The sequence below is a fragment of the Marinomonas primoryensis genome, from assembly GCF_013372285.1.
In the GTDB taxonomy this organism is placed as follows: domain Bacteria; phylum Pseudomonadota; class Gammaproteobacteria; order Pseudomonadales; family Marinomonadaceae; genus Marinomonas; species Marinomonas primoryensis.
The window spans coordinates 3,064,665-3,122,335 of sequence record NZ_CP054301.1 but is presented as its reverse complement, the minus strand read 5'-3'; the positions used below and the strand labels follow the sequence as shown (position 1 = coordinate 3,122,335).

51 protein-coding genes and 1 other RNA gene (2 of these 52 cut by a window edge) are annotated in these 57,671 nt (G+C 43.1%); 29 read left to right on the top strand and 23 right to left on the bottom strand.

Annotated elements, in window-relative coordinates; all coding sequences use genetic code 11:
* Both MP3633_RS14485 and ung read left to right on the top strand, forming a co-directional pair.
* Positions 1-192, top strand: the final stretch of a protein-coding gene (locus MP3633_RS14485) for a phosphotransferase (RefSeq protein ID WP_176336065.1). Its footprint begins 717 nt before the window's first position; only the last 192 of its 909 coding nucleotides appear in the window; its start codon lies beyond the left edge, outside the window; its stop codon occupies positions 190-192.
* 3 nt (positions 193-195) lie between these two features.
* Positions 196-915: a uracil-DNA glycosylase gene (gene ung / locus MP3633_RS14480; RefSeq protein WP_176336826.1), complete on the top strand. Its 720-nt coding sequence runs from the start codon at positions 196-198 to the stop codon at positions 913-915.
* A gap of 60 nt (positions 916-975) precedes the next feature.
* Here ung and ygfZ read toward each other — a convergent pair whose 3' ends face one another.
* The 5 genes from ygfZ to MP3633_RS14455 form a co-directional block, all read right to left on the bottom strand.
* On the bottom strand, positions 976-1,896 hold the full coding sequence (gene ygfZ / locus MP3633_RS14475; RefSeq protein WP_176336064.1) for a CAF17-like 4Fe-4S cluster assembly/insertion protein YgfZ: 921 nt from the start codon (positions 1,894-1,896) through the stop codon (positions 976-978).
* Between the two features lie 111 nt (positions 1,897-2,007).
* Positions 2,008-3,015, bottom strand: a complete 1,008-nt coding sequence (locus MP3633_RS14470; protein ID WP_176336063.1) for a response regulator — start codon at positions 3,013-3,015, stop codon at positions 2,008-2,010.
* Entirely contained in the window at positions 3,012-5,279 is a 2,268-nt protein-coding gene (locus tag MP3633_RS14465; RefSeq protein ID WP_244959666.1) for a PAS domain-containing hybrid sensor histidine kinase/response regulator, read from the bottom strand. The genes MP3633_RS14470 and MP3633_RS14465 overlap by 4 nt, the downstream gene beginning before the upstream one ends.
* Before the next feature lie 135 nt (positions 5,280-5,414).
* Positions 5,415-6,565, bottom strand: a protein-coding gene (locus MP3633_RS14460) for an IS3 family transposase (protein WP_176334288.1) whose coding sequence is annotated in 2 segments (ribosomal slippage) — positions 5,415-6,328 and positions 6,328-6,565 — 1,152 coding nt in all. Because the reading frame shifts where the segments join, the coding sequence is not laid out codon by codon here.
* 32 nt (positions 6,566-6,597) lie between these two features.
* The gene (locus tag MP3633_RS14455; RefSeq protein WP_176336062.1) at positions 6,598-7,614 is read right to left on the bottom strand and encodes an MHYT domain-containing protein; all 1,017 of its coding nucleotides are present in this window, start codon (positions 7,612-7,614) and stop codon (positions 6,598-6,600) included.
* A 287-nt stretch (positions 7,615-7,901) separates the two neighbouring features.
* Between MP3633_RS14455 and xylB the strand changes: the two genes are divergently transcribed.
* A complete protein-coding gene (xylB, locus tag MP3633_RS14450; protein WP_176336061.1) occupies positions 7,902-9,392 on the top strand; it encodes a xylulokinase in 1,491 nt (496 codons plus the stop codon).
* A gap of 62 nt (positions 9,393-9,454) precedes the next feature.
* On the opposite strand, the gene MP3633_RS14445 is transcribed toward xylB, so the two are convergent.
* The 6 genes from MP3633_RS14445 to MP3633_RS14420 form a co-directional block, all read right to left on the bottom strand.
* Complete coding sequence (locus MP3633_RS14445; protein ID WP_112140763.1) at positions 9,455-10,351, bottom strand: AraC family transcriptional regulator; 897 nt, start codon at positions 10,349-10,351, stop codon at positions 9,455-9,457.
* A gap of 159 nt (positions 10,352-10,510) precedes the next feature.
* Positions 10,511-11,941: a mannitol dehydrogenase family protein gene (locus tag MP3633_RS14440; protein WP_176336060.1), complete on the bottom strand. Its 1,431-nt coding sequence runs from the start codon at positions 11,939-11,941 to the stop codon at positions 10,511-10,513.
* A 1-nt stretch (position 11,942) separates the two neighbouring features.
* Positions 11,943-13,037: an ABC transporter ATP-binding protein gene (locus MP3633_RS14435; RefSeq protein WP_112140760.1), complete on the bottom strand. Its 1,095-nt coding sequence runs from the start codon at positions 13,035-13,037 to the stop codon at positions 11,943-11,945.
* Positions 13,038-13,055: 18 nt separating this feature from the next.
* A complete protein-coding gene (locus MP3633_RS14430; RefSeq protein WP_112140758.1) occupies positions 13,056-13,886 on the bottom strand; it encodes a carbohydrate ABC transporter permease in 831 nt (276 codons plus the stop codon).
* Positions 13,887-13,896: 10 nt separating this feature from the next.
* Positions 13,897-14,757 (bottom strand): carbohydrate ABC transporter permease, encoded by an 861-nt coding sequence (locus MP3633_RS14425; RefSeq protein WP_112140756.1) that lies wholly within the window; start codon positions 14,755-14,757, stop codon positions 13,897-13,899.
* Between the two features lie 98 nt (positions 14,758-14,855).
* Positions 14,856-16,175 (bottom strand): ABC transporter substrate-binding protein, encoded by a 1,320-nt coding sequence (locus tag MP3633_RS14420; RefSeq protein ID WP_112140754.1) that lies wholly within the window; start codon positions 16,173-16,175, stop codon positions 14,856-14,858.
* Between the two features lie 326 nt (positions 16,176-16,501).
* On the opposite strand from MP3633_RS14420, the gene MP3633_RS14415 reads away from it, so the two are divergent.
* Together MP3633_RS14415 and MP3633_RS14410 are read left to right on the top strand one after the other, a co-directional pair.
* Positions 16,502-16,771 carry an FAD assembly factor SdhE gene (locus MP3633_RS14415; protein WP_112140752.1) on the top strand — a complete coding sequence of 90 codons (270 nt, stop codon included), beginning with the start codon at positions 16,502-16,504 and terminating at the stop codon, positions 16,769-16,771.
* Positions 16,749-17,213, top strand: a complete 465-nt coding sequence (locus MP3633_RS14410) for a hypothetical protein (RefSeq protein ID WP_176336059.1) — start codon at positions 16,749-16,751, stop codon at positions 17,211-17,213. Before MP3633_RS14415 ends, MP3633_RS14410 begins: the two co-directional genes overlap by 23 nt.
* Here MP3633_RS14410 and nadB read toward each other — a convergent pair.
* A complete protein-coding gene (nadB, locus tag MP3633_RS14405; protein WP_176336058.1) occupies positions 17,210-18,805 on the bottom strand; it encodes an L-aspartate oxidase in 1,596 nt (531 codons plus the stop codon). The two genes, MP3633_RS14410 and nadB, sit on opposite strands and share 4 nt — an antisense overlap.
* A gap of 231 nt (positions 18,806-19,036) precedes the next feature.
* Between nadB and rpoE the strand changes: the two genes are divergently transcribed.
* The 5 genes from rpoE to MP3633_RS14380 all read left to right on the top strand — a co-directional run bounded on the left by rpoE (position 19,037) and on the right by MP3633_RS14380 (position 23,174).
* Positions 19,037-19,624 carry an RNA polymerase sigma factor RpoE gene (gene rpoE / locus MP3633_RS14400; RefSeq protein ID WP_112140746.1) on the top strand — a complete coding sequence of 196 codons (588 nt, stop codon included), beginning with the start codon at positions 19,037-19,039 and terminating at the stop codon, positions 19,622-19,624.
* A 2-nt stretch (positions 19,625-19,626) separates the two neighbouring features.
* A complete protein-coding gene (locus MP3633_RS14395) occupies positions 19,627-20,265 on the top strand; it encodes a sigma-E factor negative regulatory protein (protein ID WP_176336057.1) in 639 nt (212 codons plus the stop codon).
* A gap of 3 nt (positions 20,266-20,268) precedes the next feature.
* Positions 20,269-21,240, top strand: a complete 972-nt coding sequence (locus MP3633_RS14390) for a MucB/RseB C-terminal domain-containing protein (RefSeq protein ID WP_176336056.1) — start codon at positions 20,269-20,271, stop codon at positions 21,238-21,240.
* Positions 21,233-21,700, top strand: a complete 468-nt coding sequence (locus MP3633_RS14385) for a SoxR reducing system RseC family protein (protein WP_176336055.1) — start codon at positions 21,233-21,235, stop codon at positions 21,698-21,700. Before MP3633_RS14390 ends, MP3633_RS14385 begins: the two co-directional genes overlap by 8 nt.
* Positions 21,701-21,761: 61 nt before the next feature.
* Positions 21,762-23,174 carry a DegQ family serine endoprotease gene (locus tag MP3633_RS14380; protein WP_112140739.1) on the top strand — a complete coding sequence of 471 codons (1,413 nt, stop codon included), beginning with the start codon at positions 21,762-21,764 and terminating at the stop codon, positions 23,172-23,174.
* A gap of 69 nt (positions 23,175-23,243) precedes the next feature.
* Here the strand turns inward: MP3633_RS14380 and argA are convergent, their stop codons facing one another.
* Both argA and argE read right to left on the bottom strand, forming a co-directional pair.
* A complete protein-coding gene (gene argA, locus MP3633_RS14375; protein ID WP_176336054.1) occupies positions 23,244-24,566 on the bottom strand; it encodes an amino-acid N-acetyltransferase in 1,323 nt (440 codons plus the stop codon).
* Complete coding sequence (gene argE, locus MP3633_RS14370; protein ID WP_112140736.1) at positions 24,547-25,731, bottom strand: acetylornithine deacetylase; 1,185 nt, start codon at positions 25,729-25,731, stop codon at positions 24,547-24,549. Before argE ends, argA begins: the two co-directional genes overlap by 20 nt.
* Positions 25,732-25,854: 123 nt before the next feature.
* On the opposite strand from argE, the gene MP3633_RS14365 reads away from it, so the two are divergent.
* From MP3633_RS14365 to MP3633_RS14355, 3 genes are all read left to right on the top strand, one after another.
* Positions 25,855-26,802, top strand: a complete 948-nt coding sequence (locus MP3633_RS14365) for a CYTH domain-containing protein (protein WP_176336053.1) — start codon at positions 25,855-25,857, stop codon at positions 26,800-26,802.
* Positions 26,803-26,871: 69 nt separating this feature from the next.
* Complete coding sequence (gene glnE / locus MP3633_RS14360) at positions 26,872-29,808, top strand: bifunctional [glutamate--ammonia ligase]-adenylyl-L-tyrosine phosphorylase/[glutamate--ammonia-ligase] adenylyltransferase (protein ID WP_176336052.1); 2,937 nt, start codon at positions 26,872-26,874, stop codon at positions 29,806-29,808.
* A gap of 136 nt (positions 29,809-29,944) precedes the next feature.
* Entirely contained in the window at positions 29,945-30,154 is a 210-nt protein-coding gene (locus MP3633_RS14355; RefSeq protein WP_112140730.1) for a hypothetical protein, read from the top strand.
* Between the two features lie 82 nt (positions 30,155-30,236).
* On the opposite strand, the gene sbmA is transcribed toward MP3633_RS14355, so the two are convergent.
* Entirely contained in the window at positions 30,237-31,529 is a 1,293-nt protein-coding gene (sbmA, locus tag MP3633_RS14350; RefSeq protein ID WP_176336051.1) for a peptide antibiotic transporter SbmA, read from the bottom strand.
* Positions 31,530-31,743: 214 nt separating this feature from the next.
* On the opposite strand from sbmA, the gene MP3633_RS14345 reads away from it, so the two are divergent.
* Positions 31,744-32,604: a PhzF family phenazine biosynthesis protein gene (locus MP3633_RS14345; protein ID WP_176336050.1), complete on the top strand. Its 861-nt coding sequence runs from the start codon at positions 31,744-31,746 to the stop codon at positions 32,602-32,604.
* 62 nt (positions 32,605-32,666) lie between these two features.
* On the opposite strand, the gene MP3633_RS14340 is transcribed toward MP3633_RS14345, so the two are convergent.
* Both MP3633_RS14340 and MP3633_RS14335 read right to left on the bottom strand, forming a co-directional pair.
* Positions 32,667-33,902 carry an aspartate aminotransferase family protein gene (locus MP3633_RS14340; protein WP_112140725.1) on the bottom strand — a complete coding sequence of 412 codons (1,236 nt, stop codon included), beginning with the start codon at positions 33,900-33,902 and terminating at the stop codon, positions 32,667-32,669.
* 53 nt (positions 33,903-33,955) lie between these two features.
* Positions 33,956-38,773, bottom strand: coding sequence for an NAD-glutamate dehydrogenase (locus tag MP3633_RS14335; RefSeq protein ID WP_176336048.1), 4,818 nt, complete (start codon positions 38,771-38,773; stop codon positions 33,956-33,958).
* A 295-nt stretch (positions 38,774-39,068) separates the two neighbouring features.
* Here MP3633_RS14335 and MP3633_RS14330 point away from each other — a divergent pair, with 295 nt between their 5' ends.
* The 6 genes from MP3633_RS14330 (at position 39,069) to MP3633_RS14305 (ending at position 44,765) form a co-directional block, all read left to right on the top strand.
* The gene (locus MP3633_RS14330) at positions 39,069-40,088 is read left to right on the top strand and encodes a GlxA family transcriptional regulator (RefSeq protein WP_176336047.1); all 1,020 of its coding nucleotides are present in this window, start codon (positions 39,069-39,071) and stop codon (positions 40,086-40,088) included.
* 141 nt (positions 40,089-40,229) lie between these two features.
* The gene (locus tag MP3633_RS14325; RefSeq protein ID WP_176336046.1) at positions 40,230-40,997 is read left to right on the top strand and encodes an ABC transporter ATP-binding protein; all 768 of its coding nucleotides are present in this window, start codon (positions 40,230-40,232) and stop codon (positions 40,995-40,997) included.
* 81 nt (positions 40,998-41,078) lie between these two features.
* Positions 41,079-41,837, top strand: coding sequence for a transporter substrate-binding domain-containing protein (locus MP3633_RS14320; RefSeq protein WP_176336045.1), 759 nt, complete (start codon positions 41,079-41,081; stop codon positions 41,835-41,837).
* A 75-nt stretch (positions 41,838-41,912) separates the two neighbouring features.
* Positions 41,913-42,602, top strand: a complete 690-nt coding sequence (locus MP3633_RS14315; RefSeq protein ID WP_112140716.1) for an ABC transporter permease — start codon at positions 41,913-41,915, stop codon at positions 42,600-42,602.
* Positions 42,603-42,605: 3 nt separating this feature from the next.
* Positions 42,606-43,316 (top strand): ABC transporter permease, encoded by a 711-nt coding sequence (locus tag MP3633_RS14310; RefSeq protein ID WP_112140715.1) that lies wholly within the window; start codon positions 42,606-42,608, stop codon positions 43,314-43,316.
* Between the two features lie 120 nt (positions 43,317-43,436).
* Complete coding sequence (locus MP3633_RS14305; protein WP_176336824.1) at positions 43,437-44,765, top strand: IS4 family transposase; 1,329 nt, start codon at positions 43,437-43,439, stop codon at positions 44,763-44,765.
* A 66-nt stretch (positions 44,766-44,831) separates the two neighbouring features.
* On the opposite strand, the gene MP3633_RS14300 is transcribed toward MP3633_RS14305, so the two are convergent.
* Positions 44,832-45,170 (bottom strand): P-II family nitrogen regulator, encoded by a 339-nt coding sequence (locus tag MP3633_RS14300; protein ID WP_112140713.1) that lies wholly within the window; start codon positions 45,168-45,170, stop codon positions 44,832-44,834.
* Positions 45,171-45,310: 140 nt separating this feature from the next.
* Between MP3633_RS14300 and MP3633_RS14295 the strand changes: the two genes are divergently transcribed.
* Positions 45,311-45,679 carry a hypothetical protein gene (locus MP3633_RS14295; RefSeq protein ID WP_176336044.1) on the top strand — a complete coding sequence of 123 codons (369 nt, stop codon included), beginning with the start codon at positions 45,311-45,313 and terminating at the stop codon, positions 45,677-45,679.
* 74 nt (positions 45,680-45,753) lie between these two features.
* Here the strand turns inward: MP3633_RS14295 and hemE are convergent, their stop codons facing one another.
* The 3 genes from hemE to MP3633_RS14280 form a co-directional block, all read right to left on the bottom strand.
* Positions 45,754-46,854 (bottom strand): uroporphyrinogen decarboxylase, encoded by a 1,101-nt coding sequence (gene hemE / locus MP3633_RS14290; RefSeq protein WP_176336043.1) that lies wholly within the window; start codon positions 46,852-46,854, stop codon positions 45,754-45,756.
* Positions 46,855-47,007: 153 nt separating this feature from the next.
* A complete protein-coding gene (locus tag MP3633_RS14285; protein ID WP_239495595.1) occupies positions 47,008-47,862 on the bottom strand; it encodes a DUF2927 domain-containing protein in 855 nt (284 codons plus the stop codon).
* On the bottom strand, positions 47,774-48,310 hold the full coding sequence (locus MP3633_RS14280) for an NUDIX hydrolase (RefSeq protein ID WP_112140706.1): 537 nt from the start codon (positions 48,308-48,310) through the stop codon (positions 47,774-47,776). The genes MP3633_RS14285 and MP3633_RS14280 overlap by 89 nt, the downstream gene beginning before the upstream one ends.
* Before the next feature lie 194 nt (positions 48,311-48,504).
* On the opposite strand from MP3633_RS14280, the gene astE reads away from it, so the two are divergent.
* From astE to traF (MP3633_RS14240), 8 genes are all read left to right on the top strand, one after another.
* Positions 48,505-49,521 (top strand): succinylglutamate desuccinylase, encoded by a 1,017-nt coding sequence (gene astE / locus MP3633_RS14275; protein WP_176336042.1) that lies wholly within the window; start codon positions 48,505-48,507, stop codon positions 49,519-49,521.
* Positions 49,522-49,627: 106 nt separating this feature from the next.
* Complete coding sequence (gene znuA, locus MP3633_RS14270) at positions 49,628-50,554, top strand: zinc ABC transporter substrate-binding protein ZnuA (RefSeq protein WP_176336041.1); 927 nt, start codon at positions 49,628-49,630, stop codon at positions 50,552-50,554.
* 115 nt (positions 50,555-50,669) lie between these two features.
* On the top strand, positions 50,670-51,644 hold the full coding sequence (locus tag MP3633_RS14265; RefSeq protein WP_176336040.1) for a KpsF/GutQ family sugar-phosphate isomerase: 975 nt from the start codon (positions 50,670-50,672) through the stop codon (positions 51,642-51,644).
* A gap of 68 nt (positions 51,645-51,712) precedes the next feature.
* Positions 51,713-52,579 carry a 3-deoxy-8-phosphooctulonate synthase gene (gene kdsA / locus MP3633_RS14260; protein ID WP_176336039.1) on the top strand — a complete coding sequence of 289 codons (867 nt, stop codon included), beginning with the start codon at positions 51,713-51,715 and terminating at the stop codon, positions 52,577-52,579.
* Positions 52,580-52,582: 3 nt separating this feature from the next.
* Positions 52,583-53,164, top strand: coding sequence for a KdsC family phosphatase (locus tag MP3633_RS14255; RefSeq protein WP_176336038.1), 582 nt, complete (start codon positions 52,583-52,585; stop codon positions 53,162-53,164).
* Positions 53,164-53,970, top strand: a complete 807-nt coding sequence (kdsB, locus tag MP3633_RS14250) for a 3-deoxy-manno-octulosonate cytidylyltransferase (RefSeq protein WP_176336037.1) — start codon at positions 53,164-53,166, stop codon at positions 53,968-53,970. The genes MP3633_RS14255 and kdsB overlap by 1 nt, the downstream gene beginning before the upstream one ends.
* A 308-nt stretch (positions 53,971-54,278) precedes the next feature.
* Positions 54,279-55,526, top strand: a complete 1,248-nt coding sequence (traF, locus tag MP3633_RS14245; protein WP_176336036.1) for a conjugal transfer protein TraF — start codon at positions 54,279-54,281, stop codon at positions 55,524-55,526.
* Between the two features lie 103 nt (positions 55,527-55,629).
* Positions 55,630-56,916, top strand: a complete 1,287-nt coding sequence (gene traF / locus MP3633_RS14240) for a conjugal transfer protein TraF (RefSeq protein WP_176336035.1) — start codon at positions 55,630-55,632, stop codon at positions 56,914-56,916.
* An 18-nt stretch (positions 56,917-56,934) separates the two neighbouring features.
* On the opposite strand, the gene MP3633_RS14235 is transcribed toward traF (MP3633_RS14240), so the two are convergent.
* Both MP3633_RS14235 and ssrS read right to left on the bottom strand, forming a co-directional pair.
* Positions 56,935-57,519: a 5-formyltetrahydrofolate cyclo-ligase gene (locus MP3633_RS14235; protein WP_176336034.1), complete on the bottom strand. Its 585-nt coding sequence runs from the start codon at positions 57,517-57,519 to the stop codon at positions 56,935-56,937.
* 4 nt (positions 57,520-57,523) lie between these two features.
* Positions 57,524-57,671: non-coding RNA, 6S RNA (ssrS, locus tag MP3633_RS14230), on the bottom strand; it runs 30 nt beyond the window's last position.

Sequence of the window (57,671 nt, the reverse complement as noted above, 5' to 3'; positions counted from 1 at the left end):
GAAGTAACGCTGAACAAAATAGCCCAATACAGTTTGGCTTACTCATTGCGAGAGATGGCTTGGTTGCTACTGAAGCGCGTAGTGACACCTGAAGATACGTTGTCACTGGAATATTATTATGAATTTAAGGCAACACCAACACTCAACCCTTTTATCGCTCTAGATGATACTGCAGCGAAGGAGCGGAGTTAGGTGATGAATATAACGAGTGATTGGAAGGGTTATTTAGCGGATGAATTTAAAAAAGACTACATGCAGTCTTTGCAACAGTTTTTGCAATCTGAAAAACAAAAGAAGACGTTGTATCCTGATGAATCAGAGTATTTTACCGCGTTAAATTCCACGCCTTTTAGTCAGGTCAAAGTGGTCATACTTGGCCAAGACCCTTATCACGGAGAAGGGCAAGCGCATGGTTTGTCTTTTTCAGTGAAGCCTAACGTAAAAATACCACCGTCGTTGATGAATATTTATAAAGAATTGAACATGGATTTGGGTATTACGCCAGTGGATCATGGTTATTTATTACCGTGGGCAGAGCAAGGTGTCTTGTTGCTAAATAGTGTTCTAACAGTAGAAGCAAGAAAACCGGGCTCTCATCAAAACAAAGGCTGGGAGACTTTTACAGATAAAATTATTGAGATGATCAATGAAAAGCACGAAGGTGTTGTTTTTATGTTGTGGGGCGCTTATGCACAAAAAAAGGGAAGACACATAAACCATGAAAAGCATTGTGTATTAGAAAGCGTTCACCCTTCGCCCTTGTCTGCTTATCGTGGGTTCCTAGGGTGTCAGCATTTTTCTAAAGCCAACAAATATCTAACTCGTATTGGCAAAGAGCCGATAAAATGGGCGTTGGATCCAATTGATAAAAAGATAGCTGTAAAGGGAATTGGTCAAATAACCTTGCCGTTCTGATGTGTTGCAAGATAAGAAAATGGCGTCCATGTGACGCCATTTTTGCTTTATAGACTGTGCTTATTTCTTTATGTCTAACGGATAGGGAAGTGGCAATAAGGTGACTTCCTGATTACCCAACAAAATTTTATCCATTTCGTTTGGTTCAATATTCAAAATAATTTGGGCAAAGTAAGTCTCTTCGATATTCGCTACGGCAAAGACTTGACCGATAGTTTTGCCTTGCCCATCAGTGATGTCCAACGTGGTATCACTATGTCCTTGCCATGTAACTAAAATTAGCTGTTTCTTAGACTTACCTCGATATTGCATTCGCGCAACGATTTCTTGTCCAGTGTAACAACCCTTGGTAAAGCTGATGCCGCCGGTACTTTGCATGTTGAGCCACTGAGGTAAGATAGTTTCACTTTGTTCTAAGGTAATAAGTGGGCGAGCAGCCAATATTGTCAGAGCTGCCAGACCTTCGTTTTTTGCCTCGACCGTCGTGTTTCCTTGATTGGTAATGAGCCACTGGATTTCTATTGGATCATGGCAAAGTGTCAGGGTGATTGTTTCATTATTGTGAGTTGTGATGAAGTGCTCAGGCAACGTTTTTGAAACCGCTTCAATGCGTTGTGATGTGATTCTTGTATGAATAACAAAGGTATCTTGGTTGTCTACTAATTCCGCTTTGAAAAATACGGCATATTTTCTTAAATGTAATAATGTTTTTTCGATCAAGTCTTTTGACATTAACATAAGAATGTCGTCGCTCTCTTGAACGAGATAAAAACTGGAAATAATACGACCTTTGATACTGCAAATTGCTCCGTATAACCCATGATCGTGAGACAGTTTATTGATATCGCAGGTTATTTGACCTTGTAAGAATTTTCTAGAGTCCAAGCCTGTAACACGTAAAACACCGATATTCTGTTGTTTTGCAATAATGATGTCTTTGTTCTGTAGTATTGGGTCAATTATGTCTTGAAGCGAGGTCATAAAGCTTTCCATAAAAAGATCGGACATGAAAAAGGTTCGCAGCTTACGCTGCGTGAACAGCTTATCAGTGATGCCTATTCTTGTATTTTCAATAGCATTAGCCTAAAGATTTTAGTCTACCTCTAGTTCTGCAAACTGAGTTTGTACTTTAAGCAGTTTTGGAAGTTCCTGTAGAAGTAAAGGGGGGAGTGCTGGATCAAAATGTTTTCCACTTTGTTCCATAATGTAATTAATCGCTTTTTCTGTAGACCATGCTTTCTTATAAGGACGCTCGCTAGTCAAGGCGTCAAACACGTCGACTAATGCAACGATTCGTCCTTCGATTGGAATCTCTTCACCAGACAAACCATTCGGATAACCTGTGCCATCCCACTTTTCATGGTGTGTCATAGCAACGGAATGAGCCAGCTCTATAAGGTATGAGCTGGGATTAGATAAGATTTCACCTCCTATTTGAGCATGGGTTTTCATTATTTCGTACTCTTCAGCGGTGAGCTTACCTGGTTTAAGCAATATATTATCCGCTATCCCTATTTTACCTATGTCGTGCATTGGTGCTGCCATCATTAGGTCTTCTGCTGACTCCTCACAAAAACCGTATGCTCTTGCAATGATTTTTGCAAAGCGGCTCATGCGCTGTACATGCATACCCGTTTCATTGTCTTTGTATTCTGCTGCTCGTCCTAGGCGGTGTATTAAATCAATATGAGTAGTGAGCAGCTCATCTGCTTTAATCAAAGACAAGTGCGTTTTTACACGTGCTAAAACAATGGACGGTACAATGGGTTTTACAATGTAGTCAACGGCCCCAATCTCAAACCCTTTTTCTTCATCAATACTGTCTTTGAGCGCGGTAACAAAGATCACTGGGATATCCGCGGTTGCAGGGTTTTGTTTGAGTCGCTCGCATACTTCCAGTCCTGTCATTTCTGGCATCATGATATCGAGCAATATAAGATCAACCTGTTCTTTTTCAACCAGTTTTAGGGCGTCTTGTCCTGAACGGGCAAAAGATAAGCGATATTTAGCGGCCTGTAGAACTTGCTTTAACACTCTTAAGTTTGTGGGCTCATCATCTACCAATAGAATGCGAGGGGCTTGTTTGCTGCCTATTCTCATCTATCGGACTCCTTTGCTATTACTTTTTTTAAGTTAGCCAGTGTGATGATGGCGCTATTGAAATCAAAATCGCTGATTGCCTTACTTACTTCAATCGCTTGTCTTTTCATTGCTTTTGGCACGCTGCTGATTAGCAAATCTATGTTTTCGTCATCCACTTCTCCCGATCCTGCAGAAAGAGTGAGGGTATCGAGTAGAGATAATAATTCTATTTTTGAAAATACTACTTGAGTACTTGTTGGTTGAATTTGTAAGTCGGCACCAAATCTTTCCTTCAATTGTTGCAACTCTTCAGTGAACTCTGACAATGAGGAAGACAAGCTATGAATGCTTTTTAAGCATAGGTCATAATTTTTTGTTTGTGCTGTGCGTTCTATTTTCACCATCGAGTTGGAAATATTTAGCAGTGCCAGATTCCCAGATATTCCTTTTATTGCATGAGCCAATATTTTGATTTCTTGGTATTTGTGCGCGGATAAGAGTGCCAATAGTCTATTTATTAAATCGGCGTTGTGTGAAGCAAATGTTGATAACTCAGTCACATAGATTGGCATCTCACTCCATAATGAAAGGCCTTTACCGATATTGATTTGCAGGTTTTTATGGTCGCTGGCTTTCTCATCAATGATTTCTTGATGGAGTGATATTGGCGTTTCGTTTAATACTCTTGCCATTTCAGCAACCAAAGCATGGATATCTATAGGTTTGTTTGCAAAGCCGTCCATACCTGCCTGTTGTGCTTCTAATTTATCTTCTAGAAGCACGTTTGCGGTTAAGGCAATGACGGGCGTATGACTGAGTTGGTTTTCTTTCTCATATTGCCTGATAACTTGGGTCGCCATTAAGCCATCCATATTGGGCATTTGAATGTCCATTAGAATGATATCAGGTGCTAAGCTTTTAAATTGCTCAATGGCTTGAATACCATCTTTTGCTAAAAAGATAGCATGCCCTTGTCGTTTTAAAAGTAGGGTAAGTAATGTTAGGTTTTGTTCTATGTCATCCGCTAGGAGTATTTTTTTAGGCGTGATTACTGGCAGCTGAGATAATGTTACCTCTTTAGGTATTTCAGACTCTTTTAAAGGTAAATCGAAATAAAAGCAGCTACCAACCCCTATGTCGCTTTTAGCATGGAGTTCCCCGCCCATTAATGCTACCAACTGTTTTGAGATACTGGTGCCTAATCCAGTGCCGCCAAAGCGTCGGCTCATGGAAGCATCGGCTTGTGTGAACGGATCAAAAATACTTTTTAAGCGTTCTGGAGGAATACCTATGCCGGAGTCTTGTACGCTAAAACGTATGCTTTTATCACTGTTTTGGGAAACGGTCAGAGTTACATAACCTTTTTCGGTGAATTTTATGGCATTGCCTAAAATATTCATTAGCACTTGTCGTATGCGGTCTTCTGCGCCTAAATAAGCCCGCACAACATCCGTCTCTATTTCAAAGTGTAGTTCTAAGCCTTTATTCCTTGCTTGTAGCCACAGTGTCGATATCACCGTGTCTACCATGTTAGCAAGCACAAATACTTGCATATCTAACTCTAGTTTGTTTTTTTCTAATTTAGCGCTGTCTAGAATGTCGTTGAGAAGGTGAAGTAGAGATCGAGCTGATCTACTTATGGTCGCTAGGTGTTTTTTGTTTTCACCTGATACATCAGAATCTAACAAAATATCTGAAAAACCAATGATAGCGTTCATTGGTGTACGTATTTCGTGGCTCATGTTTGCTAAAAATGACGATTTACTTTCCGCTGATGCTTCCGCTTTTACTTTTGCTAAACGTAACTCATTTTCCATCTCAATACGTTGTGAGATGTCTAAAATAACACCATCAATCCATTCAGGGTCGCCTTTTTCATTATAAATGACAGAGCTACTTTCCAGCACCCAAACATAGTGACCTTCTTTGTGTCTTAGGCGGTATTCTATTTTATAGGTATGACGTTCCTCAATCGCCTTGTCGATAACAGCTGAAACGCTTTTGACGTCATCTGGGTGAACAAGTTTGCCTAAGGATATGTCGTCATTATAAAAATTAGCAGCGCTCCATCCTGCAACATCATAAATGGCATCACTAATGAAAATAGCGGTCCAATCTTTATCCATTAAGCAGCGAAACGAGGCCCCAGGGATGTTTTTAATTAAAGAACTGTACTGTTTTTCACTTTTTTTGATAGTTTCTTCCATCGATTTTCTGGCAGAAATATCACTGATAAAAGCGACAAAAAGTGTCTCGTTGTCGAGAATATCAACACGACCCACACCAATTCTGATCGGAAAAACGCGCCCATTTTTGTCTGTAGCTAGAATTTCTCGTTCGGTGCCTGAAATGTCTGTATCGCCAGTGTTTCGAAAAATGGCTAAAAAAGCATTAAACTCTGGTATGGACCCAGTTTCCTAGACAGTTTCTAGCTCCGTAAAATATCGCTTTTCATATTGCAGTGGCGATAATCCATCATTGGATCCATGGTGTCGCTTTGGATTATAAAAGCACTCGATATAATCAAAAATCTCTGAACGAGCATCGCTTCTTGTTTGATAGGTTCGATTGCGTACTCTTTCTTTTTTTAACAATGAGAAAAAGCTTTCCGCAACGGCATTATCATGGCAATTACCACGACGGCTCATACTGGCTTCCAGATTATTATCTTTTAAGAAGGTTTGCCAATCTTTCGAGGTATATTGAGCGCCTTGATCAGAGTGTACCAGTACTTTTTTTGTGGGACGTCGCCGCCAAATAGCCATGAGTAAAGCATCAATAACCGACTCCGCTGTTGCTCTTGATCTCATTGACCACCCTACGATCAATCTAGAAAATAGATCCACAACGACGGTGACGTAAAGCCAGCCTTCTTTTGTCCGGATATACGTAAAATCAGTTACCCAGACTTGATCTGGCTCTGGGACAATAAACTCTCTATTTAGTGTATTTGGCGCTGTGTTACGCTCAGCGCCACTATAAAAAACAGGGTGACGTTTGTAGCCTATGAGCGCTTTTAGGCCCTCACGGCGCATCACTCTTAGCACTCGATTCTTTCCACAAGACTTACCTTCTCCTTTTAGGTCTTTGGTGATATTGCGGTAGCCGTAAACACAACCACTCTCAAGCCAATGCATTTTAATCGTAACGGCAAGTTGGTCATCTTCTTGTTCTCGTCGACTTTTTGGGCGGTCCAGCCAAGCGTAAAAACCGCTCCTATGGACTTGCAGTGTTCGACATAAGACAACAATAGAATAGTCGTTGAGCCGTGATTTTATGAACGTGTACTTTTCTTTGACTCCCCGGCAAAGTACACGGCGGCCTCCTTTAGAATGTCCCTCTCTTCGGTCACCCGCTGAAGCTCCGCTTTGAGCCGTTGGATCTCTGACTGAGCGGAATCTTCCGCTTTTCGACTTGCTTCAGGTTTGCGGTATCGAGCAATCCAATCATGCATACTTTTGTAACTAACGCCAAGTCGCTCAGCCACTTCAGCAATCTTATAACCACGCTCTGTTACTTGTTTAACGGCTTCAATTTTGAACTCTTCGGTATAGCGTTTCCCACTCATAATTCACCTCATCTTTACCTATTATTATATAGCTATGAGATGTCTACAAAAGTGGGTCCATACCACTCATCGCTGTATTTTTGAGGAAATAATTTTTCGAATGACTGATGGATAATGTCTTTTTCTTGCCACCCAAAGATAGTGCAGGCTGCTTTATTGAATTCTTTGATTGTGCCATTGCTGTCAATAGTAATGATTCCATCAACCGCTGTATCCAATGTTGTTTTTAACCTCACTTCACTGGCGGTTTTTTCTAATAACAGCTGACGGTATCGTAACTGAGAGGCAATATTACTCGCTAGAATAGAAAGCAATAAAGTAATAGTAGCAACGACAAAGGAAAGGTAACTGTTGGGATTATTTGACATATGGGTCATTTCTACATCACTGGACGAGATAAAACGTGCTCCCGCCATGCCTGTATAGTGCATTCCTGCAATAGCAGATCCCATGATCAAAGCGCTGATGCTACTTACCCACTTTTGACTGAGTCCTGTCCATAACTTTCCGACGTAGTACTGTGTGGATAGCGCAATAAATGCCAGTACGACGGCTATGAGAATAGAGAAAAAGAACCAAGTTGGGTCATACCTAAGTTCAACATCCATTTCCATGGCTTCCATGCCGATATAATGCATAGCGCCAATGCCACCCCCGACGAATACACCATTAATAAGTAATTGCCAAATACTTAAATTTGGCTTGATCAGTCTTTTTAATGTGACGTAAGAGGCTAAAATGCTGGGTATTAAAGAAACTGCAGTAAGCAGTGGGTCATAAGAAACAGGGTGTCCCATGTTGAATGCCAGCATACCAACAAAATGCATGCTCCAAATGCCACCGGCCATAATGAAAGAGCCAGACACGAGCGCAATGTTTTTGTATTTTTTGATAACAATGTGTTGTGCTATAGAGGCGAAGTGCAGAGCAAAAAATGAGGCCACCGCAGCAAGCACGATAGAAAGAGCGACCAGGAAGTAGTTGTAGTCTCCTGTCATTAGGTTGCTATTATCTACTTGGGTGACAAAAAAATTATTAAGCCATTGCATCAAGTTATTTATTACCTGTGTTATTGGTTATTTTGAAGAGATTAATTCATCAAAAAGGTCTGGGTGTTTCTTGGTGACCTTTTGGACTCAGTTTAAACTTTTCGATTTAAATGGCATTAAAGTTAACTTTTTCTATTAGCTTACGGTACAAAAAAGGCCAATGTACCGGATTTCATTGACTCTATTTACTATTCTTTCGAGTATAGAAAAATTAGAAATGATATGTGCATAGAATGCCATATTCAAATACAAAACCAATAAAAAAATTTAATAGAATGAGTAATAAAATGTATTTAGGTCTTGATCTTGGAACATCGGGTTTAAAAGGCGTCGTTATTGACGACAAAGGCAATGTTCTGGCACAAGAGTCGGCTTCTTTGTCTGTTAGTAGTCCTCATGCGACTTGGTCTGAGCAAGACCCTTTATCATGGTGGCAGGCGTGCATTGATGTGATTGAGCAATTACAGCAGCGCTTGGATTTGAGCAAACTAAAAGCATTGGGGTTATCAGGGCAAATGCATGGTGCCACATTGTTAGATAGCCAAGGCGATGTTTTGCGACCTTGTATCTTATGGAATGATGGCCGTAGTCAAGCACAATGCCAGGCGTTAATGGCCGAGTTTCCTGATTTAATCGAGCGTTCAGGCAACCTCGCGATGCCGGGTTTTACCGCGCCTAAAATACGCTGGGTGCAAGAAAACGAACCGACTGTTTTTGAAAAGCTCGCTTTTGTATTGTTACCCAAAGATTATTTGGCCTATCGCCTAACGGGCGAGATGTCATCGGACTGTTCAGATGCGGCGGGAACCTTGTGGCTGAATCCTCAAACGCGCCAATGGGATAACGTCTTATTGGCTGCGACGGGCTTAACACAAGCTAATATGCCGAAAGTACACGAAGGGTGTGATCTTGTGGGTGTACTATCAGAAGAGGTTGCTCAGCGGCTTAAATTGCCTCAACTACCTGTCGTAGCTGGCGCTGGTGACAATGCTGCAGGCGCTGTCGGCATGGGTGTCACGAATCCTGGCCAAGGTTTTATCTCGTTGGGCACATCGGGCGTGTATTTCACCGTCAGCGAATCCCACAAAGCGAACCCAGAAAATACCGTTCATGCGTTTTGCCATGCATTGCCGAACCGTTGGCATCAAATGGGCGTGACATTAAGCGCAGCAAATTCATTGGCTTGGTTTTCTAAGTTGTTGGGTAAAACCGTTCCTGAATTACTGGACGGATTAGAAGATTCAGGTCTTCAGCGCACCAGCGTTCTGTTCTTACCGTACCTGAGTGGTGAACGCACACCGCACAATGACCCATTAGCGAATGGACAATTTGTGGGGCTGGTGAATACGACAAATGTAGAAGCCATGACGCTGGCCGTGCTTGAGGGCGTTGCGTTTTCTTTATTAGATTGTCAAAACGCGCTGGACAGTGCGGGCAGTATTGCCGATGAGTTATCTTTGATTGGTGGTGGCGCGCGAAATGCGATGTGGCGTCAGATTATTGCTAATGTGCTAAACAAACGTCTTATTTATCGTGATGGCGGGGATGTAGGTCCTGGTTTGGGTGCGGCCCGTTTAGCGTTGTTAGGCGAGCAGCATGGACAAGGAAAAGACATTGAGCGACTTATTAAGGAATATTGCACCATGCCAGAAGCACTAGAAGTTCATGAGCCAGAAGAAGCGACTAGATCATACTATCAAGAGAAGTACGCTTTGTATCAGTCTCTTTATCAATCAACAAAAGACTTAAACGACAAGCTGGCTCTATTATCCGATTAATAAAAAAACGCCGCTGGACATACCATGTCTGCGGCGTTTCGTGATTTTTGTGTGTTAATGTATTATGACAGAGGCATAGCGCCTTCAATATGAATATTGCTTTGTGTACGGAAATCTCTAGGTGTTACACCTTTTAGTTCATGAAATCTGCGGTTGAAATTGGCCACATTGTTGAACCCGACTTGAAAGCAAATAGTCGCGATCTGTTGGTCTGTTTCGATTAAGAGACTACAAGCGCGACTGATTCGAACACGATTCACAAACTCAATAAATCGATTGCCTGTGGCTTTCTTAAAAAAGCGAGAAAAATGGCTATCAGACATACAGATTAAGCTTGCCACACCAGAAAGAGTGATGTCTTGGCTATAATTTTTGGATACGTAATCAACAACGGTATTAATTTTTCTTTGTAACGTTTCGCTGGATTTTAAGTCAATTTGAACCGTTGAAAGTAAGCGATAGCTTCGGCTTTTAGCGAGTTTTTGTAAAAGCGGAAGGGAAAGGATTAACCTAGACAGCCCGCTAGAATCTCGTACTTGTTGAAAGATTTCTTTCAGAAATTCATGGTCTAGATCGAAAAATTCAATCCCTGATTTTGCTCTTGCCAGCATAGGTAGAATTTCTGCTAGCTCAGGTATGATTTTCATGCCATTCGAAAATGACTCATGGTGAAAGCGAATCACCATGTCTCTAAGCTGAACGTCCTCTTGTTCGTTTTGACAGATCCAGTTATGAGGAAGTCTTGGTCCCGTTAAAATGAGCTGCCCCGGAGAATAATTGCCAATATAGTCGCCTATAAATACCTTGCCTGATGTCGCTACAATAAAATGTAGCTCGTAGTCATCATGGGCATGCCAGCGAATGAGATCGCTAGGGTAACCATGCTCTAAATATCGAATGGTTTCGTTATCTTCAACGATTTCGTATTCAGGGGTGATGCGTTTGGCGGTATTAGACATAGTCTTTCTCATGGAAGCTCAGATATAAGGGTAGATTTTGTTTGATCGTGTCTACGTTATCTTGCCACTTTCTTTTTATTATTAATAATAAAACATCCTCAAGAAATAATGGTCAAACTGACTGAATCACCTTTATTTCTTGGGATAGGTTGCCGTTATCTATGCATATTTTTCCATACTAGCCTGAATTGCTTGTGTAAGTTGCTCTACAAAATCAGGAAAATCAGTGGGTATACTGCCCCATAAAAAACGATCGTTTGCAAAGGCTTGAATGCCTGTTGCGTCATTACTAAAAGAAGCAAGTGCGGCTTTATTCGGCTCATGATAAGGCGTTTTAATTTTACCCTCATTGGTGAGTTGAATAAATGCAAACCAACTGGCAATCCCTTGAATTGTCTTGATTGGAGTGCGGCCTTTTCGATAATTACCTTCCAATGTTGGAAAGATAAAAATTGGAAACTTTGCGTAGCCATCTGTGCATATTCGCTCAACCGTATCGCCAATATTGGCATTGCTGAAACGCTGAGCGATTATGTTGAAATAAGCGGGAAGGTCCACCACAGAATCACCAATGGCTGGAATCGAATCCTGCAGAATAAAGTCTGTAAAGTACTGGTTTAATTCGTTATCGCGCATCGCTTCATCAAAATACGTTAAGCCTTTTAAGGCCGCTTGATACGTGACACAAGTGTGCCCCGCATTCAATATACGAATCTTGGCTTCTTCAAACGGCACAACGTTGTTGACGAATTGAGCGCCGACTAGATCCAGGGAAGGTTTTTTGCCAGCAAAATTGTCTTCGATAACCCACTGGATGAAATCTTCACCCATGACGGTCATTTCATCGTCAACACCAAAGCGAGTTTGCACATCATCAACATGCTTTTGGCTTGGTTTAGGCGTGATGCGATCGACCATAGAGCAAGGGAAAGAAACGTTTTCCTTAATCCAATCAGCCAATGCTGGGTCTTGTTTGGCGGCAATAAATTGCATCAGTCCGGCTTCTAACAATTCACCATTATGACGAAGGTTATCACAACATAATAAGGTGATTTTAGCCTTTGACGTTTCGCTACGCTTTTTTAGACCGGCATATAGGAAGGCATAAAGGGTGTTTCTCGCCCCATCGACGTCGGCTTTAATGGCTGGATGTTCAAGCATTAAAACTCGATTTTCATCAAGGTAATAGCCCCCTTCGGTTACGGTTGATGTCACAAGCTGAATGTTTGCATTGGCTAAGGCTGCGTCGACATCTAGTGGCGCTTGCGCGCCATCGATTTGCTGAACAATAGAACGAATGTGCTCGTACTTGGTGGCACCATCGGCCGCCATAGTTTTTAAGACATATTCGCCTTTTTGCTCGATGAAACGAGCAAATACTTGGCTATCTTGTGGGCGTATATTGACGCCAATGATCCCCCAGTTTTGCTCATTGCCATGGGCTAATAGTCGGTCAAAATACACGGCTTGGTGAGCGCGATGAAAAGCGCCCACGCCTAAATGTAATACGCCAGCTTGAATGGCTTCTTTTTGGTACTCTTGAACAGAAAGCTGTTCTTTATTGAGCGAAGCTTGCAGGTGGTTTGACATGTTACGCTTCCTCTGGAATCACAGAAATCACTTGATCTTTATCGTTGAACAGAATGATCTCCTGTACATCCACTTTGATGCTAACTTCTTGGCCGTCTTTAAGTTCGGTGCGTGCACCGGTTTTCACAATAATGGTCTGATCGTTAAGCAATTGAATGTGGGCATAAGCTTCTGAGCCTAAGTGCTCAACTAATTCAATCCGACCAGTCAGGTCTCCGCCTTCTGCTACCAAGCTCAAATGCTCAGGGCGAATACCCACAATAGCGAAATCAGGCTGTGCGCCTTTTATGCGATTCGCAGGGAAGTGGATGGTGTGGCCAAATAGGTCAAAGACTAATTCATTTTCTTTATGCGTGATTTTATCAGCAGGTATCAGGTTCATTTTTGGAGTGCCAATGAACTCGGCAACAAAACGGCTGTTTGGCTTGCGATAAAGTTCAAGCGGCGTGCCGACTTGTTCTATTTGACCTGCATTTAAGATAACTACACGATCCGCTAGCGTCATGGCTTCTACTTGGTCATGGGTTACATAAACCATAGTCGTGCCCAGTTTTTTGTGAAGACGAGCAAGCTCCAAGCGCATTTGAACCCTAAGCGCAGCGTCTAAGTTGGACAGTGGTTCGTCAAATAAGAATACTTTTGGTTGACGAACTATGGCACGACCAATCGCCACACGTTGGCGTTGTCCGCCTGACAATTCTTTTGGCTTACGTTCAAGTAGTGGATCAAGCTGCAACGAGGCAGAAACAGAACGTACTTTTTCTTGAATTTCATTATTTGGTATTTTCGCAAGGCGAAGCGCAAACGACAGGTTATCCGCCACCGTCATGTGTGGGTATAGCGCGTAGGATTGGAACACCATTGCCAAATCACGTTTTGAAGAAGCCAGTTCGGTAATGTCTCGGCCGTCTAGTTCAATACTTCCGCCATTACTGGATTCAAGACCTGCGATAGTACGCAATAGAGTCGATTTACCACAACCAGATGGCCCAACAAAGACCACGAATTCACCTTCGGTAATGGATAGATTGATACCTCGAAGTGCGTGGTAGCTGTCGTAATGTTTTTGTAAATCTGTAATCTTTAAATATGTCATGTGAACGCTTCCTAATAATTATTTTACGGCGCCGAATGTAAGGCCTTGAACCAATTGTTTTTGACAGAACCAACCAAAAATGACGATTGGAGCACACGCTAATGTCGATGCAGCAGACAGTTTTGCCCAAAATAAGCCTTCAGGGCTTGAGTACGAAGCAATCATTGCGGTTAGCGGTGCGGCTTCCGACGCGGTTAAATTAAGTGACCAAAATGCTTCGTTCCAACAAAGAACGATAGACAAAAGTGCTGTTGATGAAATGGCGCCAACAGAAAGCGGTAAAACCACTTTAACAACTTCGTCCCAAGGTGTAGCTCCGTCCATTCTTGCGGCTTCTAGAATTTCTTTTGGTAAATCTTTGAAGTAGGAAAAAAGCATCCATACCACAATAGGCAAGTTCATTAATGTAAAAATAATGATCAAAGCAAGACGAGAATCGAGTAATCCATAATCTCTGCATAGAATGTAAATAGGGACTAATACACCAACCGCTGGAAGCATTTTGGTTGAAAGCATCCATAGCAAAATGTCTTTAGTACGTTTGCCTGGAAAAAATGCCATCGAGTAAGCCGCTGGAATGGCGATTATCAGTGCAAGAATCGTCGCACCAAAGGAGGTGACGACGGAATTCCATGCATGATGAATATAGTCACTTCGTTCCTGAACAATTCTGAAGTTATCCAGCGTGGGTTCAAAAAACAGTTTAGGCGGGATTGAAATTGCCTGTAACTCTGTTTTGAACGAGGTGATAAACATCCAAAAGATGGGGAAAAATAACACCAGTGCAACCGTCCATGCTAATAGGCCAGTCATAATGGTTTTGAGTTTACGTTGTTGATTAAGAGTCATCGTATTTACCTCACACCGTTAGGTTTTTGCCAACGGCACGAATTAAGAAAAAGGCGACGATATTGGCAAGCAATACTGCAAACAAACCACCAGCAGAAGCCACACCAACGTCATATTGAAGAAGGGCTTGGTTATAAATTAAGTAGGCTAAGTTTGTGCTGTCATATCCTGGGCCACCGCCAGTAGAAACAAAAATCTCGGCAAAAACGGCCAGTAGAAAAATAGTTTCTATCATGATCACAACCGCAATAGGGCGTGCTAGGTGTGGGATAGTTAGGTATCGGAATATGTGCAAGCCTGTTGCGCCATCCATTTGAGCCGCTTCTTTCTGTTCGGTGTCTTGGGACTGTAGCGCTGTCACAAAAACCAGAATAGCAAAGGGAAGCCATTGCCAGCTCACCATGATAATAACGGACATTAGAGGGTACGAAGATAGCCAGTCGATAGGTTCAAACCCCAATGACTGTGATATCCAAGCAAAAATGCCGTAAACCGGATTCATCATCATGTTTTTCCAGATTAAGGCATTAACCGTTGGCATGATAAAGAAAGGAGAAATTAACAATACACGCACGATGCCCTGTCCGAAGAAAGGTTTATCAATCAAGGCGGATAATATGACGCCTAATACAACGGTGATGATGAGTACTGACAGTAGCAGTATCAATGTATTGGCTACCGCAGGAATAAAACCAGGATCGGTGATAAAGAACTCAAAGTTCTGCAAACCGACGAAGTTATTCCGACCTGGGTACAATAAGTTGTAGCGTATGGTGGAAAAGTAAATGGTCATGGACAAAGGTATGACCATCCAAACCAACAGTAGGATGACTGACGGCGCCATTAATAAGCGAGTGATTGAGCGCTTCATGTTATGTGTCTCTTATTATAAGCAGGGATATTCTCCTTAGAGGGGGAGAATTAGAAATAAGAAATAGGGCGTAAGCCCTATTTCTCTGTCAGTTGAGGCTAGTAATAACCCGCTTGACGCATTTGACGATCTGCTGCTTTATTAGCTATTTTCAAAGCTTCATCTACAGTCATAGATCCAGCGAGGGCGCCTGAAATCATTTGACCAGCCGTTGTCCCAATTGCTTGGAACTCAGGAATAGCAGCAAACTGAACACCAACATATGGAGATGGTTTTAGTGTGCTATCTGTCGGATCAGCAGAATTAATTGCTTTTAGCTCTGCTTCAGCAAAAACGGCCGCTTTTTGGAACTTAGGGTTAGCATAAGTACTTGCTCGTGTACCTGTAGGTACTGCAGCCCAGCCGTTCGTTTTACCAACAAGCTGGATATACTCTTTAGACGTTGCCCAACGAACAAATTTCTGTGCCGCATCGGCGTTTTTCGTTGCGGCTGGAATGCCAAGTGACCATGCCCAAAGCCAGTTCGCGCCTTTTTCTGTTACAGCGATAGGGGATTGAGCGAAACCAACTTGATCAGCGACTTTGCTTTGCTTAGGATCCGTTACGAAAGACGCAGCGATCGTGGCATCAATCCACATGCCGCATTTGCCTTCATTGAACAAGGCTAAGCTTTCGTTGAAGCTGTTGCTGCTTGAACCTGGAGGGCCGTATTTCGTTAGCAAATCAACATAGAAAGTAACCGCTTCTTTCCATTCTTTTGTTTCTAGTTGAGGCTTCCAATTTTCATCGAACCAACGCGCACCAAAGGAGTTAGCCATGGCTGTCATAAATGCCATGTTGTCGCCCCAGCCAGCTTTACCACGTAAGCAAATACCGTAAATGCCTTTACTTGGATCATTGACGGCAGCGGCTACATCACGAATGTGTTCCCAGCTATCACGGTCATTGATTTCCATTCCAGCGGCCTTTACAAGGTCTTTACGATACATAACCATTGAGCTTTCGCCGTAGAATGGTGCTGCGTACATAGTGCCTTCGTAAGATAAACCGCCACGGATAGATGGCAGAATGTCTTTAGCATCGTAACTACCGCTAGTGTCTACCGGTTGCAACCAACCACGCTCGCCCCAGATAGGCGCTTCGTACATACCGATTGTCATTACATCATAAAGACCACTTTTATTAGCAATGTCTTGAGTGACGTTCTGGCGTAATACACCTTCTTCCATAGTCACCCATTTTACTTTAATTCCTGGGTTGGCTTTTTCAAATTCTGGTGTGAATTTTTGCATTTCGATCATGTGGCCGTTATTAACGGTGGCTACGGTGATTTGAGTTTCTGCGAAGGTGCTAGCGGCTGACATAGCTGCAGTAATAGATACTGCGTACGCTAGGGTTTTTTTGGTAAAGCGTTTCATAGGTTTTCCCCGTGTTGGAGTTTCTTTGTTTTTATAGTAGTACCTAATTTCCAGATAATTTTTTATCAAGGAACAATATTAATATAGGCCATGTCATAATTGACGCGTTAATACGTAAATAGCTAATACTAGTACTATTCTGTTCCATTTTCCTATTCTTGATGAATAATGAGTCAATATAATACTTCTTTATTTCTATTCCCCGAGCGGTATGTCTTTGTCTAATAAGGATTTATGTGACAAATATCAGTAAATTGTCTTAAGCTGTTTTCGTTTCTTTTATTTAGATGGCTATAATGATGAGATTCTATTCAAAAGGTAACGACATGAGTGAAACATCGGATTCATTGAGCTTTAAGCGTCTGAAATGGCAATGCCGTCGTGGTATGTTGGAGCTGGATATCCTTCTAGAACCGTTTCTTGATGAAGTCTATTTGACGCTTGAAGAGGAAGATAAGCAGCGTTTTCATAAGCTGATTGAATGTGAAGACCAAGAGCTTTTCCCTTGGTTTATGCAAAAAGAAAAGCCAGAAGATTCGGACCTTGCTCGTATTGTCAATATTATAGTGACTCGTGTTCAGCCTAAAAGCTACTGAGCTTAAATGTTCATGGATCGGCATCGCGTTGTGGTTTGTCATTGCCTCAGTTTATGCCGCTCTATTTCATCTCTATTGGATGCCTGTTTTTTGGCGTGCTTTATTTTATATTCTTGCCGGTTTATTTGGCGTGCTATTTTTGTTTCGAGTTGTGCGCCAGTCGTCTCATCAAATTGGGATCGATGAGCAAGGTGTATTTTTGCTTGAGCGTGGACGTTGTAAAAGGTTGCTTTTTATACGATCAAATGATGTTCAGTTGATCGCTAAAGTGGATCGGTCTCAGTTTTTTTCGGATCGATTTTGGCCTGTTTATCGAGTGATTTACCGCGATAGTGTGACAAAAGTGCAATATCGAATACTACGTTCTTTCGCAGCACAACAAATTTTGTTGCGCCGCAGCGAGGCGTTTAAAAAGCGGATGGATAGGCGGCAGGCGACCTAGTCTGTATTTTGAGGCGTTAATATTGTTGGTGAACTAGTGGTCTGCTTGTTCGGATAATCTAGCGTGAAATGCAGGCCGCGGCTTTCTTTTCGAGACATGGCCGAGCGTATTATTAAATCTGCCACCATGGCTAAGTTACGTAGTTCTAATAAGTCATTTGAGATTTTGTAATTAGCATAAAATTCTTGGATTTCAGACAGTAATAAATCGACTCGATGTTTCGCTCTAAGCAGTCGTTTGTCGGTTCTGACAATGCCCACGTAATCCCACATAAAGCGTCGTAGCTCTTGCCAGTTATGGGTGATAACCACGTCTTCATCTGAATTTGTTACCTTACTTTCATCCCAATCAGGAATCATAATGTCACTTGCGGACAAGCGGTTTTCAGAAATGTGATGAGCGGCGGAGCGTGCAAAAACAATACATTCCAGTAGCGAGTTGCTTGCTAGGCGGTTGGCGCCATGAAGTCCTGTATAAGCGGTTTCACCGATGGCATAAAGGTTTTCAATGTCGGTTGCACTGTGTCGGTTGACGACCACGCCACCGCAGGTGTAATGCGCAGCCGGCACAACAGGTATTGGTCCTTTGGTCATGTCGTGACCATATTCCAGGCAGCGTTTATAAATGGTTGGGAAATGTTCTTTAATAAATTCTGGATCTTTATGAGAAATATCCAGTAGAACGTGGTGAACGCCAAGGCGTTTCATTTCATGATCGATCGCTCGTGCAACGATGTCCCGTGGTGCGAGCTCTTCTCTTTTATCAAACTTACTCATAAAGCGAGTGCCATCAGGCAGCAATAGTTTGCCACCTTCGCCACGAACGGCTTCAGAGATTAAAAAGGTCTTGGCTTTTGCGTCATAAAGGCAAGTCGGATGGAACTGATTAAATTCCATATTGGCCACTCGACAACCTGCACGCCATGCCATGGCAATACCGTCGCCTGACGCTGTGTCTGGATTACTCGTATAAAGGTAAACTTTACTGCTGCCGCCGCAAGCGAGCGAAACAAAGTGACCGTGAAAGACCTCGATAACATCGTCGTCTAGGTTGAGTGCGTAAACGCCTACTGCGCGATTTGGGCCTGCGATGCCTAGTTTTTTAGTTGTCACCACATCGATGGCGACTCGATTAGGATAAAAATCGATATTTGGGTGATTGGTGGCGTTTTTGATGAGAGTCTTGGAAATAGCCAGTCCTGTGGCATCGGCACTGTGAATAATACGTCTGTGGCTATGTCCGCCTTCTTTGGTTAGATGGTATTCCTCGCTTTCACCATAACGAGTGAATGGAACACCTTGATCGATAAGCCAATCAATACTTTCTTTTGAATGCTCAACGGTAAAGCGTATGGCGTCTGGATCGCCAAGCTCAACGCCAGCGTCGATGGTGTCATTAATATGAGATTCAATAGTGTCTTTATCAGACAATACAGCGGCGACACCACCTTGAGCATACAAGGTTGACCCTTCTCGGATATCTGCCTTTGTCAAAATGGCCACGCGATGATGATCCGCGAGCTCAAGAGCAAGCGTTAGGCCTGCGGCCCCTGCGCCAATAATGACGATGTCGTGTTTATAGTGTCGACTCATTGTATTGATCTAATTATGACTAAAAAATTAATGTTACTATTGTTGGCAATAAATAGTGAATACTTTCTGAGGTCGTATTTTGAATATTCGCCATACTTCATGATTTAGGGCGGTTCTATTGCTCTAAATCCTAGTTTGGTCATAACAAGATGGGAACTCGTTTGATTAATTGTTGTCTTCTCTTGTAATAAGCAAGGGCGCAGATGAATAAGGTTTTAGTATGAGGTGCCTATGCCGCACGAAACGTCTTCCGATCAGGCGTTAGTTGAGAAAGTACAGCAGGGCGACAAGCGGGCGTTTGATCTGTTAGTTGTCAAATATCAATACAAGGTCATCGGTTTAATTGGACGTTATGTACAAGATAGAAGTGAAGTACTGGATGTCGCTCAAGAAAGCTTTATTAAAGCGTATCGAGCGATAGGCAGTTTTCGAGGGGAAAGTGCCTTTTATACTTGGTTGTATCGAATTGCTGTTAATACGGCCAAAAACTACCTTGTGAGTCGTTCTCGTCGTCCTCCAGAATCCGATGTTGAGCTGGATAATGAGGAGGTCTTCAGTATGTATGAAGCCTTAGCGGATATAGACACGCCTGAAGCAAGGTTAAACAGTGATCGTCTTGAAGCCGCGATTAATTATGCCATTCAACATTTGCCAGAAGAGTTGCGTAGCGCGTTAACCTTACGAGAGTTTGATGGTCTGAGTTACGAAGATATTTCGTTGATCATGGAATGCCCAGTTGGGACGGTTCGCTCACGAATTTTTCGTGCTCGTGAGGCGGTAGAAAAACACATACGTCCGTTGTTGGATGGAGGAGAGTAGCCATGAAAGATTTCAATGACCGTTTCCCTGAAAACGATAGTCCCCCAGAAATACTTTCTAGCCTGTCGGCTATGTTTGATGGTGAAGCGTCGGAGCAAGATATTGAGCGTCTAGTTAAAGGCGATCATACGGCGCTGAGTCGTCAGTTAGAAAGTTGGCATTTAATACAGCAGACACTTCATAAAGATTCCGATGTCGCTGTTGGCCTTCAAAACAGTTTGGTCTCTCGTATTCGAGTGGAAATTGATAACGACGATTCTTACACAGAAGAACAAAAGGTAGGATTGGGCAATGCCCCTATTCCTTTTGTTCTACCGATAAAAAACAACGTATCCCGACCTGTTTGGCAGGTTATGCTGTCGGGTGCCGCGATCGCGGCGAGCGTTACTTTTGTGATTGTTTTTGGTGGTAATACGTTGTTAAAAACAGACACTATATCGCCTAATTTAATTGCTGAAGTCCGCTCACCTGCCAATAATTTGGTTATAACGCCATTATCAGAGTTGAATAAAGAGTCGTTGCTGGTGGATAACGTTAGACTCCAGAATTACCTTAGACAACACGCTGAGCAGGCGGCGATGACGGTAGGTCAAGGAATGATACCTATGGCTCGCGTCGTTAGTTACCCCATACAAGAGTAATTTATGAGAGTGTTTTTTCAATTGCGTATTATTTTCATAGCATTATGCCTTGTTGTCTCAAGCGTGGGGATGGCAAGTACAGCGGCCCCGGATGCATTGCAGATGTTGAGAAGTATGACTCAGTCATTTAGTGCACTGAGTTACGAGGGTATATTTGTTCATTCTGAAGCCATGAACATGAACAGCATGCGTATCCGCCATGATGTGACGGGTGAGATTGAATATGAAAGCTTGGTGGATCTAGACGGTGATAAAGTGGAAGTCTTGCGCATTGATGACAAAATCATTTGTGTCTATCCGAATGCTCATGTTGCCAATTTGCGTACGCCACGGGTACCGCCGTTTAAGCGCTTCAAAAATGTCGAAAGCAATCGTCTAATTAAAGGCTATGAGATGATCGTAGGGACGGATGTTAGTCGAATTGCTGGTCGTAATGTGGTTACCGTAAAATTGGTCCCAAAAGATCAGTATCGATATGGTCATCAATTCTGGCTAGACAAAGAAAACCACTTTCTTCTAAAGCATGACATGATGAAAATGGATGGGCAGTTACTGGAAAGAATTCAATTTACGTCGGTGAATTTTACCCCAGACTTGAAACATGACGATTTTGTCCCAAAAAAGGGTAGTTACTCTGAGCCAGTATTGGAAGTTCAGCCAAGGCGCATAAAAAATCTTTGGCGGTTTGACTGGTTACCGGAAGGTTTTTCACTTGTTTGGCCAGAAGCCCGTGCTTTGAATCACGGTACCAGCATGCTTCTTTTATCCGATGGCATGACGACCGTGTCTGTTTTTGTTGAGCCAATCATGAAGCCAAAAGCACTGTCTATCTTAAGTATGGGGGCGACAATGGCTGGAGAGCGCAGTATTAAAGTTAAAGATCAGTTGTATCTGTTAACCATGGTAGGCGAAGTGCCAGATGTGACCATAGAAAAATTGATGAATGTGTTTATGCCAAGGGCAGATCATGATTGAAGAAACCGGAAGAGTGTTGTCGATCGAGGACGGTTTTGCTGACGTCGAAACTATTCGTACCAGCAGCTGTACTTCTTGTCGTGCCCGCCATGGATGTGGTCATCATGCGATAGCACAAGTGTCTTCTTCTAATCGAATGCGAATGCGTGCGATTGACCCGTTGGCTGTGGAAGTGGGGCAGAGTGTAGTGGTCGGTATCCCGGAGGATACCTTGCTACAAGCGTCTGTTTGGATGTATCTAATACCTCTACTTGGTTTGATTGGCGGTGCTGTTTTACCTTCGGTCTGGGGTGGCGAATCAGGCATTGCTGTTATTTTTTCTATTATTGGTTTCGCTGGTGGGTTATTACTAGCAAGAAATAAGTCAAAACAAGAAATTAACAATCTTGATTACTACCCAAAAATTTTACGAATTGAATCGCTTAAGGATGATCAAATACCGTTGGTATTTACACCGTAAGCGTCTAATTGTCTTCACCTGGCACTGTAATGAATTTGGTACGTCTTAAGGAGACCAATCAATGAACAGATTGCTTAAACACGTTAGTGTGGTTTTTGTCAGTACTTTTATGCTGACGTCTATGCTTTCTCACGCGGCTTCACTCCCTGACTTTACAGAGTTAGTGGAAGAGGCCTCTCCCGCTGTTGTGAATATCAGTACGGAACAAACTGTTACCACAAAAACGGCTAATGAAGGGGGTCAGCAATTAGGACCTAATAGCGAAGAACTCAACGAATTCTTTAAGCACTTCTTTGGCCAACAGCCTTTTGGTCAGCAAGCACCACCTCAGCAGCAGGGACCGCGTAGTTCATTGGGATCTGGTTTTATTATTTCCCAAGATGGCTATGTGCTGACGAATAATCATGTGATTGATGAGGCGGATGTTATTCATGTACGCCTAAACGATCGCCGTGAGTATATTGCTAAATTAGTGGGAACGGACCCTAGAACGGATCTGGCGTTGCTAAAAATTGATGCAGAGAATTTGCCTATCGTAAAAATGGGCGATTCAGACAAGCTTAAACCCGGTCAGTGGGTGTTGGCCATTGGTTCACCGTTTGGCTTTGATTACACCGTTACTGCGGGAATAGTCAGTGCAACGGGTCGAAACTTGCCATCTGACAGCTATGTGCCTTTTATCCAAACTGATGTCGCCATTAATCCAGGTAATTCTGGTGGACCTTTGTTTAACTTGGATGGTGAAGTAGTGGGGATTAACTCACAAATCTACACCCGTTCTGGTGGCTTTATGGGTGTGTCTTTTGCGATCCCTTCTAATGTTGTGATGTCTGTTGTTGATCAGCTAAAACAAGACGGTAAAGTGTCTCGAGCTTGGTTGGGCGTACTGATTCAGGATGTGAACAATGAGTTGGCTGAATCTTTTGGTTTAGATCGACCAAGCGGCGCGTTAATTAGCCGAGTGCTACCGGACTCTCCAGCCGAAAAATCTGGTTTGAAGTCTGGCGATATTATCATGGTATTTAATGGTAAAAAAATCGAGCACTCTGCAGAATTACCTTATGTTGTGGGGCAGATGAAAGCGGGCGAAAAAGTCGATGCGAAAGTGTATCGAGATGGGAAAGAGCAAACTATCTCTGTCACGTTAGAGGCTAGACCAAATGATCCGAAAGCACTGGCTCAATCTCAACAAGATCAGAACCGCCTTGGTATGATTGTAGGGGAGGTTCCTGCAGATATGGCCAAGAAGTTTGATATTGAAAGTGGTGTCATTATTGAGCAGGTTATGGGTGGCACAGCGGCACGTAATGGCCTTCAGCAAGGTGATGTGATTACCATGTTGAACGGTAAACGTATTGATGGTGTCGCTGCTTTCACTGAAATTGCTAAGGCAATTCCGAATGATCGGTCTGTACCAATGCGTGTTATTCGACAAGGTTATCCCATGTTTATTCCATTCAAAATTGTGGAATAACGACTAGGTGAAATGCAAAAAAGCGACCATTTGGTCGCTTTTTTATTGCCTTGTTAAAGCGCGTAAAGACTAAAGTGCTTTTGAGAAAATTTTAGAATTACGTTGATAATTGTACAGTGCTTGTTTTTGTGTTGGTAAGCTTGCCAGTGTTGTTTCGCTAAAGCCACGTTCAATAAACCAATGAGCTGTTCGAGTGGTTAACAAGAAAAGTGTATTGAGCTTCTGGTATTTTGCGGCTTGTTCAATGCCTTTTAGTAAGCGCTCTCCACGGTTTGATCCTCTATAATCGGGCGACACCGCCAAGCACGCCAGTTCTCCTGAGTACTCTTGCTCAAATGGATAAAGGGCTGCGCAAGCGACAATGGCGCCATCGCGTTCGATAACAATAAAACGATCAACTTCATTTTCTAGTAGTTCACGAGATCGCCTTACTAATACTCCTTTTTCTTCCAGTGGCGTTAACAAGGCCATCATGCCGCCGACGTCATCGATATGCGCAGCACGTAATTGCTCATAGCTGTCTTCGTCTATCATGGTGCCTGAGCCTTCTCGAGTGAAGAGCTCTCTCAGTAAACCACCATTCTCATTATAAGAAATCAAATGCGCTCTGGGCACGCCTTTGCGAACAGCTTGAACGCAGGCGTCTAATGCCGCGTGGGTAATACTTGGCAATGATTTTTCTTTCAAAATGACGTCGGCGTCTTTTGTTAACAGCTCAGAGTACAGTTCGCCGTTGCTTTTAAACACACCTTCTTCTTCAGAGTAGATAATCAACTTATCAGCTTTAAGCTGAATCGCTGCTTGGATGGCGACATCCTCGCTTTTTAAGTTGAATACTTCTCCGGTCGGTGAAAAACCAAGGTGCGGCAATAGCACCATATTGTCGTCTTCCAGCAGGCGGAAAATCGCTTCAGTATCGATGCGGCGCACCTCTCCTGTATGACCATAATCGATGCCATCAACCACACCTAACGGCCTAGCGATGACATAATTACCGCTGCAGACTTTTAATCGAGCGCCGTCCATTGGCGTATTTGAAAGCCCCATGGACAACTGAGCTTCAAGCTGAACACGCACCGCGGCAGAAGCTTGGATAATGTCCAACAGTTGATCTTGTGGCGTCACTCGATAATCGTCCTCTACACGGCTCGGTAAGTGTCGGTTTGACAATATTCTGCTTATTTGTGGACGCGCACCTTGAACTAAGACCAAACGAATTCCTAAGGAATCCAATAAGGCGAGATCATGAATGATGCTTGAAAAATGAGCACATTCAACCGCCTCTCCCGGTATCAAGATAACAAAAGTTTTCCCCCTATGGGCATTAATATAAGGGGAAGAATGGCGGAACCAGTCCACATAATTAAGTTCTTCAGGCACGCTGTTCCTCATTTTCTTGCTTATTAGGTTGAAGGCAAAAGCGCTCGATTAAACCGCGTATTACCTGTTGCATAGGTTGAATCTGATCCAACGCCATGAATTCGTTTGGTTGGTGAGCTTGGTCAATAGACCCTGGCCCTAGTATTAAAGTTTCCATTCCCATTTGGTTTAGGAAAGAACCTTCTGTTGCAAACGCCACTGTACTGGCTTGACGTTTTGTTAAGGCTTCACAGGCTTTTATGATATCCGATTCGATCGGCGTATAAAAAGACGGAACATCAGGAAATAAGCTATTTAACTGTATTTTCGTGCCTGTTTTTTCTTCTATACGAGGTAATAGTTGAGCAATTTCCGCCATTAATGCTTGGTTACTCATGCCGGGTAGCGCTCTTAAGTCAAATTCCAGTTCACAACGGCCGCAAATTCGGTTGGGGTTGTCGCCGCCGTGAAGGCAACCGAAGTTCATGGTGGGGTAATCGATGACAAAACTGGCGTCGCGATAGTCTTTTTTGAGCTGCTGACGAAATATCATGAGTTCAGACATCACCTCATGCATGGCATCCAATGCGTTGTTTCCTAAAGAGGGATTAGAAGAATGCCCCGCTTGCCCTGTTATTTGGATGCGTTCCATCATAATGCCTTTGTGGGCATAAATGGGTGTTAATGAGGTGGGTTCGCCGATCAAGGCGTATCTCGCCTTTAACGAACCTCGTTCTACTAGAGCGCGAGCACCAGACATTGAGCTTTCTTCGTCAGCGGTCGCCAAAATAATAAGCGGCTGTTTGAGGTTAGAAAGCTGCATTGCTTGTACCGTATCTAACACAATAGCGAAAAAGCCTTTCATGTCACAGCTGCCAAGGCCATACAGTTTTTGGTCTCTTTCTTCTAATGAAAAAGGGTCAGACTGCCAGCGGCCTTCATCATAGGGAACCGTATCGGTATGCCCAGCAAGCACCAAACCACCATCGCCACTGCCGAGTGTGGCTATCAAGTTGAACTTATCAGGCTGGTGTGGCAATGGCATGATTTCACACTGGAAACCTTGCGAGCTTAACCAGCTTTCAAGCAATTGAATCACGCCTTTATTTGACTGATCCCAGTGTGCTTGACTACAACTGATAGATGGCGACGCAATAAGTTGCGACATCATACTAATAAGAGAGGGAAGTGCGGGCATAATGATGCTCCTTGTAGTTATTGTCTAATATTACTACCGTAAGCTAGGCATCTGGTACACTTCTGCGCACATTATTTTTCTTTGTTGTTTATTCAACGGCAAGGTTGTTGAGGTTTTTATATTATGGCTACCGAGCTAGAACTTAAGTTAATGGTTCAGTCTGAGTATCTCAAGTCCGCAAGTGACTTTCTTGATGGGATTTGTAGGCTTTCTGATACGGATGGGCAATCCCGTCAGCCAACTCTGACGTTAATGAACGCGTACTTTGATACCGAAGAGGCGAGTTTAATGCAAGCCGGAATGGCGCTGCGTATTCGTGCCGTTAATGATCAATTTATCCAGACAGTAAAAACCCGCGGGAGTAGTCGTGTTGGTATGCATGCTCGTGGGGAGTGGGAGTGGTTTTTGCCTAATGATCAGTTGGATTTATCCTTATTAAAAGAGGTTCCACTACCAGAATCATTACAAAATATGTCATGGGGCAGTAAGCTGATTGAGGTTTACCGAACGGATTTTGAACGACAAGTGTGGAATATTGTTGCTTCAGAAACCAAGATGGAAGTGGTGTGCGACCAAGGGCTGGTGACGTCGCCTTATGGTGAGGACTCGATTTGTGAGTTGGAACTAGAGTTAAAAGACGGTAGTGAAGTGGGGTTGTATGATTTTGCTTTGCAATTAGCCGAGCATGTTCCAGTGCAGGTTAGTATTGTCTCAAAAGCTCAAAAGGGCGTTCGATTGAAATATGGACAAATCGAATTCCCTAAAAAGCCACTCAATACAACGAATGAAATAGAATTAGCCGCGTATTGGTTTGAAATGTGGCTAGTGTATTGGGAAGCGATGTATTTCATGAAAGATGAGGCACTGATGCAGCCATTGCGTCATTCGATGTCTCAGTTGAAAGTGTGTTTACCAAGAGAAATGGCTCATATACTCGATTCTTTAGATAACGAATTAGAGCAGCGCTTACTGGAAGAAGAGTCATTGCTGTTGGGGTCGTTAGCCGGTATGAAATCCGTTGGTTTGGCGATGCTACGGGTTGGGCAATGGTTAAATAGACAGGCGTTTTAGCTTTTTCGTATTGAATAAACAGTTTTGTTCGAAAAATAAGCAGATATTTTTTTGTAAAGGAAGGCTTCTTTGACACCACCGAATTTGAATCCAAACTACACACTTTTCTGTGAACAATCTAAGCAACGTTCTTTGTTATTAGAGCAAGTGCAAGAGGCCAGACAAAGACAAAGCCTTGATCGGCTACATAAAGATCAAATTGCCCAATTAGAGCCATTGTGGGTGTTAAGTGATTATTTACATCATCAATTCATGCGTTTTCCGCATTGGTTAGATGATGTATTGGTGCTGGACCGTTTGCCTGAGCGACCGTCTAAAGAGGCATTAATGTCAGGTGAGGCGCTTTTCTCTTATGAATCGGCAGCGTGCCCAAATATACCTCAAGAGCATCTGGACGAAGTCAGTTTTGTGAAGCGCCTGCGTTTGTATCGACAGTGGTGGATGGTTCGCCTGATTGCTTTAGATATTCAACAACGCCTTTCATTGCACGAGCTGACGCATCGTTTGAGCGGATTAGCCGATGCTTGTGTTAATGCGAGTCTAGGTTGGTCAGAGCAACAGTATCTTTCCTTGTATGGTCAGGCGTTGGATTGTAATGGTCTTCCTCAGTCGATGATTGTGATTGGAATGGGAAAGTTGGGAGGAAATGAGCTTAACCTATCGTCCGATATCGATTTGATCTTCGCTTTTCGAGACCATGGTGATACGCAAGGTGGTAAAAAAAGTCTGTCCAATCAGGAATATTTCACAAAATTAGGTCAAAAACTGATTCAGCATTTAGATCAAGTGACCGCCGATGGATTTGTCTTTCGCGTAGACATGCGTTTACGGCCTTTCGGTCAATCTGGCGCTTTAGTGTTGAACATGGATTCACTCGAAAATTACTATCAAGATCAAGGCCGAGACTGGGAGCGATACGCCATGATCAAGGCGCGAGTCATGTCGGGTAATGCGTTGGATATTCGTGAATTTGAAGCCTTGCGCAAGCCCTTTGTCTACCGTAAGTACCTGGACTTTGGAGCGATAGGCGCGCTACGTGACCTTAAGCAGATGATCGCCAAAGAGGTTCGTCGTAAAGACATAGAACATAATATTAAGCTGGGCGAAGGGGGGATTCGTGAAGTAGAGTTTATCGCTCAAGCATTGCAGATATTGCATGGCGGTCGAGATCAAGGCTTGCAGACACCGGCTCTATTGAAGGTGTTGCCTTATCTTGTTAAGCAAGATTATTTATCTGCCCAAAAGGTCGATGAATTACGTGAAGCCTATTTATTATTACGACGAACGGAACATGCTCTGCAAGCCGTAAACGATGAGCAAACCCAGTTATTACCAAAAGATGAAATGTCGCGTACACGCATTGCCTTGATAGTTGGTTTTGCTTCTTGGCAGGAATTGGATACGCGTTTGTGGGAAGTGCGTAAAAACGTGCATCGCTCTTTCGTGGCATTAATTGATGATGGCGAAGAGAGTAGTGAAGAAGTAGACAGCCAGAAAACATGGCGGCTGCTGATCAAGCGACCAGAAGATAGAGAAGCAATACTGGACGCAATTGAATTGATTGCTTGGCAAGATAAAGAGGCGAGCATTACGCGCATCACTCAATTGCTTAGCTCGCGTAACGTGGTCTTTATGCAACCGATAGGACAAGAACGTCTAGCAGTTTTCTTGGCCGCACTCATGTTTAAACTGACTGAGGAAGCGAATCCAGATTTAGTGCTAGAGCGAGTGTTTCCTATTTTGGAAGCGGTGCTGCGCCGCACTGCGTATCTAGTTTTATTGTGTGAAAACCACACCGCATTGATGCATCTTATTCGCTTATGTCGGGAAAGTGTGTGGTTTACTGAGGCAATTTCAACAACACCCGCTTTACTAGACGAATTATTGGATGCCAATACGTTATTCTCTCCGCCAGACAAAGGCATGCTGGTGGAAGAACTTCAGCAAATGCTATTGCGTTTACCGGAAGACGACGAAGAAGCGCAAATGGACGCCATGCGCCGTTTTCGACGTTCTATTATTTTACGTATTGCAGCGTGTGACATCACTGAGATATTGCCGGTGATGAAAGTGAGTGATCACTTAACTTGGTTGGCCGAAGTATTATTAGAGCAAGTACTTCAACAGTCTTGGCACTATTTGACCAAAAAACATGGCTTTCCAGTGAGTCAAGGAGAAGCCGCTCATACTCCTCAATTGGCCATTATTGGCTATGGGAAGTCAGGTGGTTGGGAATTGGGTTATGATTCCGATTTGGATTTAGTGTTTATCCATGATGCGCAGGCGTCAGGTAGTACGGATGGCAATCGTAGTATCGATAATTTAACTTTTTATACACGTCTTGGTCAGCGTTTGATCCATATGATTACCAGCTTTACGGCAGTTGGTCGTTTGTATGAAGTGGACATGCGTCTTCGGCCTTCTGGGAACTCCGGTTTGTTGGTGTCCAGTCTAGATGCTTTTAAGGATTATCAGCAAAAAGAAGCGTGGGTTTGGGAGCATCAAGCACTGACTCGTGCGCGAGGTTTGGCTGGCGAGCCCAACTTGCTTGCTAAATTTGAAGATTGCCGTAAGGCGATTCTTGCTTCGGTTCGCGATCGTAAAGTATTAAAGGCTGAAGTCATCAAAATGCGCGAAAAAATGCGTGCTCACCTTGATACCGGCGGTAAAGAAAAAGGTTTCGATCTAAAGCAAGGCGCTGGTGGCATCATAGATATTGAGTTTATGGTGCAATACTTTGTGTTAGCGTGGTCATACAAATACCCAGAGTTAATGCGCTTTTCAGATAATGTTCGCCAATTAGAGGCTGTTGCTTTTGTCGGTTTGCTCGACGCGGATCAGGCAGAAAAAATGATCGATAATTACACTCTGTATCGGTCTCGTACGCACCGATTGAGCTTGCAGCAGCAAGGTCGCGTGATTCAAGACGATGCATTAGTCGATAGTCAGATCTTAGTGAGCCAATACTGGGACCGCTTTGTAATGACTGATGATATCAAAACGTAGATCTAAGCGTAAAAAAAGGTGTTCGTAAATTGATCAAAGTGCGTCTATACTTAATGTAATTGATGCTTTTTGGCATTGAGCGATTTTTCGAAAACTATATTGTTAAGTTCATGATAGTGAATAAATAGGGGGAAAAATGCCTAGTATCAATGGTATGAGTAGTCCTGCAATGGATTATGCAAGTGAAGCCTACAGTGCGAGCTTAGCGAAAGTAGCTCAGCAACAAAAAGCTGATCAGGACCTTGCGTTGTTAGAAGAAGCAACCAAAAATGTGACACCGGCTGCGAGCAGCGGATCACATACAACAACGGATAATCTTGGTCAAAATATCAATATTAACGTTTGATGTAAGTTACTATTGCGCATAGTTTGTAACAAAAAAAGCCCAGCAGAATCCTATTCTGCTGGGCTTTTTTATATTTTAAACGTTAGTCAGTGTGTTTGTTGGTCGTCTCGATATAACGGCTGTCTTCATCTGGCAATGGCTCATTATCAATGACTGATTCGAAGGCTTTTAAACGTTTGTAAATGGAGAGTAGTTCTACGATAGTGGTCCAAGAGTTGATCAAGTATTGAAAGGAGTTCTCTACCTGATTAAAGGCGTTTAATACTCGTTGCATTACACCTAATGTAAAGGCACCAGCAACAATGGATGGGGCTAATACAATTAAAGGGACGAATTGACCAACATTCAAATAGCCATAACGAACCACATTGAAATACAGATAATTAGTGTATAAGCGGAAGTAGTTTTTACGCACGTTAGCAAACAGCTCGTCAAGAGTGATGGGAGTTGCACGATCTACATGATCTTCCCCGTATACTAATTCCTTTCGGTAAGCGGCTTCGACACGCTGATTTTTAAACTCTAATCCAGGCAGCTTTATACCAGCTAATGCGAGTAGTAATGTGCCGATAATTGACCAAACGATGGCGGTAAACACCAAGGCTTGAGGTACTTCACCAATCAGAGGAAGTTCCTTTACGTAGCCAGAAAGCCCCCACAAAATAGGGAGAAAGGCAATCAGAGTCATGACGGATCTTAGTAGACTGACACCTAAGCCTTCGACAATTGAAGCGAATCGCATGGTGTCTTCTTGGATACGTTGTGATGCACCTTCTATGTGTCGAACTTGATCCCACTTTGATGTGTAATAGCTCGTCATTGCTGTGCGCCAGCGGAAAACATAGTGGCTGATGAAAAAATTACTAAGAACAGATACTGTGATTGCGACCATGATGATGACAGCTACAGTGGATAATTGAGCGTAATAGCTCGACAGTGGAATACTGTTTGGCTCCGCTAACGCCTTTTGAATGAGATCATAGAAGGTGCCATACCACTCATTAAGCATGACGCTTACTTGCACTTGAAACCATGTAATGAAGACAATGAGCGCCGACCCTAGTACCGACCATTTAGCCCATTTTTGTCCGCCGTAAGCGATCCAAGCGCTGACGAAAATGAGGTAACAAAGTATCATGTACTGGTATAGCCAAATATTTAATGCTGTTTTTTGTGCGCTTTGAAAAGCAGCTTGAGCGGCAGCATCCGCACCTTCAGCTAAAGCTTCAGGAAAATAAATGCCGAATAGTGAACCTAAACTTAAACTGGCGCCAAAGTCTTGGACAATGAAATACCAACCAAGGACACAGGCTAGCGCCCATAAGACAAAGCTGAGAAAGAAGAGCTTAGGGTTTGGAAAGAAGGATTGAAACACAGTTTAGTTTCTCTACATTAATTGAGTGGTTTATAAGTCATTGATGTACCCTGACTTAATAAATGTCGGTGAGGCAGCTTAAACCAGTCATGAGATAAGCACAATCAAACAGATTTTAAGGAAACAGTAAAAAAAGCGATAATCATCATGATAGTAGGCGATTTTTCAACATTACATAGGACTACTCTGCAGCATCATGAAAAAGGAGTCTTACATGAGTCAAATAGAAGTCTATTTAATCCGTGCTTTTTCCATTTCGGGTCAGGGGGGGAATCTGGCTGGGGTGGTTTTAGACGCTGATAAGTTAACGGATCAGCAAAAGCAATCTATTGCAAAAGCCGTTGGTGTTTCAGAAACGGCCTTTATTAGTCAGAGTACCGTGGCGGACTATTCAATTTCTTTTTTTACTCCGACGATGGAGGTCGATTTTTGTGGCCATGCTACGTTAAGTGCTTTTTGGTTACTGCATCATTTACAGCTCATACCTGCTGGAGAATACCAGCAGGAAACGAAAGCGGGTATTTTGCCAGTAGAAGTACTGCTAAATGGTGATATTTTGATGTGCCAGAGCCTTCCTATTTGGTTCTCTGAGTTTAACGCAGAAGAGATTGCTCCCATGTTGGGGATTCAGCCATCACTTATTATTCAGTCAGCACTGCCGATTCAAGCAATTTCAACAGGGTTGATGGATGTACTGATACCGGTTCCCTATGGTGTTTTGGATTGTTTAGATATTGATAGCGATGCGATAACGCGTTTCTGTCAGCAGCATCATTGTGTTGGTTTTCATGTGTTTGAAATGAATCTGCCAGAAGCACCTTATACCGCAAGTTGTCGAAATTTTGCGCCTGCGGTTGGTATTACTGAAGAATCTGCTACTGGAAGCTCGAGCGGTGCGTTGGCTTGTTATTTGAATCAGTACTTTGGTTATCATCACGCGGTGTTTGAGCAAGGCAGTGCTATGCAGATGTCATCACGTATAGTGACGCAATTATCTCTGAGTAATGGTGAACTGACGCGGGTTCAGGTCGGGGGTGAGGGGGTGTTTTATAGAAAAATTACGATTGAAACGTGATCGAAGTATAAAAAAATCGGGCCGTGGCCCGATTTTTATTATTTTACTGTGCGCTGATATACTTAAGCTGCTTTGTTATTTGCAATCACTGTTGCAATCGCTTTATCAAGACGAGCAAGACCATCAGCAATATCTTTTTCTGTAATAATAAGCGACGGAGCCAAACGTAAAACATTTGGGCCTGCAACTAGTACAAATAAGCCTTCTGCAGCCGATGCTTTGACAATTTCACCCGCTTTGCCAGCCAAACTGTCAATAACTTCTGCGCCGATTAAAAGTCCCATGCCACGAATGTCTTTAAAGACATGGTATTTTTCATTGATGGCTTTTAGACCTTCAACAAATAGATCATGGCGTTTAGCAACACCCGCTAGTACTTCCGGAGTGTCGATGATATCAATAACGGCTTCTGCAATGGAGCAAGCCATTGGGTTACCGCCATAGGTGCTGCCGTGTGTACCGAAAGCCAAACTTTTTGCTGCTTTTTCTGTCGCAAGCATCGCGCCAACCGGGAAGCCATTACCTAACGCTTTCGCTGTGGTTAATACGTCAGGAGTGACTCCTAATTGTTCGTAGGCGTATAAAGTACCAGTACGGCCAACACCAGATTGCACTTCATCATAAACAAGCAGAGCGTTGTATTTATCGCATAACTCTCGGACTTGTTTAGCAAACGCTTTGTCTGCTGGGATAATGCCGCCTTCCCCTTGAATAGGTTCCATGACAACCGCACAGGTTTTATCTGAAATCAGAGATTTCAGCTGTTCGATATCATTGTAGTCACAATGCTTAATACCACCTGGAGTCGGTTCAAAACCTTCCTTGTATTTAGCTTGTCCACCCACAGAAACGGTGAACAATGTGCGACCGTGGAACGACTTATTAAAGGCAATGATTTCGTGTTTTTCTGGACCAAAGTGATCAAACGCGTAACGTCGAGCGAGCTTGAAAGCCGCTTCGTTGGCTTCTGCTCCACTGTTTGCAAAGAAGACACGATCAGCAAAGGTTTTCTCTGTTAACTTTTTCGCAAGTCGTAGTGCTGGCTCGTTTGTCATGACATTGGATAAATGCCAGATTTTTCCAGCTTGCTCGCGCATGACGTTGACTAAAGTAGGGTTGGAATGACCCAATGCAGTAACAGCAATGCCGCCTGCAAAATCAATATATTCTTTGCCTTCTGTGTCCCATACACGAGAGCCTTCACCACGCACAGGGATGATTGCTGACGGCGCGTAGTTAGGCACCATTACGTCATCAAAGGTTGCTCTCGTTACTTGTTGTGTCACTTTCCTATCCATCTTAAAAAAAGACCTCTTAAAAATAGGTGGCCGAAGCGACGGCCACCTTTGATTTATATCAGATTTCTCAACTCACGAATAGCGACAGTGACCATGGCAAGCGTTAACTCGCTTTCGGCTTTTATTTCACTAAAAGACGTACGGTAATGCTTGATACTGTCGCTGTTCGACTCGCGCCAATGAGTTAAACGTTGATCCAGTTTTTTGATATCCGGACTGGATTGAATAACCTCTTGAGTGAGGGTTCTTAAACTATTATCTACTTCGTCACCTAACCCTGCTTTTGCACGTCGTTGCCACATGTCATCCGCAGATAACTCACTGGCTTTATGACGTAACCAATGCAGTTCTAAGTCCATTTCAAGGGCAAAGTAAGTTTGGGCGACATCTAAGACTTCTGTTTCTGTATTTGCTGCAACACGAATAATATCTAATCCGTAGAACAGGTAAGGTAGAGATGAGAGTCTATCTGCAACGTCTGCAGGAATGTTTTGAGCAACAAGTTCCGCTGCAATATCAGCCAAATGTGCTTGGCTGGGTTCCGTTAAGATTGCCTGCATATTGGCTCGAATAATATCAACACCCGGCTTATAAGTGTCTTTCAAACGCTGGATTGATAGGCTTTCGCGCGTGTTTCTTAATAACCAAAGCGTCGCGCGCTCAAGCAAACCTTGAACTCGAATCAGTAAGCCATTCAATATGTCGTTTGAAACAGTAAAGTCTAGGCCATTGATGGCATCCCACAGTGTTGGAATACCAAAAATGTCTTCTGCAGCCATGTACGCACGTACTACGTTCAAAGAAGACGCGCCGGTCTCTTCTTGCATATAGGTGCTGAAGGTTGGTCCCATTCGGTTACCTAGGTTGTTTGTCACATGCCCCGCGATGATTTCTTGAATCAACGGGTGTGACGCCATTTGGCCGCCAAAGTGTTTCGTCAACTGTGTTGGGAAGTATTCGTTAATTTGAGTTGTCAAATCAACGTCTTCACCAATACCATCTTCTACTAGCTGCTCAGACAATTTGATTTTTGAGTAGGCTAATAGAACTGAAATTTCAGGACGAGCTAGACCTTGTCCTTTGTTCAATCGTCTTTTTATTTGGGTATCGCTTGGTAGATATTCAATTTCACGATTTAGGCGACCCTCTCTTACTAGCGACTGAATTAAGCGCCAGTGATCGGCCAAACGTTCAGGTGCTTGAGCATTTGCTAAGGATAAAACATGGCTCTGACCACGGTTATGGCGTAATACAAGGCCACCGACTTCGTCCGTCATTTCCGCCAGTAAACTGTTACGTTGCTTCTCGGTCAAGTCACCATTTTCAACCACACGATTTAATAGGATCTTGATGTTTACTTCGTGGTCTGAGCTGTCTACGCCAGCAGAGTTATCGATGGCGTCAGTACTGATTAAGCCACCTTTTTGAGCAAATTCAATACGACCTAGTTGTGTTAACCCTAGGTTGCCGCCTTCGCCAACAATTTTACAACGTAGCTCTTTTCCGTTTACGCGCAGCCCATTGTTTGCACTATCGCCAGCATCAGCATGAGATTCACCCTCAGACTTCACGTAAGTGCCGATACCACCATTCCAAAGAAGGTCGACGGGTGCTTTCAAGATAGCGTTTATCAAATCGATTGGTGGCATCGACTTAATGTTGCCTTCGATGCCCAGTGCCTTACGAATGTCAGCGTTCACTGGAATCGATTTCGCTGAGCGATTAAAAATACCACCGCCTTTTGAAATAAGGTCTTTGTTGTAATCTTCCCATGATGAGCGAGGCAATTTGAACATGCGTTCGCGTTCAACAAAAGAAGTCGCAGCGTCAGGTGTTGGGTCAATGAAGATATGCATGTGGTTAAAGGCCGCAATCAAACACGTATGTTTAGATAACAGCATGCCGTTACCAAATACGTCACCTGCCATGTCACCGACGCCAACCGCTGAGAAATCGGTTGTTTGACAGTCAATGCCAATTTCTTTGAATTGACGTTTGACAGATTCCCAAGCCCCGCGGGCCGTGATGCCCATTTTTTTATGGTCGTAACCATTAGAACCACCAGAAGCGAAGGCGTCGCCTAACCAGAAGCCGTATTTCGCAGAAATGCTGTTGGCCAAGTCAGAAAAGGTTGCCGTCCCTTTATCTGCAGCCACAACCAAATAAGGATCATCTTCGTCGTATCTAAGAACGGATAGCGGTGGAACTACTGCGTTTTGTACTAGGTTATCGGTAATGTCTAGCAAGCCACTAATAAACGTGGTGTAACAACGAATTACCTCAGCTTGCACTTCTTCACGAGACGCATTCTTTTTCAATTGTTTCGCGACGAAGCCGCCTTTTGCTCCAGAGGGAACAATAACCGCGTTTTTGACCATTTGCGCTTTTACTAGGCCAAGGACTTCGGTACGGAAATCTTCCATGCGATCTGACCAGCGAAGTCCACCGCGAGCGACCTTGCCGCCGCGCATATGAATGCCTTCGACCCAAGGGGCGTAAACGAACACTTCAAATTTCAGTCTTGGCAATGGCACAGCTGGGATTAATGAAGGGTCAAGTTTGAAAGACACATAGTCTTTGACTTCACCTTCGACTCCAGCTTGATAGAAGTTTGTTCGCAGCATCGCCTGAATCACAGATAAATAGTGTTTCAGGATACGGTCTTCGTCTAAATTGGCGACTTGATCCAACTCTGCCGCTATTTTGTCTAGTATTTTTTGTACTTTTTCACCGCGTTTTGTTTCTTGGCTAGGATCAAAACGTTGCTCGAATAGCTGTACCAGTAGACGGGCAATGCCTGCGTTTTTCTCAAGCGTTTGCTGCATGTATTGCAAAGAGAACGGCACTTGTAATTGCATCAAGTACTTAGTCAATGCACGTAGCATGGTCACTTGACGCCATGTTAGTGAGGCACTTAATACCAAGGCGTTAAAACGATCATTTTCGACGCGACGGCTGAAGACCTGATTGAAAGCATCTTGGAACGCTTCGCGCTGAGAGTTTTTTTCAAGGTTAACGTCTGCATCCACACTGATGGCAAATTCAACCACCCAGCTGCTTGCGGAGTCATTACCATTTTGATCCAATTCATAGGGGCGAGCTTCTAATACTCTTAGTCCCATACATTCCAAAATAGGCAATACGTCAGACAAAATAAGTGTCGTACCAGCACCATATACTTTGAAGAAGTAATTGTTTTTTGTTTGCCCAACTTGGCGATAAATATGCGTCGAAATATCGCCTTCATCACCTAACTGACCTAAGCGTTCAATGTCTAACACGGCCGCATTGGGTGAGAAGTCTTCTCGGTAAGCCGCTGGCAAATAAGGGACATAATCATTAAATAAAATGTTGCCGCTTTCTTCGCCGTGGCTTTTATGGAGAGCGTTTAGTAATTTGTCTTCCCATGAACTCATTGCATCTTGCATCTTACGCTGAATGTCTTCTGCGTCGATGGTTGGGCTTTGTTTAGGATCTGCAATTTGAATGGTGAAGTTGACTCGGGCTAAAACAAGTTGCGAGAACTGAACATTGAATTCAGAGCTAGTACCGTTGCAAGCGCTCATTAAGATTTCTTGCATCTTCATACGCAGTTCTGTGTTGTAACGATCTCGTGGCACGTAAACCAATGCATTTAGGAATCGCCCATAGATGTCTTTACGAAGGAAAACACGTAGTTGACGGCGTTCTTGAATGGCTAGAATGCTTTCAATTGTCCCAAAAAGCTCTTCTACCGGCGCTTGTAACATCTCATCACGAGGGTAACTGTTTAAAATATGCTTAAGGTTTTTGCCTTTGTGGCTGTTCGGATCCACATTCGCTTTTTGGACGATGACATCTAATTTTTTTCGCAATAACGGGATGTCTTGCAAGCGAGCAATGTAGGCGGCAGACGAGTACAAGCCAAAGAAGCGCCATTCGCCAATCACATTGCCTGTTTTATCGAAGCGTTTAATGCCTAGGTAATCAAGGTGAACTGGGCGATGGACGGTAGAAATAGCCGTCGACTTAGTTAAAATTAGAATATTACTGCTGTCTATCGCGAGTTTGGCAAGATTGTCGTGTAAAACAATGTCACGTTTTACTTTTTTGTCATTAATGTCACGGAAGGTTCCTAGACCAGAACCATCGACTAATTTGAGATGCGTTTCGTTGCCTTCAATAGAAAGGTCATAGGCGCGAAAGCCAATAAAGGTAAAGTGATCATTAGCTACCCAGTGTAAGAAATCCAGAATTTCTTGGTGTTCTTCATTGCCTTTCAAATGGGCTAGCTGCTCTGACTCGCTAATTATTTCACTTAATCTTGTTTTCATTTTTGGCCAATCGGCCACGGTTTTATTTACATCGACTAGGCTTTTAAGAAGTTCTTCTTTAATGTCGTCAAGTAAGTTGATGTCAGATAAGCGATCTATTTCAAATCGCATTAACGCTTCTTGTGACTTAGAAGCTGGGTTGATGCTTTGAAGCTCACCTTTTTTGTTACGCTGTGCAGGAACAACAGGGTGAGCTGTCATGTGAATGGTATGACCAAGACGAACAAGCGCCATGCTAAAAGACGATACGAGGAAAGGCATATCATCCGTTAGAATTTCGATTACGGTATGGGTGGATTGCCAGCTATGTTCTTCGTAGTTTGGATTGTACACACGAATTTTTGGCTGGTTTGTTGGGCGTTGTTGCAAAAAGTCCCATAGGCAAATGATTGTGCCATATAGGTTCTCGATGGATTCGCTAACTAAGTCTTCCGTTAGAGAGTCCTGGAAGTAAAGGTGCGCAAGTTGAATCAAATCATTTGCTTCGGCGGCGTTAAAGTTTCCGTTTATTTCTACTTCAACGCGTTCAATTAATTCGTTTTTTTTGTAATCAGTCATTAGAACTCATCCCTCATGAGTGGTGTTCTTAATAAAACTAGCTGTAAATGCAATTTTTCGAAAGTATTGGGTTCGGACTCTGTGTACGATTATTATGAAAAAATGACTCCTTTGATAGCTGTTAACTTATCTAATAGCGACATGTTGTTATCATGTTTGGTTAATTGGACTAAAAAAGTCTTGCTCAATATGAAAAAAACCTTTGTTATCCATTTTAAACGAAATAAACTCCTTTTTTGCCTATAGTTCGCAGGATAATATTTTGTACAAGACCGAATTCGCATCAAGAGAAATCATGCAGGCAAGCAAAAAACCATTAAAATACGGTTTTTTGCTTTTACCTCACTATTCTATGTTAGGTTTCTCGTCTGCCATTGAGACATTGCATATGGCAAATTGGGTGACAGGAAAAGAGCTTTATTCTTTTTGTACTATCAGCCATGAATTAAGAGAAACACCTTCAAGTACGGGGGTTACAACGGTTTCAGATTATCTAACAAGTGAAGCCCCAAGTGATTTGGATGCTATTTTTGTCTGTGGTGCCTCTCCTGTGATAAAAAACGAAAGTCAGACTTTAGAAAATTGGATAAAAAAACAAGCAAAAAGAAGTGTAGGTTTGGGTGGCGTTTGTACCGGAAGCTATTTATTGGCAAAAGCAGGGTTGTTAGATGGCTATCGAGCGACGATTCATTGGCGCAGTCTTGCGAATCTACGAGATGAATTTTTGCAAACGATTGTCTCTAATCACCTTTTTGAAGTGGATAGAGATCGTTATACTTGTAGTGGCGGCACGGCGGCTATGGACATGATGTTGTTCCTCATTGGTAAGCAACATGGCATGTCTTTAGCAAGTAATATATCTGAGCAATTTGTTTGTGAGCGAATTCGTACGCATGAAGACCCACAAAGAATTCCTCTGCAGGCTCGTATAGGTACTGGCCAGCCAAAGCTTGTCGAGGCGGTGCAACTAATGGAGGCGAACATTCAGGAACCACTGTCGTCTGACGACATTGCTTACCATGTTGGGGTGTCTAGACGTCACTTAGAACGGCTTTTTAAAGGCAATTTAGACATAGTGCCATCTCGTTACTATTTAGAGTTGCGTCTACAACATGCTAAGCAATTGATTGTTCAGACAGATAAAACAATTACTGAGGTTGGTTTGGCGTGCGGTTTTGGTTCTGCACCTCATTTTAGTACAACCTACAAAGGTTTTTTTGGCATATCGCCGAGAGAAGAGCGTAATAAAAGTCACAATAAAAGCCCAACCCCTGTCCAAATGGACAAGAAAAAGAGGCGGCTTTGGAAAAAGTAACTTAAAATATGGGGTGCATTATTCTTGGCGTGATTCTTGTATTCTACTTGATAGCGTAAGCAGATTGTCTTTATTGATTAAGTGTTGTGCTGTTATTACGTTAAAAATAATAAGTTATATAATATAAAGAAGGTAGAGAACATGTCGAAAGTCCCGGCGTTAGAGCTTATTGATATTCACAAAACGTTTGGTGATATTGAGGTGTTGAAAGGTATTTCTCTAAAAGCCTATGATGGCGATGTCATTTCAATTCTTGGCTCCAGTGGCTCAGGTAAAAGTACGTTTTTACGCTGTGTTAATTTGCTTGAAAACCCAACTCGAGGTGAGATTGTCTTCAATGGCAATAAACTCGATTTGATCCAAGGTGAGTCAGATTTAGTGGCGAACAACATGAAACAACTTACTCAAATGCGTCAGCAGATTGGGTTTGTGTTTCAAAGCTTTAACCTATGGCCTCACATGACGATTCTACAGAATGTGATGGAAGGGCCGCTTCATGTTCTAAAACGACCTAAGCATGAAGTTGCTGAATACGCAGAACACCTATTGCGTAAAGTTGGCATCGCTGAAAAAAAGGACATGTATCCGAATCAGCTGTCTGGTGGACAACAACAGCGAGTCGCAATTGCTAGAACACTAGCAATGGACCCTCAGGTGATTTTGTTTGATGAACCAACGTCTGCTTTAGACCCTGAGTTGGTCGGTGAAGTGTTGGGTGTTATGCGTAACCTAGCGGAAGAAGGTCGTACTATGCTGATCGTTACTCATGAAATGAACTTTGCTCGAGAAGTGTCTAGTGAAGTCGTATTCTTGCATCAGGGGATAGTGGAAGAAAAAGGAACACCGAGTCAGGTGTTCGGTGCGCCGAAATCTGAACGTTGCAAGGCGTTTTTATCCAGTGTGTTTTGAGTGAAAAATACGTATTTATTAAATCAATAAAAATACAAAAGTAATAATGACTAAATACATAAATATACCAAGGGGATTATAATGAAATTGAAAAAAATGGTTTTAGGGTCAGCGTTGTTGCTAACAGCGGCATTGTCATCAGTATCACTACAAGCGGCAGAAAAAGTTCGTTTTGTGACTGAAGGTGCTTGGGCGCCATTTAACTTTATTGACTCATCAGGACAGCCGCAGGGATTTGATGTTGATATTGCTCGCGCTCTTTGTGCCAAAATGTCAGCGGATTGTGAGATTGGTACGCAAGATTGGGATGGTTTGATTCCAGGTTTGAAAGTGCGTAAATTTGATGCAATTATTGCGTCTATGTCGATCACTGAAGAGCGTCTTAAAGTAGTAGATTTTACTAATAAATACTATTCAGGTGGCTTACGCTTCATGGGGCGTGTTGGTGAGAAATTCGATCTAGCAAACCTTGAAGGTAAAACAATAGGCGCGCAACGAGCGACTTTGGGCGCTCAATTCTTAGAAGATAATTTCACTGATAAAGCAGACCTGAAATTTTATGATAATCAAGACAATGTTTATCTAGATCTTGAATCTGGTCGCTTAGACATCGTTCTTTCTGATGAATTGCCAACGTACAACTGGTTGAAAACATCGAAAGATGGCGCTAAGTTTGAGTTCAAAGGCGAAGCGTTCATGAAAACTGACAACATTGCCATTGCTATTCGTAAAGACGATAAAAAGTTGAAAGAGCAATTGAATAAAGCACTTGATGCGATTCTAGCAGACGGTACTTACCAGAAAATCAATGCTAAATACTTCCCGTTCTCTATCTACTAAGCGTAGATATTTCTTAGAGTTTCTCGATGCTTTGTCATCGAGAAACTTACTTTAAGCTTACTCTGAGAAAAAACTATGATTGATCTTCATGGATTCGGTGATCAGCTGCTGCAAGGTGCTGTTATTACCTTAGAGCTAGCGCTGTCTTCACTGTTTGTTGGTTTGATTCTGGGATTATTAGGCGCGTCTGCCAAATTGTCTTCTATCAAAGCCATTCGATGGATTGCTCATACTTATACCACCATCATTCGTGGTATTCCTGAGCTACTAACAGTTCTTATCATTTACTTTGGTGCAACCAGTGTATTGATGGCGATAGCTGGTTTATTTGGGTACGACGAATATATTGAGGTTGGAGCATTTGCAGCTGGCGTTACGGCGCTCGGTTTGACTTTTGGTGCTTATGCAACAGAGGTATTTCGAGGTGCTCTACAGTCCATTCCTAAGGGGCAGCATGAAGCGGCAACCGCTTTAGGGATGGGAACCATTCGAAAGTTCTACCGTATTATTTTGCCGCAGGTTTGGCGAATTGCTTTACCTGGGCTTGGGAATTTATTTCTGGTTTTACTGAAAGATACCGCGTTGGTGTCTGTTGTTGGGTTAGAGGATATAATGCGTAAAGCCAATATCGCTGTGAGCAGTACCAAACAGGCATTTTTGTTTTATTTGGTGGCTGCATTTATGTATTTGGCTTTAACTATTATCTCTATGGTGTTCGTTTCCTATATGGAAAAACGCGCAAGCCGTGGTTTAACGAGGGGATAATGAATGGATTTTTCAGTTGTTGTTGAATATTTTCCTCGCTTATTAGAAGGTGCTTGGGTCAGTCTTCAGTTAGTGCTTTTATCCATTGTATTGGGTGGGGTGTTTGCATTACCTATCGCGCTGGCAAGGATTTCGCCTGTTGCTTGGATTAGAGCGATTCCGTTTGCGTATATCTTTTTCTTTCGTGGAACACCTCTGCTTGTGCAGATATTTTTGGTGTATTACGGTGCGTCGCAATTCGATGCGGTGCGAGAGAGTATATTTTGGCCAATACTTAAAGAGCCGTTTTGGTGTGCCATTATTGCGTTTACTCTAAATACCTCGGCTTACACGGCTGAGATTTTTCGTGGCGCCATTCAGGCTATCCCTCAAGGGGAAGTTGAAGCATGTAAAGTCGTTGGTATGTCAAAAGTTCAGATGTATCGTCGTATCTTACTGCCTCGTGCATTTGGAATTGTCTTACCAGCGTATGGTAACGAGATTATTCTGATGCTTAAAGGCAGCGCATTAGCCAGTACGATCACTATTTTGGATCTAACTGGTATGGCAAGAACTATCATTGCGAGAACCTATACTCCGATGGAAATTTTCTTGGCAGCAGGGGGTATTTACTTGGTGATTAGTATTGTGATTATTGCTATTTTCCGTCAAATCGAATTGCGCCAAAATCGTTATTTGGGCACCTTATCAATTAAGGTACCAGACAAGGGGTGACATTTTAGCAATACAATAAAAAAGAGGCTACGGCCTAATACTGTTCACTTAAGGGTTGAATTTAATTGAACAGTCTCAGAAAATCCGATTAGGCTTTCTTAATCGGATTTTTTTGTGTCTATTCAGCAGTTACTTCTTAGCATCGATGAACTTCATTCATTCTCAGATCACTCGACCTTCACCCAGAATATTCCTGTTGAATGGATCGAGTCTGCATTAACCCTTTCTTCAAAAGCGAGCATCAGACGACGACGTCTACCTGAAGATCAAGTTCTTTGGCTAGTGTTAGGTATGGCTCTTTTTCGGGATGAAGCGATCGAAGAAGTGGCGAGACGCTTAAATATTTGTTCGGAAGGATTAGCGTCGGAGCAGCTCCTTGCCAAAAGTGGCGTATCTCAAGCGAGGCAGCGCCTTGGTTCTGATCCTATGCAGTGGCTTTTTCAGCGTACAGGTGAACATTGGGCCAATGAGCGATTTGCTCAGGATGATTGGCAAGGGCTGCAAGTATTCGCAATAGATGGTGTCGTTTTTCGCACCCCGGACACACCAGAGTTACGAGAACACTTCGGTAGCGCTAGCAATACAACCGTCAAGCAAAGCGCCTATCCGTTATTGCGTTGTGTCGCTCTGATGAATACGCATTCTCACATTATTCTAGATACTCAGATTGGACGTTATCGAAAAGCTGAAACGCCATTAGCTGAAGCTATGTTAGATAAAATTCCTGATCGCAGTATCACACTCCTAGATCGAAATTTTTGGAGTGCTAATCTCATGCATACCTTGATGAACGGAGGGAATAAACGACACTGGTTAATCCCAAAACGCAGCAATACTGTGTATGAGGTCATTGAAGAATACGGAGACGGTGATGCGTTATGGCGTATGAAAGTCTCCCCACAAGCACGCAAAAAGAACCCCAGTCTGCCTGAATACTGGGATGCACGAGCCATAACCTATGACGTTCAAGGTAAAGCTAAGACGGTACTGACATCACTTCCTATCAGTAACTATCCTGCTGACAAGATTGCTCAGTTGTATCATCAGCGATGGGAAATTGAACTGGGATTTCGTGACATCAAATCTTCCATGCTTAACAACGCCATTACGTTGCGCAGTAAGAAAGTCGATTTAATCTATCAAGAAATGTGGGGGATGCTACTGGCATACAACATCGTGCGTCGAGAGGCGAGTCATGCGGCGGCATCACATGGTCAACGAGCGAGCGATGTGCGTTTTAAAATGGCGTTTACTTTTATTGCTTCCAACTTGATCGTGATGGCAGCGGCTAAGCCAGAATCGAAGACAGGAATGCGCCTTAAGGAGCTAAGGTCTGGGGTGTGTAATTTGTTTTTGGAGAGAAAGAAAGCGAGGCCTAATCGGCCTCGCGTGGTGAAGCAATCAAAGACGAGATATCCGGTATCTCGTAATGCTGTTCCGCTTAAGTGAACAGCATTAGGCTACGGCCTCTTTTTTATTGTATTGCTGTTTAATTGATTGGATTTATCTAGCTGATTAAATCGCTTCGGCGCCCGTTTCACCGGTACGAATTCGAATGATTTGCTCTAAAGCAGTCACAAAAATTTTGCCATCACCAATTTTTCCCGTATTTGCACTGTGCTGAATAGCTTCAATAGCACGCTCTACTTGGTCTGTTTCTACGGCAAGCTCTAGTTTTACTTTTGGTAGAAAGTCGACTACATATTCAGCGCCACGGTAAAGTTCTGTATGGCCTCGTTGGCGTCCAAAGCCCTTCACTTCTGTGACGGTAATGCCATTAATCCCCATTTCAGACAGTGCTTCACGCACCTCATCAAGTTTAAAAGGCTTAACAATGGCCGTAATTAATTTCATCTATTCTCTCCATACTAATAAAGCATTATGTCGTCTAAAAATACCACTCTATTGTAAAAGTCGCTACTAGGTTGACCGTTATGATCTACATTTAATAAAGATATAAACCCTAGCTTAGGGTGGAAGTTGGAGTGTGTGAAATGGAAAAAATAATATCAAGCGAGTCTTTTATCGCAGGATCCGAATCTTTTTTTGTTGATATTGCCGCCTTGCTGTCGAATCAAACGGGTGTGGATATATTTCGTATTCCTATGTCACAAAATGTGATTTGTTATAAAGTTGGTGAAGCGAGTATCAATTTGCGTTTGAGGTTAGTGCTTATTCCATTTAAAAATGGACAAACGTTGGGGCGATTGTCTTGGCTAGATCGACATGGTATTGATCATGTTTGTTGTTACGTTAACGAGGTATTTGATTGCTTGGGTATAGCGTCAGGTGGAGTATGGAAGAAACAGACTAATAATGTAGGGGGCTTGTGTCTAAAGCAGTTTGAATCTTTGCTAGCATGATAGGAACCTTAATAGAATCTGTAGAAATTTGACCCTATTAAGGTGTGATCGCTTACGTCAGAAGAGATGTCTAATTAAAGGCCATTTAGAGCGTCTAAATCATCAAACTTAGGCTCGTGGTATTTTCGTCCGAGGTTGTGAACGGCATCGATTAAATATTTTGGGTGGTCAGGGTTGACGAACTGGTGAATACCATGGCCAAGGTTAAATACATGACCACTGCCACTGCCGAAACCTGATAACACATTTTCGACTTCTCGCTCTATAACATCTTTGCCTGCATACAGCACACAAGGGTCGATGTTGCCCTGTAGAGCGACATCATGACCAACACGCGCTCTCGCTTCTGCAATGTCTGTTGTCCAGTCTAAGCCAATGGCATCAGGCCCTGTTGCCGCCATGTTTTCTAACCATTGCCCACCGTTTTTAGTAAACATAATCACGGGGATTTTTTTCCCTTCATGAACGCGAATAAGGCCGTCCATAATTTGCTTCATGTAAAGTAAAGAGAACTGCTGGTACATTGGACCGCTTAATATTCCACCCCATGTATCAAAAATTTGTAACGCCTGAGCACCGGCTAAAATTTGACCATTAAGATAGGCCGTAACAGATTTTGCCAGTTTGTCTAATAAAGCATGCAAAGTTTCAGGAGACTGGTACATCATGGCTTTGATATGACGAAAATCTTTGCTGGAACCGCCTTCGATCATGTAGGTTGCGAGTGTCCAAGGGCTTCCTGAAAAGCCGATCAGTGGTACATCACCGTTTAATGCGTGGCGAATCGTGGTAACGGCTTTCATCACGTAATCTAAATCGCTTGCTGTTGTGACGGGCAAGGCGTCAACGTCCGCTTTATTACGAATAGTGTGTTTAAATTTAGGGCCTTCGCCTGTTTCAAAATACAAACCTAATCCCATTGCGTCTGGAATAGTCAGTATGTCTGAAAACAAAATAGCGGCATCTAGCTCATAGCGTTTTAACGGTTGCAAAGTAACTTCACAAGCAAACGAATCGTTTTTACAAAGACTTAGAAAGTCACCAGCTGTGGCTCGGCTTGCACGGTATTCTGGCAAGTAACGTCCTGCCTGCCTCATCATCCATACAGGGGTAGTATCGACAGGTTGTTTGAGTAATGCGCGCAAAAAGCGATCATTTTTAAGCTCAGGAAACATCAGGACTCTCCAGTGTAAATTTTCAGTTGGCGCATTTTACCTAACTTGTGAGGGAAAAGCAGAGTGAATAAGCACAATTTATGAGAAGTCAGACGAAAAGACCAATAAGATTGATCTATGGCAGGGTTTGTTAAAGGCTATTTGTACTGAAAATCAGTCACCTAGGTAAACCTTTAGGCTATATTTTTGTACCCGCTCTACGGCATTTTCTATGTCTTTATTCGCATGTAGTTCTTTTAATACGTTCGGAAAGGCCGCTTTGGTTTGTTTTACATTCATACCCGGTTTGAGTTGAGAGGAGTACAGGGCTTTAAGCAGTAAATAATCTAGGGGGCTAATGTAGGTATCGATGCTTACATCATTAAAAACAGAGGGAAAAACATCGTTAGAATCGTTAGGTAGACCCAATAACTGGGTGATTTCTTCCACAATACAATCCAAAAAACGTGCTTTTCTGCGCGCATAATCTACTGGAATGATAATCGTACCTTTGGTGATTTCATAGCGACTATTACGGCTGAAATTACCTAAGCAAATGGCTTCATTGAGCGCCGCACGAATTTTTTCTGGATCGCCAATGTATTGCTTAACCTTATTCTCCATATTGTCATAGTCAGTGAAAATAACAAAAATATTGGCTTTTTTTGGATCGTCGGTGAAATCGATGGAAAGGCCGGTGATATAAGCAAGATGTTGAGCGTGTACGCTTAATAATTCTTTTTGCAAGCTGGCATCGCCACTGTCGCTTTCAAAAAAAAGTTTGATGGGTTTGGTCCAACGTATTAGTTTTGGGTGCTTGGTTTCCTTGTATTCGCGCTCCAAGGCAATTTTAATAAAACTGTCTTGGATGTAAGCATCGCTTTGCCAGCGCTCTTGACTGATGGCGTGCGACGCTATGAAAAAGGCAAAAAGCCAAAGACTAAAGCGGATCATTAGGCTGGGGTTGAGTAAGCTTGTTGGTGTAATGGCGTAACGCGTCCAATGAATCGGGTGTAAATGTAAGGTCATGCGCGTTTTCTAGAATACTCTCTATGCTCATTTCATGGATCGAAGCCACTTCCTTTGGTTGTAACGTCAATTCGCCTTGAATGGCGGGGTCATAATAGCAGGTGTAGATTTTCCCCCAAATTTTAAACCCTTCGCCTTCGGTAAGGAATACGCCTTGGCTTTCTAAAGGTGCATCAAAGCCTAATTCCTCTTGTAGCTCTCTGTGTGCCGAGTCGATATAGGTTTCGCCTCTTTCAACCACACCACCAGTGGTTATGCCGTAGTAGCCGGGACAAAAAGCTTTGTCATCGGTCCTTTTTTGAATCAATAAATTGCCTTTTTTATCAAACACCAAAATGTAAGTAACACGGTGGTAATCTCTGCCAAAGTTCATTAAGCGTCGTGGCACATCGCCAATTATTGTATTGTGTTTATCGACTAAGATAATGACTTCGTCATTTTCGGGCATAAAATACTCAATTTAAAAGTGAATCTGGTAGAAAATGAAAGGGTATCGGCATTTCTCTTGAAAGAAAAGGTTTCTGATCTATAAAGAAAGCGACCTATTTTTTTGTTTTGCACTCTAGTAAAAAGAATGCAAACCATCGAAGTCGTAAAAACGGTATGATAAGCGCTTATTAAGGACTTTATTTGGTGGAAGAAATGACCATTTTGAACAATGATTTTTTGGCCGTAACACTGGCAAACCAAGATGGGCTTACGCCGTTCCAGTTTGTATTTCCATCAGGAACCGGTTTTGTTGAAAATACGGGTGTTTTAAGGCTTGAGCCGACACAAGAAACGTCTATTAGTCTGATTCTGTCGGTTGGGATTCATGGTAATGAGACAGGCCCGATTGAGTTAGTGAATCAGTTGGTGACCTCTATTCTAGAAGGGCGGATTTCATTGTCGGTTCGTTTGCTGGTTCTTATTGGTAACCCCGTAGCTGCGAACCAAGCAATACGTTTTTGCGATGTAAATTTAAACCGCTTATTTAGTGGCGCGTGGCAAAACTATGACGGGTTTGAGGCGCAAAGAGCACAACGCCTTGAAAAAGCTGTTGGTGATTTTTATTCAATGGCCAACAATGAAACGACACAAACGAGATTGCACTACGATCTGCATACTGCGATTCGTGGATCGATGCATGAAAAGTTTGTCGTTTATCCGTTTGTAGAGGACGCCATTTATAATCAGCAGCAGTTGGCTTTTTTAGCCGCCAGCGGCATTGAGGCAGTGTTATTATCACATCAGTCGACAACCACTTTCTCTTATTACAGCTATGCGGTGCATGGTGCTCATGCTTTTACAGTGGAGCTGGGTAAGGTTCATCGTTTTGGCGAGAACGACTTATCGGCTTTTGCTGACCTAGAAAAAAGTCTAGTGTTGTTGTTAGAAGAGGGTACGTTAGCGCAAGCGTCGCTGTCTGATATTCATATATTTACTGTGTTAGATAGCCTAGTAAAAGACGATGAAAGTTATGAACTTTCCATTGAAAGTGATGTAAAAAACTTCACGCAGTTCGAGCAAGGTTATCGCTTGGCGTATTCTGAAAAAAGTGAGTATATCGTTCAGAAAACAGGCGATGCGATTGTATTTCCAAATACTAACTTGCCTGTTGGCCAGCGAGCTGGCCTGATGGTTCGGCCTATTCCTTTAGAAGGGTTACAGCTCGATTAACTAGATAACAGCCCTTTATTAACGAGAGATTTTAGCTAAACCGCTTGAATCTCTTTTTTTAATGCTTTATTGTTACGTTATAACATTTTATTAATGGTGCAGAATAATGAATAAGTTTTTGTTTGCGTTGGGCGTATCGGCTCTATCTCCTTTGGTTTTAGCTAAGCCTACAATTGTTACTAGTATCAAGCCTGTCTCTATGGTGGTTGCCGCTATTGCGGGGGATCATGCCGAAATACAGCAAATTGTATCCAGTACCGCATCGCCTCATGACTTTGCTATGCGTCCTTCGGACCTGAGAAAAATCAGCAATGCAGACACTGTTGTTTGGGTTGGCGAATCGTTAGAGCGTTTTTTGGAAAAGCCGCTTAAAAATGCTGGTAAAGAACAGTCGTCTATTGAATGGCTTGCTCTAGAAGGTATGTCGCTTCATAACTTTGCCGAAGAAGCTCATGACGACGAGGGTGAAGGTCATGAAGAACATGAAGAACATGAAGAACATGAAGGTCATAATCATGATGGTGTCGACCCGCATGTTTGGTTGTCGCCAGATAATGCTAGAGTACTGGCAAAAGCAGTCGCTGCGCGCTTAGTGTCGTTAGATGCCGAAAATGCCACTTATTATGAAGGTAATTTAGCGACCTTTGAAAAAGGACTTACTGCTAAGGATGCTGAAATTCGTCAAGCCTTGAGTAAGGTAAGCACGGTTCCTTATATTGTTTTCCACGATGGTTACAGCTATTTTGAGCAGCATTATGGTTTGAGTCACTCTGGTGAAATTACCGTCAGTCCTGAGCGTAAGCCTGGGGCGAAAAAAGTGGCTGAAATTCGCCGTGAAATTGAAGAGCATAAAGTTCAGTGTGTATTCAGTGAGCCGCAATTTAGCCCAGCGATTGTTGAAATTTTATTGGAAGGCTCCAGTGTTAAAACGGCACCACTAGATCCATTAGGAGGCAACGTGGCAATGGGTAAAAACGCTTATTTTTCATTTTTAGACAATTTGAGTGGTCAGTTCCTTAGCTGCTTAGGTTAATTCACCCTGTTTACCAAAGAGTAAGTATCGAATATTTGCTCTTTGGTAGGCTACCTGCTTCCTCCCCTGTATAATAATATGACTTTACGTTTATTACAGTGAGCAGAGAGGCTTTATGAGCGATCCATCCATTACAAGTGTTCACTCCGATGTTCTTATTGAGAGTGCTCGACGTACTTTATCTACACAAGCTCAAGCTCTTGCCAACTTAGCCAATAATGTCACGGAAGAGTTCGCCAAAGCGGTTCGCATGATTCTTGAGAGCAAAGGCCGCACGATCATTTGTGGTATGGGGAAATCAGGGTTGATCGGAAAAAAGATCGCCGCGACCTTAGCATCTACAGGCACACCTAGCTTCTTTCTTCATCCCGGTGAAGCCTTCCATGGCGATCTAGGAATGATTCAAGCACAAGATACGCTTATTCTGATTAGCTACTCGGGTGAAACCGAAGAGTTAATGCGCCTGCTTCCTTCTCTCAAAAATTTTGGAAATCCGAGCATCGCGTTGGTTGGCAATATCGAATCTACTTTAGCCAAACATTGTGATTGTGTGCTGGATATTTCAGTGGACAGAGAAACCTGTCCGAATAACCTTGCTCCGACAACGTCAACCACTATGACCGCCGCAATGGGCGATGCTTTAGCGGTTGCCTTGATGGAGTGTCGAAACTTTAAACCACAAGACTTTGCTCGCTTCCATCCTGGCGGCAGTTTAGGGCGCAAGCTCTTAACGCGTGTTAAAGACTTAATGCACAAAGACGACCTTCCTGTTTGTACACCTGAGACCACGCTTAAAGACGCTATTTCTGTGATGACCCATGGCAGAATGGGCGTTGTCTTGATCCAAGAGGCAGAGAAGTTGCTGGGTATCTTTACTGATGGGGATTTACGCCGCGCGATGCTAAAAGAAAGCGAAGGCATGATACATAAAACCATGGCGGTTTTGATGACATCTAACCCTAAAACCATCAACGAAAATGTGATGATAGTGCAGGCTGAAGAGCAAATGCTGCGTGATAAAATCACCTTGTTAGTGGTGGTCGGTGACAGTCAAAACGTATCGGGTATTTTAGAAATTTACGATCGATAAACGATTCTACTTATTTTGCCACTCTGTATTGTTTAGAGTGAGCGACTTTGATTTAAAACGGAGTTCACATGACGCAACAGCCTAAAACATCAAAAATCATTAAAATTGGCAGCAAAATCGAAGTCGCCAATCACCTTCCGTTTGTCTTGTTCAGTGGCGTTAACGTCTTGGAGTCTCGCGACTTGGCGATGCGTGTGGCTGAAGAGCATGTAAAAGTGACGGAAGCACTTGGCATTCCTTATGTCTTTAAAGGCTCTTTTGATAAAGCGAACCGTTCCTCTATCAATTCTTTTCGTGGCCCAGGCCTGGAAGAAGGCTTGAAAATTCTACAAGAAATCAAAGACACATTCGGTGTGCCAGTAATTACTGACGTTCATGAAGAGCATCAATGTGCGCCCGTCGCAGAAGTCGCGGATGTGATTCAATTGCCTGCGTTCTTGTCTCGCCAAACCGATCTAGTCGTCGCGATGGCACAAACGGGCGCAGTGATTAACATCAAAAAAGCACAGTTTTTAGCACCGCATGAAATGAAACATATTTTGACAAAATGCGAAGAAGCAGGTAACAGCAATTTAATGCTGTGTGAACGCGGTACCATGATGGGCTACAACAACTTGGTTGTGGATATGCTTGGTTTTGGTGAAATGAAGCAGATGGGCTACCCCGTTATGTTTGATGTAACACACTCTTTACAACGTCCGGGAGGTCGCTCAGATTCTGCCGACGGTCGTCGCGCACAGGTTACAGAATTGGCTCGTGCTGGTATGTCACTTGGTTTGTCCAGTTTATTTTTAGAAACGCACCCTGATCCAGACAGTGCAAAATGTGACGGCCCGTGTGCGTTGCCTTTGGGGAAATTAGCGCCATTCTTGAAGCAAATGAAGCAGCTTGATGAGCTGGTTAAAACCTTTGAAGTATTGGATACGAGTGTGTAATTGATGGATTCTATTTTTCTTTCTTCGTATCAGGCGTTGTCGGAAGATCACACGTTAATAGCAACGCTTCAGTCTCTCAAACTGGTGGTCTTTGATGTGGACGGCGTGTTAACCGATGGTCGTCTGCTTTATACCGAAGAAGGTGAAACCATCAAGCGCTTTAATGTGAAAGATGGCGTGGCGATGAAGTTGCTGCCAAAGTGGGGGATTCAGGTTGCCGTGATTACGGCGAAAGATTCCGCGCCATTACGACAGAGAGTGAAAGAGTTAAAAATCGAACATTTTTTTCCTGGCTGTCACAATAAAGCGGAAGCGTTTGATGAGCTTGTGGTGCGTTTAGGAATCAATCCAGATAAAGCCGCTTATGTTGGTGACGACGTGATTGACCTTCAGGTCATGCCAAAAGTTGGAGTGGCCATGTGCCCATCCGATGCGCATGTTTTGGTTCAGCGCCATTGCTCAGTCGTGCTTAAAAAAGCGGGCGGTGAGGGTGTTGCAAGAGAAGTGGCCGATATCGTGTTGGCGACACGTATGTCATTGGAAGAAGCTTACGAACTGGCTCAAAAACCGGAGTTTGAAAAATAATGGCAGAGAATATAAAAGACCTTAACTTACCTGACTTTCATATTATCATTCCTGCTCGATACGCCTCTCAGCGCTTCCCTCAAAAGCTGATGGCGGATCTAGGTGGTAAGCCAGTCCTGCAATGGGTTTATGAACTAGCGTTGAAAGCAGGAGCGCAATCGGTGACGGTTGCCACAGACCACGAAGTGATAGAAGCCGCCGCATTGGCCTTTGGTGCGTCGGTTGTTATGACGCGAGTAGACCATGAAAATGGCACAGAGCGTCTTGCTGAAGTAGCAGCCAAAAGAGGTTGGAGCAGTAACGAGATCATCGTTAATGTACAAGGCGATGAGCCTTTTTTACCTGTCGCTTTGATTCACTCAAGCGTGCAGGCGTTAAATCAAGATCAAGAAGCCGAAATGGCAACGGTAGCCTGCGCTATTGATCAAGTAGAGGACTTTTTTAACCCTAATGTGGTGAAAGTGGTTTGTGACGACAAACAACGTGCGCTGTACTTTAGTCGCTCCCCCATGCCTTGGGACAGAGACGGCTTTGCCAATAACCCAGACAAAACTGGATTTTTACCAGTGGATTTTCCGGCGTTTCGCCATATTGGTTTGTACGTCTACCGAGCCAGTTTATTGGCAAGGTACGCGGACTTACCCATGTCACCTTTAGAGCGCTGGGAAAAGCTGGAGCAACTGCGATTCTTGCATCAAGGTATTAAGGTCCAAGTGGCTATCGCGGATGGCTTGCCCACGCATGGTGTTGATACGCCAGAGGATCTAGAAAAACTTCGACACCAGCTGTCTTTAGATAGTATCTAGCGCTTTAGTTTAGTACTCCAACATGTATTCCATGAAAGCGATAAGCCTAATTTAGGCTTATCGCTTTTTTTTGCGTAAACATGTGCACTTTTAAATGGCATATATTGGTGATTCTTTATAGTTCTCTTGTTCGCTGGAAGCCTTCTATTTCAAGGTGCATAATCACTTTATTGATCGCAATGGGATTTCATCATTCGATATAGTGTCTATTTTTAGTAGTAAATGTGTAAAAAATGGGTTTACAATTACTCCAAATGTAATATTTTCTTACTGTTGTTACGCCGTTTTGATTTATAAAGGATAGAATCATGAAAAAGCTACTAATTGTCTCTATGAGTTTGCTAAGTACTACTGTGATGGCGGCGATGCCCGTTAACCAACCAACAGGTTCTAGCTTCACGCTAAGCAGTGCGCCAAACCAAAGAGCATTGTCTACAGCGCTTGGTAATCCAGCGGCACCTTTTATCATGGTCAATCAGCAGGATGACGATAACTTTCGTTTTGGTATTCTTGGTCCGCTTAGTGTCGGCGTAGAAATGGGGGATGTCAGTGACTTGGCTGATCAAGTTGAAGAGATTGAAGGCCTTATTGATAATGCCAATGCAATCAACGCAGTATCTAATAAAAATCGTGCCAATGACATTCTTGATGAAATTGGCAACAGTGCGTATGTGAAGACTACCCTGAGCATGCAAGTGCCTTTTATGCCGGTGATTTATAAAACCAAAGATAATGGTGCTTTCATGTTGGATGCCAGCATTTCTGGTGTTGCCAAAGGAAATTTATTGGCAGATAAAGTTGCTGTTAATGGAACAAATGATGGTTTAGCGTCTGACACATCTTTTTATGCTCAAACGGCAACGGATTTTCAAATTGGTTTAGGTTACAGTCAGGCTATGTGGGAAAACTCTCACGGTATGCTAGTCGGTGGCGCAAAAGCTAACATTCACCAGATTTCAATGGGGCGTGCCTTGGTAAGGTTGGATGATGATAGTATCGATGCTGGTGATGCCATTTCCGATTCTATTTCAGATGATGCGGTTAGTAGTACAGGCGTTGGTATTGATTTAGGCGCAGTTTGGGTGTCTAACTATTACCAAGTGGGTTTGACGCTTGCGAATATCAATGAGCCTGAGTTTGATGGAGCTCCTATCACCACGAACGCTGCTTCAGATAAGTATAATATAAGTGCGTCAGACAAATACGTAATGGAAATGCAAAGCACGGTGGATTTTGCTGTGTCGACGAAAGGCAAACAAGTTACTTTAGGGATGTCTTATGATGCCAATGAGGTAAAGGATGCAGTGGGTGATGAATACCAATGGGCTGTTGCGTCTGTGTCTTACTATGGTGATTCACACTACATTCCAGGCCTTCGTGCTGGTTATCGTCAAAATCTAGCTGGTACCGAGCTGAGTTATGCGACGTTTGGTTTGACTGTTTTGAAACGTTTGAATATTGACCTTGGGGTTGCTCTAGAGACCGTTGAAGACGAAGACGGGGATGAAATGCCTCGTAGTGCGTACTTCTCACTTGGTTACGACACTGCGTTTTGATAATCCATTAAAGTTAATAAATAGAAAGCCGATAATATTACATTATCGGCTTTTTTATTTTTACTTACTGGGCCGCATCTTATAAATTGATTCAGGCAAGTTAATGAAGAAGTATTTAGCGACTTTTAGTATGGCTATACTGAGCTCTAGTGTGATGGCATCCATACCCATTTATCAGCCAATAGGATCTAGCACGGTTTTAGGTGGCTACGCGAACCGACAATCATTAATTACCTCATTAGCTAACCCTGCAGCTCCTTATCTTATGACCAATATTGAAAGCTTCCGTGTTGGTTTTTTAGGTCCGTTGAGTTTAGGTTATGAAACGGGAGAGATTAGCGACCTGAACGATAAAGTTGATGAGCTAGAAGGTATCTTAGATCGAAAGGACTATAGCGCGGGTGAGGCTGCTGCCGCAAAAGAGAGAGCTGAAGCCATCATTAATGAAATAGGCGATACAGCATATGTTAAATTCTCTGGTTCAGTGCAAGTGCCCTTTATGCCTATCATTTATAAAACCCGTAATCGTGGGGCGTTTATGCTGGATGCAAGTGCTTCGTTGGTGAGTCGTGCTAGTGTTTTAGCGGATGACATCTCTGTAGTAGGTTCGGATTTGAGTTCTGATACCTCGCTTTATGTGAAAAGAGCGACAGATTATCGCTTTGGTCTGGGTTATAGCCAAGTTGTTGGTCGGCCCGTTAGCGGAGCGTTAATTCTAGGTGGTCGAGTTAATGTTCATAACATCGCATTGAATAAAAAATTGTCTGTATTGACCGATGAAAGTGACGATGCTGATGATGGATTTGGTGACTTTTTATTGGAAAGAAAAAATGTCGAAACCGGTGTTAGTCTAGATCTTGGTGCTATTTGGGCCGCTCCGAATTATCAACTGGGCGCTTCATTGGCAAATGTTAATGAGCCTGAATTTGATTTTGGCGAGTTAGGCAATTGCAGTGGCTTGTCGGGCTCCGATTTAATCAGTTGCAATGCATCGGTACGCTTATCCGATGAGGGTAAATTAGAGCTAAAAGAAACCTACAAAATGAAATCTCAGCTGACCTTAGATGCGGCGGTAATGTCGACCAATCAGAATTGGTCTCTTGCTGGTTCCTATGATGTGAACTCCGTTGCTGACCCTGTTGGGGATAAATATCAATGGAAGGTGATTTCTCTCTCTTACTTTAGCGATAACCTTCTTTTTCCAGGTATTCGTGTCGGTTACCGAAAAAATCATGCAGGCAGTAAATTGAGTTATGCGACGGTAGGGGCGACTTTGTTTAGGCGTCTAGACTTTGACCTCGCTTATGGACTAGAAAAATTTAGCGACGGTGATGGTGGTACTTTACCCCGAAGCTTGTATTTTTCTGTCGGCTACGGCTTTGCCTTTTAGCACTACACGATCATAGGATTAAACAGGAATAACGTGCGTTGGGGTTAAAATTGCTTGCAATGGCACGTCCCAACCTTCCACTGGTAGGCTGTTAACGTGCTGGCAATCGTGTGCTAAGCCTATCAGTAGTGGTGCTTCATCTGTTCTTTTATTAGCAAAGGTTCTGTCATAGAAACCACCCCCCATACCAAGGCGCCCGCCTTCTGAGTCAAATCCAACTAAAGGTAACAATACAATGTCCAGTTCACTCCCTGAAAGATAATTCGTCGTGATGGGTTCGTTAATACCATAGACATTTTCTTGCCAAATCGTATCGGCAGAGTAAAGTGCAAAAGTGAGTTGTTTGCCTTGGATGACGGGGAGATAAGTCTGAATATTTTGTTGCCAAAAATATTCGCATAATAGATGAGGTGAGATTTCGCCATCGTTCGATAAATAAAGTGCAATGCGTTTGGCATCAACTATTTGGGGGTTGCTAAGCTGTTCTTGAAAACAGTTGAGTAGCGCTTTAGCGGCGCTGAGTTGCTGCTCTGGCGATAAGCTTCTTCTGGCTTGGCGTAATTGACGACGAAGTGTTTGTCTAGAATCTAGATGTGAGGTCATAAAAGAGTTTCCCAAGTTGCCGTGTCGGCTATTGGCCTTGAACCCAGTGGTTCAAGGTGGAAAGAACTGTGACTTTTTAGGCTTTCCGACGCACGGACATGCACACCAAACCAACAGGCTCTCTCCGGGGTATTACTCATAGGCTCAAGGGC

Excerpts from the sequence above, each read along its gene's own strand:
- MP3633_RS14385 (WP_176336055.1), top strand. The coding sequence starts at position 21,233 with ATGATTGAAGAAACCGGAAGAGTGTTGTCGATCGAGGACGGTTTTGCT.
- MP3633_RS14445 (WP_112140763.1), bottom strand. The coding sequence starts at position 10,351 with ATGTCTAATACCGCCAAACGCATCACCCCTGAATACGAAATCGTTGAA.
- xylB (WP_176336061.1), top strand. The coding sequence starts at position 7,902 with ATGTATTTAGGTCTTGATCTTGGAACATCGGGTTTAAAAGGCGTCGTT.
- MP3633_RS14335 (WP_176336048.1), bottom strand. The coding sequence starts at position 38,773 with ATGACTGATTACAAAAAAAACGAATTAATTGAACGCGTTGAAGTAGAA.
- ung (WP_176336826.1), top strand. The coding sequence starts at position 196 with ATGAATATAACGAGTGATTGGAAGGGTTATTTAGCGGATGAATTTAAA.
- MP3633_RS14315 (WP_112140716.1), top strand. The coding sequence starts at position 41,913 with ATGATTGATCTTCATGGATTCGGTGATCAGCTGCTGCAAGGTGCTGTT.
- kdsA (WP_176336039.1), top strand. The coding sequence starts at position 51,713 with ATGACGCAACAGCCTAAAACATCAAAAATCATTAAAATTGGCAGCAAA.
- ygfZ (WP_176336064.1), bottom strand. The coding sequence starts at position 1,896 with ATGACCTCGCTTCAAGACATAATTGACCCAATACTACAGAACAAAGAC.
- MP3633_RS14295 (WP_176336044.1), top strand. The coding sequence starts at position 45,311 with ATGGAAAAAATAATATCAAGCGAGTCTTTTATCGCAGGATCCGAATCT.
- MP3633_RS14320 (WP_176336045.1), top strand. The coding sequence starts at position 41,079 with ATGAAATTGAAAAAAATGGTTTTAGGGTCAGCGTTGTTGCTAACAGCG.
- argA (WP_176336054.1), bottom strand. The coding sequence starts at position 24,566 with ATGAGGAACAGCGTGCCTGAAGAACTTAATTATGTGGACTGGTTCCGC.
- kdsB (WP_176336037.1), top strand. The coding sequence starts at position 53,164 with ATGGCAGAGAATATAAAAGACCTTAACTTACCTGACTTTCATATTATC.
- traF (WP_176336036.1), top strand. The coding sequence starts at position 54,279 with ATGAAAAAGCTACTAATTGTCTCTATGAGTTTGCTAAGTACTACTGTG.
- MP3633_RS14235 (WP_176336034.1), bottom strand. The coding sequence starts at position 57,519 with ATGACCTCACATCTAGATTCTAGACAAACACTTCGTCGTCAATTACGC.
- MP3633_RS14300 (WP_112140713.1), bottom strand. The coding sequence starts at position 45,170 with ATGAAATTAATTACGGCCATTGTTAAGCCTTTTAAACTTGATGAGGTG.
- rpoE (WP_112140746.1), top strand. The coding sequence starts at position 19,037 with ATGCCGCACGAAACGTCTTCCGATCAGGCGTTAGTTGAGAAAGTACAG.
- MP3633_RS14345 (WP_176336050.1), top strand. The coding sequence starts at position 31,744 with ATGAGTCAAATAGAAGTCTATTTAATCCGTGCTTTTTCCATTTCGGGT.
- MP3633_RS14390 (WP_176336056.1), top strand. The coding sequence starts at position 20,269 with ATGAGAGTGTTTTTTCAATTGCGTATTATTTTCATAGCATTATGCCTT.
- MP3633_RS14395 (WP_176336057.1), top strand. The coding sequence starts at position 19,627 with ATGAAAGATTTCAATGACCGTTTCCCTGAAAACGATAGTCCCCCAGAA.
- MP3633_RS14415 (WP_112140752.1), top strand. The coding sequence starts at position 16,502 with ATGAGTGAAACATCGGATTCATTGAGCTTTAAGCGTCTGAAATGGCAA.
- argE (WP_112140736.1), bottom strand. The coding sequence starts at position 25,731 with ATGCCCGCACTTCCCTCTCTTATTAGTATGATGTCGCAACTTATTGCG.
- MP3633_RS14380 (WP_112140739.1), top strand. The coding sequence starts at position 21,762 with ATGAACAGATTGCTTAAACACGTTAGTGTGGTTTTTGTCAGTACTTTT.
- traF (WP_176336035.1), top strand. The coding sequence starts at position 55,630 with ATGAAGAAGTATTTAGCGACTTTTAGTATGGCTATACTGAGCTCTAGT.
- astE (WP_176336042.1), top strand. The coding sequence starts at position 48,505 with ATGACCATTTTGAACAATGATTTTTTGGCCGTAACACTGGCAAACCAA.
- MP3633_RS14355 (WP_112140730.1), top strand. The coding sequence starts at position 29,945 with ATGCCTAGTATCAATGGTATGAGTAGTCCTGCAATGGATTATGCAAGT.
- hemE (WP_176336043.1), bottom strand. The coding sequence starts at position 46,854 with ATGTTTCCTGAGCTTAAAAATGATCGCTTTTTGCGCGCATTACTCAAA.
- MP3633_RS14310 (WP_112140715.1), top strand. The coding sequence starts at position 42,606 with ATGGATTTTTCAGTTGTTGTTGAATATTTTCCTCGCTTATTAGAAGGT.
- MP3633_RS14425 (WP_112140756.1), bottom strand. The coding sequence starts at position 14,757 with ATGAAGCGCTCAATCACTCGCTTATTAATGGCGCCGTCAGTCATCCTA.
- MP3633_RS14435 (WP_112140760.1), bottom strand. The coding sequence starts at position 13,037 with ATGACATATTTAAAGATTACAGATTTACAAAAACATTACGACAGCTAC.
- MP3633_RS14430 (WP_112140758.1), bottom strand. The coding sequence starts at position 13,886 with ATGACTCTTAATCAACAACGTAAACTCAAAACCATTATGACTGGCCTA.
- MP3633_RS14265 (WP_176336040.1), top strand. The coding sequence starts at position 50,670 with ATGAGCGATCCATCCATTACAAGTGTTCACTCCGATGTTCTTATTGAG.
- MP3633_RS14340 (WP_112140725.1), bottom strand. The coding sequence starts at position 33,902 with ATGGATAGGAAAGTGACACAACAAGTAACGAGAGCAACCTTTGATGAC.
- MP3633_RS14285 (WP_239495595.1), bottom strand. The coding sequence starts at position 47,862 with ATGACCTTACATTTACACCCGATTCATTGGACGCGTTACGCCATTACA.
- znuA (WP_176336041.1), top strand. The coding sequence starts at position 49,628 with ATGAATAAGTTTTTGTTTGCGTTGGGCGTATCGGCTCTATCTCCTTTG.
- MP3633_RS14330 (WP_176336047.1), top strand. The coding sequence starts at position 39,069 with ATGCAGGCAAGCAAAAAACCATTAAAATACGGTTTTTTGCTTTTACCT.
- MP3633_RS14365 (WP_176336053.1), top strand. The coding sequence starts at position 25,855 with ATGGCTACCGAGCTAGAACTTAAGTTAATGGTTCAGTCTGAGTATCTC.
- MP3633_RS14455 (WP_176336062.1), bottom strand. The coding sequence starts at position 7,614 with ATGCAATGGCTTAATAATTTTTTTGTCACCCAAGTAGATAATAGCAAC.
- MP3633_RS14470 (WP_176336063.1), bottom strand. The coding sequence starts at position 3,015 with ATGAGAATAGGCAGCAAACAAGCCCCTCGCATTCTATTGGTAGATGAT.
- nadB (WP_176336058.1), bottom strand. The coding sequence starts at position 18,805 with ATGAGTCGACACTATAAACACGACATCGTCATTATTGGCGCAGGGGCC.
- MP3633_RS14420 (WP_112140754.1), bottom strand. The coding sequence starts at position 16,175 with ATGAAACGCTTTACCAAAAAAACCCTAGCGTACGCAGTATCTATTACT.
- MP3633_RS14255 (WP_176336038.1), top strand. The coding sequence starts at position 52,583 with ATGGATTCTATTTTTCTTTCTTCGTATCAGGCGTTGTCGGAAGATCAC.
- MP3633_RS14325 (WP_176336046.1), top strand. The coding sequence starts at position 40,230 with ATGTCGAAAGTCCCGGCGTTAGAGCTTATTGATATTCACAAAACGTTT.
- MP3633_RS14280 (WP_112140706.1), bottom strand. The coding sequence starts at position 48,310 with ATGCCCGAAAATGACGAAGTCATTATCTTAGTCGATAAACACAATACA.
- MP3633_RS14440 (WP_176336060.1), bottom strand. The coding sequence starts at position 11,941 with ATGTCAAACCACCTGCAAGCTTCGCTCAATAAAGAACAGCTTTCTGTT.